This is a genomic window from Roseovarius sp. MMSF_3359 (assembly GCF_030733385.1).
GTDB lineage: Bacteria > Pseudomonadota > Alphaproteobacteria > Rhodobacterales > Rhodobacteraceae > Roseovarius.
This window is the reverse complement of record NZ_JASHJC010000002.1, coordinates 277,028-331,971: the sequence shown is the minus strand read 5'-3', so window position 1 is coordinate 331,971 and position 54,944 is coordinate 277,028. Positions and strand designations below refer to the sequence as shown.

Here is a 54,944-nt window from a genome sequence, read left to right as displayed (position 1 = left end):
CGAGCATGAATAGCCCTTGGAGATAGGCCGCGAGTACCGAGGCCTTGGTTGTGGTGCTGAGCTTGCGGGTCAGGACCTGCGTGATCGCATAAGCGAGGGCCGCGACAGCCGGCAGCAGGTAGATCAGGAACGAGATGTCGCGTTGATCCGCGCTGAGCCAGGGACGGGTCATGATAATCACCCCGATGAACCCCACCACCACCGCGCCCAGGCGCAGCGGGCCGACCTTTTCGCCAAGGATCGGCACACCCAAAAGTGTGATAAGTAGCGGCCCGATGAAGAAGATGGCCGTGGCCTCCGCCAGCGTGAGTGCCGCCAGAGCGGAGAAGAAGCAGAGATTTGCAAGCACCAGTGTCGACGCCCGCAGGAAATGCAGGCCGGGTTGATCGGTGCGCAGGATGCGCCAGCCGCCTTCGATTTGTACCAGCACCAGTGTGAAGCACATGCCGATAAGCGATCGGGTAAAAACCATCTGATGCAAGGGGTAGCCGCCCGAGAGCAGCTTGATCAGCATGTCGTTCACCGAGATGGTCAGGATGCCCACGACGACAAAGGCGATGCCAGCGGTCGGGTTCTGTAATCGTGTCTGCGTCGTCATCGGCGGCCCTTTCCCACGATGCCTAACACCTTCGTCTAGGGCCGTCATGCAGGTTTGCGACTTTTCACAAGGTACCCGGCGGGGTAGAATTCGCGATGAAGCCGAGCGGAGGGTCCAAGCGATGAAGATGACCGGAGAGAGAGACATCAAGGCAGACCGTTCTACGGTTTGGGCCGCGCTGCTCAGTCCCGAAATGCTCAAGGAATGTGTCCCCGGCGCGCAGGAGGTCACCGGCACGCCTGAGGACGGGTTTGAGGCCGTCGTCGTGCAGAAGGTCGGACCGGTCAAGGCCACGTTCAAAGGCATGGTGACCCTGTCTGACATGGTTGAGGGCGAAAGCCTGACGCTTACCGGCGAGGGCAAAGGCGGCGCTGCGGGGTTTGCAAAGGGTGGCGCAGATGTGCGGCTCGAAGACAGCGAGGACGGGACGCGGTTGATCTACGACGTCGAGGCCAAGGTCGGCGGCAAGCTCGCGCAGCTTGGCAGCCGGATCGTCGACGGGTTCGCCAAGAAGATGGCGGACCAGTTCTTTGCCCGTTTCGAAGAGGTGCTTGAAGGACCCTCGGAAGAAGACGAGGCACCCGAGGCCGAGAAGAAAGGCTGGCTCAAGCGGCTTATCAGTTAGAGCCAGTGACCGTTAGGTGAACGGTTGCGTCAGATGACTGCATTGAGCCCGGAACAGACGTGCACGCTTTCCACCCGCGCGGAATCAAGGCCGCAGGCCGCCGCGCGATCGCCAGACCGCCCGCAAGGGCTGGCGATTTGAAGGGGCTGCGCACCGATCAGAGGTTCTCCAGACTTGGCAAAGATAAAGTGCGTTTAACGAAGGTTGATCGCCATCCCGCGGTCTGGCCATCGCGCGTCTCGCTCGCGGATGTTGGCTTTGTCCGCATCGCGCTCATTATGACCCACATCTGCGCGGCTCGGGCTTGGCCATCTTTATGGTCCCAGAGTTTTGTGCATGGGCGCAGAGTGGCGTCTGCTCCAATCCGGCATTTTCACGGGCTTGTGAATGGCCTAAATGTATCCGATCAAACACAGGGTACAGCAATGTCCATTGTTCAAGTCAACGATCTGCGCAAGGTCTACAAAGATGGGTTCGAGGCGCTGAAGGGCGTCACGCTCTCGATTGAAGAGGGTGAGATACTGGCGCTGCTCGGGCCGAATGGTGCGGGTAAAACCACCCTGATTTCAACCCTATGCGGCATTACAACGCCAAGTTCTGGCAGTGCCAGCGTCGGCGGAAATGACATCCAAACCGGCTATCGCGCGGCGCGGCAATTGATCGGGCTGGTGCCGCAGGAGGTGGCGCTGGAGCCGTTCGAGAAGGTGATCAACACCGTGCGCTTTTCCCGCGGACTTTTCGGCAAGAAACGCGATGATGCGCTGGTCGAACGTATCCTGCGGCAGTTGTCGCTCTGGGACAAGAAGGACAACCGCATTCGGGAACTGTCGGGCGGGATGAAACGCCGGGTGCTGATCGCCAAGGCGCTCTGCCATGAACCGCGCGTTTTGTTTCTCGATGAGCCGACGGCAGGCGTCGATGTGGAGCTGCGCAAGGACATGTGGCAGATCGTCGAAGAGCTCAAGGCCAATGGCGTGACGATCATCCTGACGACCCATTACATCGAAGAGGCCGAGGCGATCGCGGATCGGGTGGGCGTCATCTCCAAAGGCGAGTTGCTTCTGGTCGAAGAGAAGAACGCCCTGATGGAGCGGATGGGACGCAAGACATTGAGGATCGACCTGCGCGATCCGGTCGAAGCCGTGCCCGAAGCTCTGGCGGAATACGACCTCGAACTGGCCGCGGACGGTGCCAGCCTGACCTATCACTACGACACGCGCGGTGAGGGCACGGGGATCACCCGCCTGCTGCAATCACTGGCGAAAGAGGGGCTGTCGCTGCGCGACATTCAGACCACGCAAAGCAGCCTTGAAGAAATTTTTGTGGGCCTCGTGAAAGAGGAGGATGCCGCATGAACATTCCTGCGATCACGGCCATCTATGTCTATGAGATGAAGCGGTTTTTCCGCACGTTGATGGAAAGTTTCCTGTCTCCCGTCATCTCGACCTCGCTCTACTTCGTGGTCTTCGGCGCCGCCATTGGCAGCCGCATCGACCAGGTGGACGGGGTGAGCTATGGCGCTTTCATCGTGCCCGGGCTCATCATGCTGAGCGTGATGACGCAATCCATCTCAAACGCGTCTTTCGGCATCTATTTCCCGAAATTCATCGGCACGATCTTCGAGTTGCTCTCGGCCCCGGTGAATTTCCTTGAAATCGTGCTGGGCTATGTGGGTGCGGCGGCGACCAAATCGCTTTTCATCGGCGTGGTGATCCTCATCACGGCGGAATTCTTCGTTGATCTGGACATCCAACACCCTTGGGCGATGCTCGCATTCCTGGTGCTGACCTGCCTGTCTTTCTCGCTCTTCGGGTTCATCATCGGCATCTGGGCCGAGAACTTCCAGCAATTGCAATTGATCCCGCTGCTGGTCATCACGCCGCTCGTGTTTCTTGGCGGCTCGTTCTATTCGATCTCGATGTTGCCGCCGGTCTGGCAAACGGTCACGCTCTTCAACCCGGTGGTCTACCTGATCTCTGGTTTTCGCTGGTCGTTCTTCGGGACCGCCGACGTGGCCATCGGTTACAGCCTCCTTGCCATCGGCGCCTTTACCTGCATCTGCCTTGCGATCATCTGGTTCATCTTCAAGACCGGGTACCGGATCAAATCTTAACCCATCGGCGAGCGGCGTGACTTATTTGCCCTTGGGGTCCAACTTTTTCGGCCCCTATGCGAATGCATGCCCCTTGCCGCCTTGTCTGGAGGCCATGGGCATTCTACATCGGGCTGCATGAAACGCTGGATCCCTTTCCTTAAATCCGATCCGACCGTCGCCGTTATCCGCCTTTCCGGCGCGATCGGCGCGTCCAGCCGTGCGCAGCTTAGTGATGAAGCCATGGCACCGGTGATCGAAAAGGCCTTCAAACGCGGCAAGCCCGTCGCGGTCGCGCTGGCTATCAATTCGCCGGGCGGCTCGCCGGTGCAATCCTCGCTGATTGCCGCGCGCATCCGGCGTCTGGCCGACGAAAAGGACGTGCCCGTTCATGCCTTTGTCGAGGATGTTGCGGCATCCGGTGGTTATTGGCTGGCCACGGCGGCAGATGACGTCTGGGTCGATCCGGCCTCGGTCGTGGGGTCCATCGGGGTGATATCCGCCGGGTTCGGCGCGCCGGTCTTCCTGGCCCGTCAGGGGCTTGAGCGTCGGGTGCATACTTCGGTCAAATCCAAAAGCATGCTGGACCCGTTCCAGCCGGAAAAACCCGAAGACGTGGCGCGCCTCAAGACGATCCTTGAGCAGATGCACACCACCTTTACCGATCACGTCAAGGCCCGCCGCGGGGATCGGCTCGCGGACAAGCAGGATCTGTTTACCGGAGAGTTCTGGCTGGGCCGCCGCGCGGTTGAGCTTGGGCTGGTCGATGGCATCGGGCACCTGGTGCCGAAACTCAAAGAGCTTTACGGCGACAAGGTGCGGCTTGCGAATTACGGGCGCAAACGCGGATTGCTGCAACGGTTCGGCACGAATGTCGCACAGGATGCGATTGCCGCCATCGAAGAACGCGCGGATTTCGCGCGGTTCGGGCTCTGACGTGATCGTCAAGATCGTCATACTCTTTCTGGTCGCGATGGGGGTGCTGGCCATGTTCGGGCGACTGCGGTTCCCGGGACAGCAGAAACTCGCTTCGGCAAAATGCCCCAAATGCGGCCGGTTTCGGATCGGCAAAGGTCCCTGCCCGTGTGGGAAGGGGGGTGCAAAATGATCCCCTGGCTGCTTGCGGGTCTGGGCCTTGTGATCCTGCTTCTGGCGGGGGATGCGCTGGTCAAAGGCGCGGTGAACCTCAGCCTGCGCGTTGGTATCCCCGCTTTGATCGTCAGTCTGACAATCGTTGCCTTCGGTACTTCTGCGCCTGAACTGCTCATCTCGATCAACGCGGTGCTCGAAGACAAGCCGGGTCTGGCGCTTGGGAATGTCATCGGGTCAAATACCGCCAACGTTCTCCTGGTGTTGGGCGTGCCGGCCCTATTGGCGGCGCTTCACACAAGCGGGTGCGATTGCCGCAAGACCTTTTGCTTCATGCTGGCGGCCACGCTGCTGTTCATCGGGTTGGCATTTACCGGCGAGTTCACCTTTATCTCCGGCTTGATCCTGCTGGCGGCGCTGACCTTTGTTCTGGGCGACGCTTTCCGCGAGGCCAACCGGCACCGCAAGGAGGTCACAGCGGCCATGTTGGCCGATCCCGAAGAGGGTGAAGAGGTCGAAGGCGCCGACCCGGACATGCCCTGGTGGCAGATCTTCGTTTTTTTGGTCCTCGGCCTCATCGGCCTGCCGCTGGGCGCTGACCTTCTGGTCGATAACGCTTCGATCATCGCGCGGCGCTATGGGGTCAGCGATGCGGTGATCGGCCTGACGCTGGTGGCCATTGGCACATCCCTGCCGGAACTGGCCACGACGGTCATGGCCGCGCTCCGCAGACAGGCGGACGTGGCGCTGGGCAATGTCATCGGGTCGAACATGTTCAACCTCCTGGCCATCATCGGGATTACCGCGCTTGTCGGCAACATCCCGGTCGATCCGCAATTCCTGCGCTTTGACCTCTGGGTGATGCTTGGGGCGTCGCTGATGCTGATACCTTTTGTCATCTTCAAGCAGGATATCGGCCGTGTTTGGGGTGTTGCCTTGACGGCCCTCTATCTGACCTATGTAACCGTCGTACTGATCTGAACGGAGAGGCGCGATGGCACGGGCATTGGTAACGGGGGCGGGCAAACGGCTGGGCCGGGCGATGGCGCTGGAACTGGCGCGGCGTGGGCATGACGTGGCCGTTCACTACGCGGCGTCCGACGCGGAGGCGCAGGGTGTCGTAGCCGAGATCGAAGGGCTGGGCCGCAAGGCGGTGGCGCTGGGCGCCGACCTCACGGACGAGGCGCAGACCGCGACATTGGTTGACCGCGCCGTAGAGGCGCTTGGCGGGCCGCTTCTTGTTCTGGTCAACAATGCGTCGATATTCGAATATGACACGATCGAAACCGCGACCCGCGAAAGCTGGGACCGGCACATGGAAAGCAACCTGCGCGCGCCTTTCGTTTTGACGCAGGCCATGGCGCGGGACGTGCCTGATCCGCTGACCGATGCGGCGGGCGAACCGGTAGCACAGGGGCTGGTCATCAACATGATTGACCAGCGGGTGCGCAAGCTAACCCCGGAATTCATGACCTATACGCTGGCCAAGATGGGCCTCTGGGCCTTTACGCAGACCGCGGCGCAGGGGCTCGCACCCCGGATACGGGTCAACGCCATCGGACCGGGGCCGACGCTGCGCGGCGGACGCCAGAGCGAGAGCCATTTCGCCCGTCAGCGGCAGGCGACAGTGCTGGAGCGTGGGGCGAATGAGGCGGATATCGTTGCGGCGCTTGGTTACTTTCTGGAGGCGCCAGCAGTCACCGGACAGCTGATTTGCGTGGATGGCGGTCAGCACCTGGGCTGGCAGACGCCGGACGTTCTGGGCGTCGAGTAAACCGGGTGCGTCCGGGAAGTTTTGCACCTTTGACCAGATGTTTAAAGAATCGTTACAAAACCTTCAATGATTTCAATATTTTGGCGTTTTTGAAGGTTTTTTTCTTTTTGAATCAACGGGTTGAAAAAGTGCCTAAAAATTAGGCAAATCGGGGAAGTGAGCAAAAAACAAAGGAAAATTTTCGATCACGGAAAGTTATCAGCAGAGTTATCCACAAGTTACGTGGAAAGGTTTCCTCTTGCCCCTCAGGCGATATGGTTGCAGCCAGGTCAGAGAATCATACCCAAAAGAATATGACAGACACTTCGCAGGAAAACCCGCCCCCGACCGGCCATAAGGTGATCCAGTCCTACCTTCGGACGTTGGATGCCTCGCCCGGGGTGTACCGCATGCTCGATGGGCAGGCGCGGGTGCTCTATGTGGGCAAGGCGCGCAACCTCAAGGCGCGGGTGTCGAGCTATGCCCGGCCCACCGGCCACACGCCCCGCATCGCGCGGATGATTTCGCAGACCGCGTCGATGATGTTCCTGACGACCAAGACGGAGACAGAGGCGCTGCTCTTGGAGCAGAACCTCATCAAGCAGCTCAAACCGCATTTCAATGTGCTGCTCAGGGATGACAAGAGTTTCCCCAATATCCTCGTCACCAAGGCGCATGATTTTCCGATGATCAAGAAGCACCGGGGGGCCAAGAAGGAAAAAGGCGCCTATTACGGCCCCTTCGCCAGCGCCGGAGCGGTGAACCGGACACTGGCGCAGTTGCAGCGGGTATTTTTGCTGCGCAATTGCAGTGACGCGATGTTCGAAGGCCGCACGCGGCCCTGCCTGCAATACCAAATCAAACGCTGCACTGCGCCCTGCGTCGGGCATATCTCCAAGTCGGACTACGCTGCATCGGTGGCAGATGCCGAGCGGTACCTGTCCGGCAAATCGACCGAGATTCAGGCCAAGCTGGCCGCGCAGATGGCCGAGGCGTCGGAGGCGTTGGAATTCGAACGTGCCGCCGCCCTGCGTGACCGGATCAAGGCGCTGACCCAGGTGCAGACGAACCAGGGGATCAATCCGCGCACAGTAGATGAGGCCGATATCGTGGCGCTGCACCTTGAAAAAGGGCAGGCCTGCGTGCAGGTGTTTTTCATCCGCGCGGGGCAGAACTGGGGTAACCGTGATTTCTATCCCCGCGTTGGTGCCGATGTGGAGGAGGCCGAGGTGCTGGAGGCCTTCCTTGGGCAGTTCTACGACACCAAGGAACCGCCGCGTCAGGTGATCCTGTCGCATCCCATCGAGAATACCGACCTCATGGCAGATGCCCTGACCGGCAAGCTCGGCCGCAAGGTCGAGGTTTTGGTGCCGAAACGTGGCGAAAAGGCCGAGCTGGTCGACGGGGCCGTGCGCAATGCGCGCGAAAGCCTGGGCCGGAAGATGGCCGAAACCGCGACGCAGGCCCGCCTGCTCAAAGGGCTGGCCGAGGCGTTTGAACTCGACGCCCCGCCGCAGCGAGTCGAGGTCTATGACAACAGCCATATCCAGGGCACCAATGCGGTGGGCGCGATGATCGTCGCTGGCCCCGAAGGCTTGATGAAAAACAGCTATCGCAAGTTCAACATCCGCGGCGATGACCTCACCCCCGGCGATGATTTCGGCATGATGAAAGAGGTGCTGACGCGCCGGTTCAAACGGCTCCTGAAGGAAGACCCTGACCGCGATCAGGGGCTTTGGCCGGACCTCCTGCTGATCGACGGCGGCGCCGGGCAGGTCAGCGCGGTGGCCGGGATCATGCGTGAGATGGGGGTTGAGGATATCCCGATGGTAGGCGTGGCCAAGGGTGTGGATCGCGACCATGGCAAGGAGGAGTTTCACCGAACCGGCAGACGCCCCATGGCCCTTCGGCGCGACGATCCGGTGCTTTATTTCGTCCAGCGCCTGCGCGACGAGGCGCACCGTTTTGCCATTGGCACGCACCGGGCGAAGCGGGCGAAATCCGCGGTGGCCAATCCGCTTGACGAGGTGCCCGGTGTGGGCGCGGCCCGCAAACGCGCGCTTCTGGCACATTTCGGGTCTGCCAAGGCGGTCAGCCGGGCCAACCTGTCGGACCTCAAGGCGGTTGACGGCGTGTCCGAGGGGCTGGCGCAGAAGGTCTATGATTTCTTCCATGAAAAGGGCTGATCCGTCGGTGCTTTCCCTCGGTCAAACTTGGCTGTAGAACCAAGGCATGACGTGGACGATCCCGAATATCCTGACGGTCATCCGGTTGCTCGCCGCCCCCGGCGTGGCGGTGATGTTTCTATATTTCACAAGACCTTACGCCGACTGGTTTGCGCTCCTGCTTTTTGTGGGCGCGGCGATTACCGATTGGATCGATGGGCATCTCGCGCGGAGCTGGAAGCAGGAAACCAAGCTGGGCGCGATGCTCGATCCGATTGCCGACAAGGCGATGGTGGTAATCGCGCTGATGGTGATCGTGGGCTATTCAAGCTATTCGCCCTGGCTGGTGCTGCCGGCGACGGTGATCCTCTTTCGCGAGGTCTTTGTTTCTGGCCTGCGGGAGTATCTTGGCGATACTGCCGGGACGCTCAAGGTCACGAACCTGGCGAAGTGGAAAACGACGGCGCAGATGGTGGCCATCGCCGTGCTTTTTTCGCAAGGCGTGTTCGAGCATTATTTCGGAATGTCGATCATCGGCATGGACGAAGCGATCGTTATCAGCATTCTTGAAGGTCGCGAGGAAGACGTGCTTGGCCTCAGGTGGAAACTGACTGCGATGGAATGGGCTGGGTTCATCGGCCTCTGGCTCTTGTGGCTCGCGGCGGCGCTGACCCTCATCACCGGGTTCGATTACTTCCGCAAGGCGGTCCCACATCTGAAGGATGACCATTGATGGATGTGCTTTACTTCGCCTGGGTCCGAGAACGCATCGGGCATCCCAAGGACCGGATTGACACGAACCCGGCCACGGTCATGGACCTGGTTGAGGAGTTGCGCGGACGCGAAGACCGCTACGCCGCGGCATTCGCCGATCTGAGCGCCCTGCGCGTGGCGATTGACCAGGAGCTCAGCGATTTTGACGCCTCATTGGACGGTGCCCGCGAAGTGGCGTTTTTCCCGCCGATGACGGGGGGCTGAGCCGTGGAGATTCGGGTTCAGGACGCACCATTTGATCTCGGCCTTGAGGCGACCCGGTTTGCCGAGCGGCAGACGGGCATGGGCGCGGTTGTGACCTTTACCGGCATCGTGCGTGACTTGGGCGAGGGTGATCTGCATGCGATGGAGATCGAACACTACCCCGGCATGACGGAAAAAGCGTTGGAAGAAATCGCGCGGGAGGCTGCGAACCGCTGGTCGCTCGGCGATATCCTCATCATCCATCGCCACGGCGTGTTGCGGGCGCAGGACATGATCATGATGGTCGCCACCGCGTCGAAACACCGGGTGGATGCGTTCCAGGCGGCGGAATTCTTGATGGATTTCCTGAAATCCCGCGCGCCGTTCTGGAAAAAGGAAATTTCTGCGGAAAAGGCCGATTGGGTTGCCGCCCGTGACGAGGATGAGGATGCGCTCAAACGCTGGTGATGTGACGCTGGGTTTCGATTGCGCGTCTCGACCGGCTGGTCGATGGTGGCGGGACCAAGGAAAGGGCGCAATATGAGCGACGTGGTTCAGGCGTATATCGACAATCTGCAATCGAAGGCCGAGGGCAATATTCGTGGCACGGCCAAGCTGGTCATCACCGGTGAGGGGACGGTGATGCTGGACGAGGGCGGCGCGCGGGCCGGGGATGATGACGCGGATGTGGTGCTGATCGCCAGTGACGCGGTGTTTCGTGACATCCTGTCGGGGGATCAGAACCCTGTGATGGCTTACATGTCCGGCAAGCTGAAGGTCGAAGGCAATGCGCAACGCGCGCTCAAGGTTAGCAGTATCCTGACAGGCTGAGGTGTCGCGCAGGCGCTATGTTGGTATGCCGTTCTCGGTGGCCATCTCACGCAGATAGTCGATAAAGAGTGATTTCGACCCGGTGAGGTCGTCGGTCCGCCAAAGTGCCACGGTCTGCAGCCGCTCGCTCACGCCCTCCAGGTCAAGAGGTACAAGGCCGTTTGTCAGGGAGCTTCGCACGCTCTCCGTAAGGATGGTGACTCCCATCCCGCAAGACACCAGCCCCAGGATCCCGGCGGAGTTATAGGCCTCCTGCACGATATTGGGGACGAAACCGGATCTGCGGCAGAGTGGGATCAGGTAGGAATAGAAATACTCCCAGTCCTTGGCCGGGCCATGCACGAAATCCTCATTGGCAAGGTCTTCGAGGCGGACACGCCCGCGACCGGCCAGGGGGTGGTTTTCATAGACCACGCAGACGAGGCGCTCCGACTGGATCGGCAATTGCCCATACTCTTCGCGGCTGATCGGGCCGGTGACGCAGCCGATATCAAGCTCCCCCTGGTCCAGCTTCTGCAACTGCGCGGTGGTGACATCGTGATGCGGTTGCAGGACCACGCCGGGCTGGCGGACCTGAAACGCCTTGAGCAGGGTCGGCAGGACGCCCGCGATAGCCATGTCGGTGTATCCGATGCGCAGGCTGCCGATCTGACCGCGATCTGCGCGTTTGGTGTCTTCGATCGTGTGATCCAAGGCGTTCATGATGCTGCGACACCCGTCCAGGAAAACACGGCCCGCATCGGTGATCTGCACCGCCCGGTTGGAGCGCTGGAAAAGCGCGACGGTCAGTTCCTGCTCAAGATGCTGGATCGCGCGGCTCAGCGCCGGTTGTGCCACGCCCAGCCGTTCCGCCGCACGCCTGAAATGCAGTTCTTCCGCGACCGCGATGAAGTACCGGATATGCCTGAGGTCAATTTTCATGATGCCTATCTGTTATCATTTAGAACCTAATTGATATTATACTTGCAACATGACCTGTGGCAATCTCGTCCGATAACAAGAAGACCAACATGGGAGAGATCAATGTCACATTTCAAAAAGGTGCCCGTCGCGGCATCCCTCTTGTCCCTCGGGCTATCGGCCCAGGTGGCGCTGGCCGAAGATGTCGTCATCAACCTTGGATATGCGGCGGCGGAGGGCAGCTCTTATTCGGTGCTGGCCAACAAGTTCGAAGAACTGGCCGAGGAGTATTCCGGCGGCACGATCGACGTCAAAGTGCGCTGCTGCGGGCAGTTGATGGGCGAGGATGAAGCGTTCAAAGCGATGCAGCTTGGCACCGTCGACATGCATGTCATCACCGGCAATAACATTTCGCCGCATTTCCCGCTGATGGATGCTTTCGTGTTGCCGTATATCTTCGAGGACAAGGACCATGCCTACCGCGTGCTCGAAGGCGATGTGGGGCAGAATTTCGCGGCGCAATTGCAGGAGGCCACCGGCGTGCATCTGCTGACCTTCGGGTTTGTCGGGGACCGCGATTTCTATAATTCGCGGAACCCGATCACCAAGATGGAGGATATGGCTGGCCTCAAGGTACGTGTGCCCAAGAACCAGGTGATGATAGACACCTTCACCGAGTTTGGCGCGGCCCCCATTCCGCTGCCCTGGGCCGATACGCCCACGGCGTTGCAGACCGGGACGGTCGAGGGTGCCGATAACGGCACCTCCTTCATCAAGTCGCAGAAATTCTACGAGATCATGCCGCATTTCACGGCGCTTGAGCATTTCACCTACTTCTCGCCGCTCTTTGCCAGTCAACGGATCATGGACAAGCTCGACGATGATCAGCGCGAGGCTGTGATGCGCGCGGCCCGCGAGGCAGGGATCTATCAGAAGGAGGAAATGACCAAGCAGGTTGATGATATCCGCGCGTTCCTCACCGGGGAGGGCGGCATGAAAACCGCCGAGTTTGACCGCACGGATTTCATCGCTGCCGGTCAGCGGGTGCAGGACAAGTACGCCGCCGACAAGGGCGATGATTTCAAGGCGCTGGTTGCCGAAATCCGCGCCGCCGCCCAATAGCCACCACTCTCCCTGAAACTTCGGGCTGCAACCGGATCGTTGCAGCCTGCTTTTCACCCGCCGCCGAGGGGATGACCCATGCTGGACAAACTTGACCGGTATTTCGAGGAAGTGCTGTGCACGATCTTCCTTTGCGTCGTGGTGGGGTCGGTCCTGATGCAGGTGCTGATGCGCTTCTTCTTTCATTCCGCCGCTGCCTGGGCCGAAGAAACGGCGGTCTATGGCATGATCTTCGCGGTTTACCTGGGGGCCACCATGGCCGTGCGGGACCGGGCGCATATCCGCATCACCCTGCTGGTTGCCCGACTGCCACGTGGCTTGCAGGTTGTCTCGGTCGTGCTGGCGGATGCGCTCTGGTTTGCCTTTGTCGTCTTTATGATCGTGCAGACCACGACCTATACGCAGCTTTTGTTCAACGTGACCTATCAAACACCGGGCCTCGGGATCGAACAACGCTGGGTGCAGATGTTCATCCCGGTATTCTTCGGCCTCATGCTGTTTCGCATTCTCCAGGTCTACTGGCGCTGGAAGAAGGATCAGTTCCGGGGGCTGCCTCTATGAACCGGGCCGAGACACGACAAACGGGCCGGGGGGTCATCCCGTCGATCATCTTCGGCCTTATGATCCTGGCCGTCGCGGCCACCTATGCGGCAGGACTTGACGGCCCGATCACGATGGCGGTGGTCTTTGTAGTGGCGATGGCCATCGGCGTGCCGATCCCCTTCGCCGCCGGGATCGCGACGGTTGCCGGGCTCTATATCGCCGATATCCCGATGACCCTGATGGCGCAGGCGGCCTGGACCGCGTTCGAGCCATTCCCGTTGGTCACGATCCCGCTTTTCGTGCTTGCCGGGCAGTTGATGGAGCAGGGCGGCATGTCCGAAAAGCTCGTCAATATCGCGCAGAAACTCGTGGGCGCCTACAAGGGCGGGCTTGGCCTTGTCACGGTTGTGGCCTGCATGTTCTTCGCCGCCCTTTCCGGCTCGGGCCCCGCGACCACCGCCGCCATCGGGTCGATCACCATTCCCGCGATGCAGGAGGAGGGGTATCGCTCGCGCTTCGCCGGGGCGATTGCTGCCGCCGCTGGCGCGCTGGGCAGCATGATCCCGCCTTCGAACCTGCTCATCATCTTCGCGCTTGTGACCGATGTATCGATCCCGCGCCTCTTTCTGGCGGGCATCGTGCCGGGCATCGTACTGGGCCTGATGCTGATGGTGGTGGTCTTCATCATCTCGGCCAGGAACGGCTATGGCGGTTCAGGCGAGAGATTCCGCTGGGGGCCGCTTCTGGAGGCGTTCTGGGAAGGCAAATGGGCTGTCTTCGCGCCGGTCATCATCCTCGGTGGCATCTACGCGGGCATTTTCACTCCGTCCGAGGCCGCAGGTGTGGCCGTGGCCTATGGCCTGTTCGTGGGGCTGTTCATCTATCGCGGGCTGACGCTGGCCAAGCTGTTCCATGCGTTCAAGTTCACCGCCATCGTGATCGGCACGGTTCTGTTCATTCTGGGTTCGACCAAGGCGTTCGGCCAGTTGGTCACCATCTTCGACATCCCCGATGCGGTGCTGGGTCTATTCCGCGGGCTGGTCGATTATCCGTGGCTGGTGATGCTCCTGATCGGGGTGTTCTACATCCTCGTTGGCATGTGGCTTGAGAGCATCCCGCAGATCATCATCTTTACCGCCGTCTTCTTCCCGCTGGTCACGAGCCTCGGCATTGATCCGGTCGTCTTTGGCATCTTCACGGTCATGACCTGCGAAATCGGGTTCCTGACCCCGCCGATCGGCGTGAACCTCTTCGTCGCCGCGCGGATCAGCAAGATCAGTATCGAGGAGATTTCCGTGGGCGTCCTGCCGCTCCTCATTCCCTACATCCTGATGATCCTATTGCTGGTCTTTTTCTCCTCCTGGGTAACATTCCTGCCCGATCTGGTTTATGGGCCAATGCGATGACTGAACCGCGAAAAAACCCGCCCCTTCTGGGCTACGTGGATCACCTGTCGGCCCGGCCCGGTGATACGCTTTCCTTCAAGGTGTCGTCGCTCTCTGAGCGGCCCTTTACCGCGCGGCTTCTCCGCTCGATCTGCGCCGATCCAAACCCTGCGGGACCGGGCATCGTTGAAGAGGACGCCTCGGCCTATTTCGCCACCCAGAGCTTTCCGTCGGTCGAGCAACCCTTTCACGGTGGCTCCTACGGGATTGGGATGGCGGAGGTGTCGGCAGCCCCCGGCGCGGCGCTCGCCCTGTCAGTGACGATTTTCCCAACCTATCGGTCGGACCAGTGTCAAACCATCCTCAACATCGGGGACTATGACCTCCATCTCGACCCGGCGGGCGCGGTGGCCCTTCAGGTCGGCGATCATCTTCTGTCGACCAAAACACCGCTGCGTCTGCGCCACTGGTACCGGATCGACGCACGGATTGCGGAGGGCAAGGTCACGCTGACCCACACCGCGCTTGGCAGCTCGCCCGACCCGGTGGTTGAGGTGACAGACACCCTGACCGAAACGCCCCCCTTGTCCGGTACACCGATCGTTGCCGCCCGGTGGCGGGATGGGGTCGCCACACACCATTTCAACGGCAAGATCGAGGCCCCTGCCATCACGGTGGACGACACGCCGGTCTGCGCCTGGGATTTCAGTCAGGACATATCGTCTTCCACCGCACGGGCCACCACAGGACCTGACCTGACACTCGTCAACTTCCCGACCCGCGCTGTGACCGGTGCAGAGTGGGATGCGTCCGAGATGAACTGGACCCACAAGCCCGCGCATTACGCGGCGATCCATTTTCATCAGGACGACATTTACGACTTCGGCTGGGAGACAGATTTTACTTTCACCATCCCCCAAGACATGCCGTCAGGTGCCTATGTCATGCGCCTTGATTGCGACGGTCATGAGGATGCCATCCTGTTTTTTGTCTGCCCGCCGCAGGGGCAGCGCAGCGCCGATTTCTGCGTCCTGGTGTCGACCTTTACCTATACGATCTACGGCAACCACGCCCGACCCGACTTCACGCCCGCATGGAAAGAAAGGTTTGCCGAATTTGACGCCTATCCGCATAACCCGGCGGAATATCCACAATATGGCCTCTCAACCTATAATTATCACTGCGACGGGTCCGGGATCAGCCATGCGTCGCATCATCGGCCGCTATTCAACCTACGACCCGGCTATATGACCTTCGGCAACACCGATTGCTCCGGCCTGCGGCATTTCCAGGCGGACAGTCACTTGCTGTCCTGGCTGCACGCCAAGGGCATTGCCTATGACGTCGTGACGGATCGCGAATTGCATCGCGAGGGGGTCTCGGCCATCGCGGGTTACAAGGCTGTGACCACCGGCACCCACCCGGAATACCACACCGCCGAAACGCTTGATGCCCTGCGGGAGTATCGCGATACCGGTGGCAACCTCATGTATCTCGGTGGCAACGGGTTCTATTGGCGCATCGCGATCCATCCCGAAAACGACAGTGTGCTGGAAATCCGGCGGGCCGAGGATGGCATTCGCGCCTGGGCCGCGGAACCCGGCGAATATTACAACGCCTTCGACGGCACCTATGGCGGGCTCTGGCGACGCAACGGGCGCGCGCCTCAGGATCTTGTCGGTATCGGGTTCGCGGCGCAGGGTGAATTCTATGGCGATCCCTACCGGCGCGTTTCGACCGATCCGGCCTATGACTGGGTGTTCGACGGGATCGAAGGTGAGGTCATTGGCGATTTCGGCTTGTCCGGCAATGGCGCGGCGGGGTTCGAGCTGGACCATATCGACCATCGTTTGGGCTCACCCGACAACATCGTGCTGCTGGCCCGTTCGGTCACCCGTGAAAACGGCTTCATGCTCGTCCCCGAAGAGCAGTTGACGCACCTGACGAACCTGACGGGTGGCCCGGAGAAAGACGCGCTGCATGCCGATATGATCTGGGCGGACTACCCGTCTGGCGGGTCGGTCTTCGCCACCGGGTCTATCACCTTCTGCGGCAGCCTGCCGTGGAACGGGTTTGACAACAATGTCTCAAGACTGCTGCAGAATGTCGTGACCAGGATGCTGGCTGACTGACCGCCCTTTACCCCGCCGACGCGGCCCAGTCCCAATACATCTCGCGCACCCGGCGGGTCATCGGACCGATCTGATAATTGGTGTCGTCAAAACCGGTGACTGGCGTGACCTTCGCCATGTTGCCCGACAGGAACACCTCATCCGCGTCGTGGAATTCATCGAACCCCATGACCTTTTCATGCACCACCACCCCATCGGCCCGTAGGTTCGTGATGTGCCGTGCCCGCGTAATGCCCGCCAGGAAGGTGCCGTTCGGGACCGGCGTGAAAACCTCGCCATCCTTGACGGCAAAGACATTCGCGGTCGCGGTCTCGGCCACATTGCCCAAGGCGTCGGCGACCAGCGCGTTGTTGAACCCTTTTTGGCGTGCCTCGGCCAGCATCCGGGCGTTGTTGGGGTAAAGACACGCCGCCTTGGCGTTCACCACCGCGTCCTCCAGCACCGGACGCCGGAACCGCGTCCGGGTCAGGGTTGTCGAGGCTTCGGGCGCGGGCATGGGGATCTCTTCAAGACAGACGGCAAAACCGGTCTCGCCGCCGTCCTTGGGGACGATGGCCGAATGTCCGCCTTCGATCGCCCAATACATTGGCCGGATATAGATGGCCGCATCTGGCGCATAGGCCTTGAGGCCCTCCTTGACGATCTCGACCATCTCTTCCGTCGTAACGCTCGGCGTGACCATCAGCGCCTCGGCTGAGGCATTGACCCGTGCGCAATGTTTGTCGAGGTCAGGCGTCAGCCCATTCGCGAGCCGCGCGCCGTCAAACACATTGCTGCCGAGCCACATACCATGATCTGCGGCCTTCATGATGGCGATGTCGCCCTCGTGCCAGGTACCTTTGAAATAGGTGCGGATGTTCTTACCAGTTGCCATGATCCCTCCCGGATTCGGCGCAGAGCCTATGCCGCAGCACGAAGGAGGTCCAGCCTCAGCGCGGGGCTTCCGCCAAAAGTTTGTCGATGTCGAGTGGACGATTGACCATCGCCAGAAATCCCTCCTCGTTTCGTGGCCAATCCGCTTCGGGGCGGTCCCGGTAAAGCTCCACCCCGTTGCCATCCGGGTCGGAGATGTAAACCGCCTCGCTCACCCCGTGGTCCGCGGCACCCTCGATGGGAATGCCCGCAGCTTTGATCCGCGCCACAGCATCTGCCAGTTGCACCCGGTCGGGATAGAGGATGGCGGTATGATAAAGCCCCGTATGCCCCTTGGGGGCTGGGGTGCCGCTAAGGCTGTCCCATGTGTTCAGGCCAAGATGGTGGTGGTACGCCCCCGCGGCCAGGAATGCCGCCTGGGCGCCGTATCGCTGCATCACGTTAAATCCCAGAACGCCACTATAAAACCCGATTGCCCGATCCAGGTCGGCCACTCTCAGGTGTACATGACCGATACGGGTTTGGGGGTGGATTGCATCTGCCATCGGATCACCTCGCTTTCTCGACAAGCAAGCTAGGCATGGCGCCCGGTCCCGGCAATTCGCTCTCTGCGCTCAGCTCCTGTGCATTACACAACAACATTGGATCATCGCGTCACGCCTGCCATAGAGCCCCCCGAGGAGGAGGCCGGAGGCCCGACGACGAGATATCCAGCGTGCGCGGCAGCGCACTCCTTTTGATAACAAAAGGGATCAGGCGCCGACCATACCGATGATCTCATAGGTCTTCTTCAGGATCGGTGCCGCGATGGCACGGGCACGATCCGCGCCATTGGCCAGGATACGATCAATTTCGCTCGGATCCTGCATCAGCCGGGACATCTCCGCCGAAATCGGCGCCATCTGCGCCACGGCAAGATCCGCCAGCACCGGCTTGAACTCGGAAAACGCCTTGCCACCCAACTCTGCCATCACCTGATCGACCGACTGGTCCGAGAGCGCCGCGTAGATGTTGATGAGGTTGCGTGCCTCGGGGCGATCCGCCAACCCGTCTGCGTCAGACGGTAGCGGTTCAGGGTCGGTCTTGGCCTTGCGGATCTTCTTCGCGATCGTGTCGGCATCGTCGGTGAGGTTGATCCGGCTCATATCCGACGGGTCCGATTTCGACATCTTCTTGGACCCGTCGCGCAGGCTCATCACCCGGGTCGCCGCGCCCTCGATCACCGGCTCGGTGATGGGGAAGAAATCGACGCCATAGTCATGATTGAACTTGGTGGCGATGTCGCGGGTCAACTCCAGATGTTGTTTCTGATCCTCTCCCACCGGCACGTGCGTCGCGTGATAGACGAGAATGTCGGCGGCCATTAGCGCAGGATAGCCAAAAAGCCCCAAGGACGCGTTCTCGGCATTCTTGCCCGCCTTGTCCTTGAACTGCGTCATGCGCTTCATCCAGCCCATGCGCGCCACGCAGTTGAAAATCCAGGCCAGTTGCGCATGTTCCGCAACCTGGCTTTGGTTGAAAAGGATGGATTTCTCCGGATCCAGACCCGACGCGATGAACCCTGCACAAAGCTCGCGTGTGGCATGGCGCAGCTTCTCGGGGTCCTGCCAGACGGTGATCGCGTGCAGATCGACCATGCAATAGATGGTCTCGATCCCCTGATCCTGCGCCTTCGCAAATCGCTTGAGCGCGCCCAGGTAATTGCCAAGGGTCAGGCCGCCCGACGGCTGGATGCCTGAGAACACGCGCGGCGTGAATGCGACCTCGGTCATTTGTCATCTCCGACTGGATTTATTCGTCCGCCTCGCTTACCCATGGGCCAAAGCCCCGTCAAGGAGAGCAGGCATGAGCAGCCCTGAAAACATCAGCCCGGTCAATCCGTTGCCGCCCGTCATCGTGGCGCTTTTCCTCCTCCTGCTCGGGATCGAACTGGTGTTCCAGATGGGCGCCAGGGGATTGGCAGGCGGCCCCGGTGCCATCGGCTGGCGCAGCTCAGCGATCCAGACCCATGGGTTCAATGCCGATATCATGGGCTGGATGCTGCAAAACGGGCAGTACCCGCGCGAGCACCTGATGCGCTTCGTAAGCTATATCTTCGTCCACGGCACCTTCACCCATGCGGCTTTTGCCGGGGCGATGCTGCTGGCGCTCGGGAAATTCGTGGGTGAGGTCTTTAGCCAATGGGCCACCCTGGCGCTTTTCCTGGCCTCGTCGATCGGCGGGGCATTGATCTATGGGTTGTTGTCCGCGCAGGGGCAGCCCTGGCTTGTCGGGGCGTTCCCGGGCGTCTACGGGCTGATCGGCGGGTTCACCTACCTGATGTGGCTGAAGCTGGGGCAGATGGGTGCGCAACAGGCGCGCGCCTTTTCGCTGATCGGATTCCTCCTGGCGCTGCAACTGATCTTCGGCCTGCTTTTTGGCAGCAATGGCGAATGGCTGGCGGATGTGGGCGGCTTTGCCTTCGGCTTTCTCCTGTCCTTCTTTTTGGCACCCGGTGGCTGGGCCAAGATCCGGGCGCGTATCCGGCGACACTAGGGTCAGGCCGTTTGGCCAGCCTTCAAGGCGCATGGCGTCGTGATCTCATGAAGATTTGGCCCTGAAGGGTCGCTTTCTGGCGCGTCGTTGCTCGCATCGCGCCTAATGTCAGGGCATGTCAAAACCCTATCGCCTGCATTATGCCCCCGACAACGCCTCCCTGATCGTCCGGCTTGTTCTGGAGGAGATGGAGCAACCTTATGAAACCGTCCTGGTGGATCGACGGGCCGGCGCACATAAGTCCCAAGGCTATCGCAAGCTCAATCCCGCCGGGCTGATCCCGGTATTGGAAACGCCGGACGGGCCGATTTTTGAAACCGGCGCCATTCTCCTCTGGCTGGCAGACCGCCATGGCCTTATGGCGCCTGCGCCGCAGCTGGCCGACCGGGCGGATTTCCTGAAATGGCTCTTTTTCACGTCCAATACCCTGCATGCCGGCATGCGGATGCTGTTTTACCCGGAGCAGTATATTGGTCCCGATCCAACCCGGCAGGCCGATCTGCGCCTTCACATGCAAGGTGAGATGCGCCGCCACCTCTCGGCGCTGGATGCGTTCGCCGGAGAGAGCCCACCGTGGTTTGGCGCCACGGCCCCGTCGGTCCTTGATTTCTATGTTGCCTGCCTGCTGCGCTGGATGGTCTTGTACCCCAAGGGTGGCTCGGGCTGGTTCGATCTGGCATATTGGCCGCATTTACAGGCGTTGGCGGCGCGTCTGGAGCCTTGCGTCAGCGTCAAACGTGCCATAGATGCCGAGGGTCTCGGGCCGTCCCCATTTACGGCGCCGGTTTATGCCATTCCGCCAGAAGGGTCTGTTACCTGATGTTCCTGTCTGTCTTCGATATGTTCAAAGTGGGCATCGGCCCGTCCTCGTCGCACACGATGGGGCCCATGGTCGCCGCCGCCCGGTTCCTGGACAAGATGCGTGCGGCGCCATTCGAATGCCATGGCGTCAAGGGCTCCCTGCATGGATCGCTGGCCTTTACCGGCGTGGGCCATGCCAGCGATCGGGCAACCATCCTTGGCCTCGCAGGTTTCGTGCCGGACACCTATGACAACGACAAGGCCGAGGCCACGCTCGAACAGATCCGCGAGACCCATACGGTGCATCCCGCGGGGTTGCCGGAGTTGAATTTCAACCCGAAAGAAGACCTGCTCTTTGATTTTGGTCCCAACCTGCCGGGCCACGCCAACGGGATGATCCTGATGGCCACGGACAAGCAGGGCGACGTGATCCTGCAGGAGACATATTACTCCATCGGTGGCGGCTTCGTGATGACCGAGGCCGAACTGGCCGCGGGCCGCAATACTGATGAGGGCGAACCGGTCCCCTATCCGTTCAAATCCGCCGCCGAGATGCTGGAGATGGCCGAAACCTCGGGCAAGAGTATTGCCGAGATGAAAAAGGCCAACGAACATGCCCGCGGTGGTCCCGAAAGCCTCCGGTCCGGGGTGGCGCGCATCTGGCAGGTGATGGACGATTGCATCGAACGCGGCATGCATTCCGACGGTATCCTGCCCGGCGGGTTGAACGTTAAACGCCGCGCAAAAGGCATTCGCGATGCGCTGATCGATGAGCGGGGCACGAACCTTAATGCGCCGCACAAGATCAACGACTGGATGAGCGTCTATGCCATGGCCGTGAACGAGGAAAACGCGGCCGGAGGGCAGGTCGTGACCGCGCCCACGAACGGCGCGGCGGGGGTCGTGCCGGCGGTTATCAAGTACTGGCTCGAGCATGTGCCGGGCGCCTCGGAGGCGCAGATCGAGGATTTCCTCCTGACTGCGGCGGCCATCGGCGGGCTGGTCAAGTTCAATGCGTCGATCAGTGGCGCCGAAGCCGGGTGTCAGGCAGAAGTGGGGTCTGCATCGGCGATGGGCGCTGCCGGTCTGGCGGCGGTTCTGGGTGGCACACCGGAGCAGATCGAAAACGCCGCTGAAATCGCGCTGGAGCATCACCTGGGCATGACCTGCGACCCGGTCAAAGGGCTGGTGCAGGTGCCGTGCATCGAACGCAACGGGCTTGGCGCGATCAAGGCGGTGAGCGCCGCGTCGCTTGCGCTGCGGGGCGATGGCACCCATCTTGTACCGCTCGACGCCTGTATCGAGACCATGCGTCAGACTGGCGCCGACATGAGCGAAAAGTACAAGGAAACGTCGCTGGGCGGGCTCGCGGTCAACGTCCCAAACTGCTGATCTACGGTGGAATTCGCCAAATTTCCTCGGTCCGGTCAAAATTTCGCCGGGAAATACACGTGTCGTTCGTTCAAGTTTTATTTGAATTGAGGACATCGTGTCATGCGGTTGATCTTTTCGCTATTCGCCCTGCCATTCTGGGTGTTTCTGGCCGCCGCCGGGGGCCTGCTTTACCTTGCAGAGTTGAGCCATCGCGACACGCTTGCGCAAAATGAGGAAATGGCGCGCGCCCTTGCAGGGCCACCGCCGGACACTGTCAGCCTTGCCGAGTTTTCGCGGCAGAATGATATCGGTCTCGCCGACGAGGTGTCGGTTCAGGGCGTGATCAACCCGGCCTACAATTATGAACTGACCAAGAAGCGCAAGGGGCGCGACACGACGCGCTTCATGTATGTGCTCTTCGATGCGTCTGATCCCGAAGAGAGCAAGGTCGCACGAGGCGCGCTTGTCCTGTCTGCCGCGGAAAAGGACAAGTTCGTTGACGAATACTACGTCGAAAACGCCGAGCTTGGCATTGGCGCCGCGGGTTTCATCAGCGTCGTGACGTTGAATGGTGTGGCGGAAAACTCCTCTGATCTCACGTCGCTGGTCAATGATGCGTTTGATGAACAGAACCTCACCAAGTCCGCTGATTTCATCTATATCGAACCCTTTCTTGAGGGGCGCGAGGTCGGCCTGACGCCAACCATGTCCGCCGACGAGATGCGCAACATCATCCGCGGTGTCGCCTTGGTGGTGGGATTGATCGGGCTGGTGAAACTTGCCTTGCGCCGCCGCCGGAAGCCTGTCACGCCCGCGCCGGCAGAGGCCGCTTTTGCAATGGACACTGCCCCGATCTCCGCGGGACAGATCAAACCCGCTGGCCAAGCATTGGCTGAGCCAGAGGCGCCCGCGGCATCGCCTGAGTCAAAGCCGAAAAAAACATTTCCGATCAAGGCGGTGGCAGTCATCGCCTTGCTTGCCGCGGCGATCTATTCGGGGCATCTGGCCTATGTAGCGGTCGCCGCACTTCTGGCGTTACAATTCCTGGCCGTCAAGAAGACGCGCCACCTGATTACGGGCGTCTTGGCCAAGGTGACTGGCCGGGGTGCGACAGACAATACTTCCGAGGAAAAGATCATGGATAAAGTCCAGGACGCCGTACGTGATGACATGGTGGCGCAAGAAGAGGCGGCGGGTGTTTCCGATCCCGAACTGGCGCCTGTCAAACCCGCGAAACGCGGCCTCTCGCTTCCTTTTCTGAAGCGTGGTGAGGAGACCGAAGTAGCGCCGCAGCCCGATGAGGTGCAGATGCGGCCGGATGAGGCGACCGCCCCCAAACGTGGTTTCTCGTTGCCTCTGCCGGGTCTGCGCCGTGGCCCGAAGGACGAGATCACCGCGAAAACCGACACTGTTTCGGCCAAGACCGTGCCGGTGGACGATGCGCAGACCGAAAAACCGAAACGCGGTTTCTCACTCCCGCTTCCATCGCTGCGGCGCAAGTCCCAAGCGGATGACGACGTATCCACCGCCGCGCCCTCGACGGTGAAAAAGCCGCGGAAAAAGGACGCGTTCCAGGCGGAAGAACTCTTTGCGTCGGATGAGACTGCCGAAGCGCAGGGCATTTCCGAAAAGGTACAGCTTTTCATGGCGCGGATGACACCAGCGGAGCGGCAACCCAAGGCATTCGCAGGCCGCCCCGATCCTTTCGACAGGTTGGCTGCCGAAGTGGAGCGCACAGCCGCGCGTTGAGCGCAGAAGACACACCCGATATTCGCTGATTGCCAAAACGTGGCGGCGCGCATAGCGTCGCCGCATGGGCAGGGATCACACCCTTTACGGTATTCTTCTGATGGTGGGGTTTTCGCTGATTGCCCCGCTGATGGACAGTATGGCCAAGCTGATCGGCGATGCGGTCGCCGTGGGACAGATCGCAGCCACACGGTTTGCGGTTCAAAGTGCGCTGCTGCTGCCGCTGGCGGCTTTGATGGGATGGCTTCACCGGCCTGATCGGACCGAACTGGGCCTGCATCTGGTGCGCTCGGTCTTGTTGATGGTGGCAACCGCGTTCTTTTTCACCGCCGTGCGGTTCATGCCGATTGCCGACGCCATCGCGATCTTCTTTGTTGAACCGTTCATCCTGACGCTCCTGGGTGGCTGGCTCCTGGGCGAGCAGGTCGGCCCGCGCCGTTATATCGCCTGCGCCGTGGGGTTCGGTGGCGCACTCCTGATTATTCAGCCGAGTTTTCAAGAGCTTGGCGCAGTTGCCTTACTGCCGCTGGTGACGGCGCTCTGCTTTGCCTTCTACATGATCCTGACCCGGCGAATGGCCACACGCATGCACCCGATCACGCTGCAGGTCTATACCGGTCTGGCGGCGCTCGTGGTGGCGGTGCCGGTGCTTTGGTCCTTCAACGGCGGCGGTATCGGCCCGCTCGACCCAAGTTGGCCGGAAGCGCGCGAGCTGAAACTCCTGGCGGCCCTGGGCCTCATCGCGACGATCAGCCATGTCTGCATCAGCTTCGCTTTGTCGCTGGCACCCGCCTCGGTGCTTGCGCCTCTGCAATATATCGAAATCGTCGGCGCGACCTTCTTTGGCTTCTATATCTTCGGGGATTTGCCCGATGCCCTGACTTTCGTGGGGATCGCCTTGATCGTCGGCTCCGGGCTCTACGTTTTCGTGCGTGAACGCGCCATGCAACGTCGCCCGACCCCTGCGCCTTGAACCTCGCGGATCAGTCCCAGGAAGAGACCGTTTCCAGAAGAGCCCCGGCAACCGCCTCCAGCGTGTCATGCGGCAAGATCACCAGCATCTTGGGCGCGGTCATGGTGAGGAAGACCGGGCCGGTGGTCCGGTTCGACGTTCCCACCCGACCATCGGGTGCGAAATTCAGCCCGGCGATCGGCCAGTGCAACCCGTCCGAGATACCTTCGACAGCCCCCATTGGGAAAAGCGACAGGGCCGTACCGGTCGGCAAGTCCAGGCGCAGCGACGGTGGACACAGGAAAGCGAGGTCAAGATCACCCATGAGGACGCAGCGTTGCGTCGGGTGCCGCACCAGCGTGTTGAACGCCGCCAGTTGATGGTCGAGGCGCGCGCCGGAAAAACCGACGCCGATGATAAGGGGCGCGTTGATGTTGCCCAGGCATTTATCGAAATCGGTGCTGTCCTGATCCGCAACCGGATGCTGATGCGTGGGCGGAATCACATCGCGGGCCGATTCGCTGATCGAGTCGAAATCACCGATTACGGCGTCGGGCGTCACGCCGTGGATCAGCGCGGCATCGGCGCCCCCATCTGCCGCAACGATCCCCGGCGCCAGCGCCAAAGCACGCTCAAGCCCTTGATTGTTTACCTCTGCGCCACCAATCAGGGTGACAGGATGAGATTGTTGAACGATCATTTTTTCCCCGAAATTAACGGCTATTTATCGAAGAGAACACATTCTCGCCACAAAATGGTACGGTAAAACACAAAGAATCGGGCGGCTTTCGTCCCGAGGATGATGGTAAACACCGTCTTTGCAGGCAAAGCAAAGCGAGCGACAAAATGGTTAATACAAGTAAAATTCTTACGGTCTCCTATGGCACCTTCTCGTGTACGCTTGAGGGGTTTGACGATTCATTCGAAACGATGAAGGCGATTGCCGAGTATTTCCGGGATCTGGCAGCGGATGACCGCTATTTTGGTGCGGAGCCGCCGACCCCGGATGCGGACATGCTGGCTCGTATTGCCGAACGTGAAATCGCGCGTCGGGTGGAAGCCCACGAAGAGCAGGGCAAGATTGTTCTGCGGGCCGAAGACGCCCCAGCACTTGCGGCGGCGGCAGATGCCGCGCTGAGCGAACCCGCGGCTGCCCCTGCACCCGTTGCGCCGCAGGTCGACGAGATCGAAGAACCGGCCGAAGAAATGTCTGAGGAAGCGGTCGCCGAAGCGCCCGTCGAAGAAACCGAAGAGCCTGTCGACGAAGAACCAGTGGTTGAAGAGCCTGCCGCCGAAGCGCCTGCAGCAGAAGAGGTTGTGGAAGCCGAACAGGAAGAGGTTGAGGCGGTCGAAGAGACCGTGACGCCGGAACTCCTAGCAGACGAGGTCGCAGAAGACGCTGTTGATCTGTCGCCGGCTATGGCGTCCGACACCGTATCGGAAGATGATGCACCCGCCGAGATGGAGGCCGAGCCCGAAGCCGCCGTAGATCTGAGCGCGGACGCGAGTGAGGAGACGGTTGCGGAAGATATTGCTTCTGAACAACCGGACGACGAAGACGTCATCCCCTCGGAAGAGGCGTTTTTCCAGAATTCACCACAGCCCGATGCGCCCGCGTTCTACGAGGGTGAAGAGGCAGAGACGCCGGTTGCTGATTCTGACAGCGTAGCCGCCAAGCTAAGCCGTATCCGGTCAGTCGTGTCGCAAAACGATCAGTCCTACGAGGCTGATGACTACAGCGAAGATGAACACGCTCAGGATTTCCTGAACGAGGCCGCCGCCGATCTTGATGCGGCTCTTGCGGTCGATGATGCCGCAGAACTTGAGGCGGAAGACCAGTCCGAAGATCAGCCGCTGTCCGATGCGGAGCTGCTGAAATCGCTTGCAGGGAAGCGCGCCCGCGAGATCGAGGAATTGTCCGCGGCGCCCGCGGAAGAGCCCGAAAACGACGAGATGCCGGTTCTGGACGAAGCCGATGCCGAAGATGGCCTGGAAGATACGCTTTCGCAGCTTCTGGCGGACTCCATTTCCGCAGAGGATGAGGCGGAAAGCGTCGAAATCACATCTGAAGAAACACCTGCTGATGAGGCGATCACCGAGGACGCACCGATCGAAGCTCTCTCGGGCGAGGACGCCCTTGAGGAAGAGGCGGCTGAGCACGAAGAAGTTGCAGATCTTGTCGTCGATGAGGAAGATGCGGCGTCTGATGACGATGCAACGCATGATCCTGTCAACGCGCGCGTCATCAAGATGTCGAACGAAGATTTCGAAGCGGCTCTTTCCGAAAGCATGGCGGAGGAAAATGCCGACGCTGCGGCCAGTGAAGAGGTCACAGAAGACCTGCTAAGCCCTGAGCAGGAAGAAGATCTGCAACGCGCATTGGCGCAAGTCGAGGCGGATCTGCCTGCTGCGGAAACTGGTGAAGACGACGCTATCGCCACGGATGACATGGACGTCGATACCGAGGTCGACCTTGCCGAGAATGCGGAAACGGCGGATGCAGAAGAAGAGGCAGCCCCTGCGGCAGCTCTTGAAGGGCGGCATAAGTTCGATGCGGCGGACGGCAATTCGGATATCGAACGGATTTTCGACGAGGCCGACAGCCAGCTCGAAAAACCAGAGTCGAACCAGCGCCGCAGTGCCATCCAGCATTTGCGTGCCGCTGTAGCCGCAACCCGTGCCGAAAAGAAGGCCGGGGCGGATCTTCAGAAGAATGTGGACGACGCGCCCTATCGCAGTGATCTGGCCAGTGTGGTTCGCCCCCGCCGACCCAGCACGACCGATGGCGCGCGTTCAGAACGCCCTTCTGAGAGCCGTCCTGCGCCTTTGAAACTGGTGGCGGAACAGCGTGTGGATACGGACCAGGCACCGGTCCGTCCGCGCCGCGTATCCGCTGCGGTCGAGCAGGCCGAGAAATCGGAAACTGCGGAGGCATCGGATAGCAACTTCACCGAATACGCCCGTGAAATGGGGGCCACCCAGTTGCCGGAACTGTTGGAAGCCGCTGCCGCCTACATGTCCGATGTTGAAGGCCGCGCGCAATTCTCGCGCCCAATGCTGATGCACAAGCTGCAAGAGGTCGAGAAAGAGAACTTCTCACGCGAGGATGGCCTACGCTCTTTCGGCAAGCTGCTGCGCGACGGCAAGATCCAGAAGATCAAGGGCGGCCGCTTCACCGTAACCGATGAAACGGAATTCCGGGGCGAAGCCCGCCACGCGGGATAACGCCGCTCCCTATTGAAAAAGTAGACCCCCGGGAACAGGATTTCCGGGGTCTTTTCTTGAGGTTCCGGGATTTCGATCGGTGTTCAGGATCGCAAAATGCCGCCAAACGCATGCTGGCGGACCTGGCCGGGCAGCTCACCATATTTTTCGATGAACCACTTCTTCATCAAGGTCACGTTTGAAAATCCGCAAGCCACCGAGATTTCGTTCAGCGGCATGGAGGTCTGCGCCAGAAGGCTCCGGGCGCGGTCCAGCCGCAGGTCGCGGTAGACCTTCAGCGGCGTCTGGTTAAGCAGGTCGCGAAATCCGCGTTCCAGTTTGCGCGGCGATACGTCCAGGATTTCCGCAATCTGTCCCACGCTGAGTGTGTCTTCCAAGTGGTCGAGCATGATCTTGAGCGCGTCGCTGATGACCAGGTTGCCCTGCGCCAGACGCTTGTAGCGCCAGTGTTCCGCCTTGCCGATATCTTCGTCCGGGTCGCTGAGGCCCAGGTATTTCGTCAACGTGGCACGGGTAAATTCGCCGTCGCGCGCGCCCACCAGTTCAACCATCATCCGGATCGCGGCGGCGGGACTGACCGCACTGCTGAGGGCCTTGTGATGGCATGTCGCGCCTTCGGTCAGCTCCAAAGTCCGGCCCGTTTCCCGCACGCCGGGGCGGAAATTGGGATGAACCGAAAGCTGCTTAGTGCCAAGGACACCGGCGGCCAGGGGAACGAAGACGGCAGAGCCGACGATGCAGACGCGCGCCGCATTCCGGATGCAGGCCCGCAGGTCGAGCAGGTGTTCCTGCGAGGGTCGCCAGGGATTCTCGACCCCACCGACCAGGACCAAGGTCTGTTCCGGGCCGCAGATTGGCCCGTCGGCCAGACACGCCTCGCCCGTGTAATGGGTCCAGCGATAGCCCTCCTCGCCGGTCAACCGGTTGGCGGATCGCAACACGTCAATGCAGGCCTCGGCCGCGAAGGCCACGCTGGCGTCTTGTGACAGAAACACGAAATCCCCGGAAAGACTGCGCCGGCAATGCATCGCCGAAGGAACGGGGGTCTGGTTGGTGTTCAGCGTATCAAGATACATCGTGGTTTCCCTTCTCTGGCGTTGTCGAACCGGGGCTGATCCTCATGCGGTATTGTGGATGGACGTTTCGACCGCGTGCAGAAATGACTTGGCGGATGAGCTTGCGGAGAGCAGCAGGAACGCATCGCCGCCCGTGCGGATGATGAGCGTGCCCAGGTGTTCCATCGACGTCCGTGCGGCATCCCCGTCGGCAAAGGCATCCGCATGCAGGTCGATGGGGCAGATCCGCTCCAGCGCCGTGCGCGCCTTCGCACCGGAGATCTCAAGCGCGCTCCATACGTCCGTCTGATCCGTGGTGTAGGCCGCGCCCTTCAGTTTTTCGGCGACGTGAGGTTCGGCATCGGGTGTGGCATGGGTAAAGATCACGAATGCCGCATCCGATGACAGCCGGACCAGACGGGCCAATCCGTCCTTGGACAGAACCGATTTGCCCGGCGCGGGCAGGGCGGCGCCATAGGCGGATTTGATCGCCTTTTCGGCAGCGACCTCGCCCCCAAGCGGTAAAGCGATGGACACAATGGCCAGATCGACCGGCGCGCCCAGTTTGACGCCATCAAAGCTCTGGTCATACCCGGCAAGTGGCGGGGCGGAGGTAAGCGTGAACTCAGGCACGGAGGCGTTCTCCTTCGGGGTCGATGAAATGCGCCGATACGATTTCGACGTCCATTTCCGTGTCATGGATCGGGCTTACGGCGCGGACGATTTCGCCCATGCGCTCGTGACCGGATTTGATGAACCCGAGACCGATGGAATGACCGAGCGAGGGCGAGTAGGCGACCGACGTCATCCAGCCCTGATCGTTGGCCATCTTGGCCTCGTCATCTTTGTTGATGAAATGCGACCCCGCGATCAGCTTCAGGCTCCGGTCCACCGGCCGGAAACCCACCAGGCGGATCGCATCATCGCGGTTCATCTCCGGGCGCTGTGACAGGGTCTTGCCGATGCAGTCCTTCTTGGCCGAAACCATTCCGCCGAGGCCGAGGTTCAGCGCCGTGGTCTGACCGTTCAACTCGTTGCCCGCCGCATGGCCCTTTTCGATGCGCATGACGCCAAGAGCCTCGGTGCCGTAGGGTACGGCATCGAATTCTTCCCCGGCCTGCATCAGGACGCCCATCATAGAGTTACCAAACCGGGCTGGCACGGCGATTTCATAGGCGAGCTCGCCCGAGAAAGAGATCCGGAAGAGGCGCGCAGGCGTGCCGCCGCAGACGGTGACTTCACCGCAGGCCATGAACGGGAAGGCCTCGTTCGAGATATCATGTGCCTCGTCCACCACCTTGCGCAGCAGGTTGCGCGCATTGGGTCCCGCCACGGCGAACTGCGCCCAGCCATCGGTGGTTGAGATCAGGTGCACGTCCATGTCCGGGCAGAGGCATTGGCGCACGAATTCCATCCGGCGGAAAACCAGGACCGCATTGGCGGTGGTGGTGGTCATGACGAAGTGATTTTCGCTCATCCGCGCCGTGGTGCCGTCGTCATAGCAAATGCCATCCTCGCGCAGCATCAACCCGTAACGGACCTTGCCAACGGGCAATTTGCCGAAGGCGTTGGCATAGACCACGTTCAGGAATTCGGCGGCATCCTTGCCCTGAATATCGATCTTGCCCAGCGTGGTCACGTCGCAGATGCCGACCGATTTACGGGTCATCAGCGCCTCGCGATCCACGCTGTCGCGCCAGCCCTGCTCGCCGGGTCGGGCGAACCATTGCGCGCGCAGCCAGTTGCCGACCTCGACAAAGGTGGCGCCGTTCTTTTCGGCCCAGTCATGCGAAGGCGTCAGGCGGTAGGGCCGGAAATCCTTGCCACGGGCGCGCCCGCCGAGCGCACCCAAGGGGATGGGCGTGTAAGGCGGGCGGAAGATCGTCGTGCCGGTCTCGGGGATCGACTTGCCAGTGCATTCCGCCATGATCGCAAGCGCCGGGATATTCGCGGTCTTGCCCTGATCCGTGGCCATGCCAAGGGTGGTGTACCGCTTGAGATGCTCGACGGAGCGGAAGCCTTCGCGATAGGACTGCTTGATGTCCTTGACGGTCACATCGTTTTGCTGATCGACCCAGGCGCGGTTCTTGCTTTCGCCAACATGCCACATCGGCGCGCAATCGCGCGGCTCGTCCTCGGCCTTGGGGGCGGCTTTGCGGGAGGCGGTAAAGCCCAGATCCTTGATCTGTTCATTCGCGACGCTGCGCCCTTCGGCCAGCGCGGCGGCCAGGGTCATAGAGCCGTTCGCGGCGCCAGCAACGGCCATGCCGGCGGGCAGGTCGGCACCGGGGACAAAGGCGCTCAGGTCGTCGCGCCATTCGGGGCGGCCCCGTTGATGGCAGGTCAGGTGGACATTGGGGTTCCACCCGCCCGACACCGCCAGACAATCGGCCGGGATCACCTGACCGCTGGTCAGGGTGACGGATTTCAGTCCCTTGCGTCCGACCGTGTCCATCACGGCGGCATTGCGGATATGGCGCGCACCGGGAACATCGCAGACGGCGGGGGCATCGCGTGTGTCGATGATGGTCGTCACATTGACGCCCTTGCCCGCGAGATCGGATGCGGTGCGCCAACCGTCGTCGTTATTGGTGAAAACCGCGACCTCCTGGCCGGGCGTCACGCCGAAACGGTTTACATAAGTGCGCACAGCACCCGCCAGCATGATGCCAGGCCGGTCATTATTGCCGAATGCGATGGGGCGCTCGGTCGATCCGGCGGCAAGCACCGCGCGTTTCGAGTAAATCCGCCAGAGCACCTGACGCGGTTTGCCATCGGCGCTGGCCAGGTGGTCCGTACAGCGTTCCAGCGCGCCATAGATCCCGTGATCGTACGCGCCATAGATCGTCGTGCGCGTCATGATCCGCACATTGTCCATCGCGGCAAGCTCGGCAATCGCCTGCGCGGCCCAATCGGCGCCGCTCATGCCATCGACCTCGAGCGTTTCGGCGTTGAGCCGTCCGCCAGGGGTGAAATCCTCGTCGGCGAGGATCACCCGCGCGCCGCTGCGCCCGGCGGCCAGAGCGGCACTCAGACCCGAGGGGCCTGCGCCAATCACCAGCAGGTCGCAGTGGATGAAGCCTTTGTCATAGCTGTCGGGGTCGTCCTTCATCGACAGGCTGCCGAGGCCGGCGGATTTGCGGATCACCGGCTCATAAAGCTTTTCCCAAAACGCCTTGGGCCACATGAAGGTCTTGTAATAGAACCCCGCGCCGAGGAAACGTGACATCAGGTCCGTCACCGCCATCAGGTCGTATTCCAGCGATCCGCGATGGTTTTGGCTGGTCGCTTTCAACCCGTCGAAAAGCTCGGTCACCGTGGCGCGGGTGTTGGGCTCCTGATGGGCGCCGCTGCGCAATTGCACGAGGGCGTTGGGCTCTTCGCTGCCGCTGGTCAGGATGCCGCGCGGACGGTGGTACTTGAACGACCGCCCCACGAGGCGCTGACCGTTTGCCAGAAGCGCCGAGGCCAGCGTATCCCCGGCAAAGCCGCGCATATGTTTGCCGTTGAAGGTGAACTTCACCTCCTTAGAGCGATCAACCTGACCGCCGTCGATCCGGTTCACTTGAGTCATTTGCTGCGTCCCCGGGCGCGCGCCACATCGCGGGCCATTTCTACCTTGGTGATTTCATGTGTCAGCGTGTTGCGCGTCACGACAAGCCATGAACGGTCGCCCTGTTCGTGATACCACAGCTCCTGGTGTTCGCCCGCCGGGTTGTTACGCAAGTATCCGTATTCATAGAACTTTTCCGTGGCGTTTTCGTCCTGCCAATCGGGCCTGTCGATCAGGCTGGCATCGCCCAGATAGATAAATTCTGCGGCGTCGCGAGGGCCAAGATGCGGATGGTTGATGATCATGTTCCTGTCCCTCCGTCAGTGCAGGTTGGGCTGATTGCCCTGACCTTTTTCGTCGATGATATGGCCGCGCTTGAAGCGGTCGAGGCGCATTTCGGTGGCCACCGGATGCGGCGTGTCACGGGCCAGCAGATGCGCGTAGCAATAGCCGCTTGCCGGGGTCGCCTTGAAGCCGCCGTAACACCAACCGCCGTTGAAATAGAGACCGCCGATATGGGTCTTGTCGATGAAGGGCGAGCCATCCATCGACATGTCCATGATCCCGCCCCAGGACCGCAGGAGCCGGGCGCGTCCGATCATCGGCATGATCGCCATGCCGCCCTCGGCGACGTCCTCGACCACCGGCAGGTTGCCGCGTTGCGCATAGGTATTATAGCCGTCGATATCGCCGCCAAAGACCAGCCCACCCTTGTCGGACTGACTGACATAGAAATGCCCTGCGCCGAATGTGATGACACCCGGAAGCACGGGTTTCAGCCCTTCCGAGACAAAGGCCTGCAGCACATGGCTTTCGATCGGCAGGCGCATCCCCGCCATCGCCGCGACGCGACCGGACGAGCCGGCGACACACATCGCGACCTTCTTGGCCCGGATCGGCCCGCGCGAGGTCTGCACACCGCGGCAAACGCCGTTTTCAATGTCGATGCCGGTGACTTCGCAATTCTGGATGATGTCGACACCGCGGCTGTCGGCACCGCGCGCATAGCCCCAGGCGACCGCATCATGGCGCACCGTGCCGCCGCGCCGTTGATAAAGCCCACCCTTGATCGGGAAACGCGCGTTGTCGAAGTCGAGGAAGGGCAACTCGCGCCGCAGCTGTGCCTCGTCGGCATATTCCGCATCTGCGCCCGCCAGGAACATCGCGTTGCCGCGCCGGATAAACGCATCGCGCTGCGCGTCCGAGTGTACCAGATTGAGGATCGACCGCTGCGAAATCATCGCGTTGTAATTGAAGTCCTGCTCAAGGTTTTCCCAGAGTTTCATCGAAAATTCGTAGAAGGGTTCATTCCCGGGCAGCATGTAGTTTGAGCGGATGATGGTTGTGTTCCGCCCGATATTGCCCGACCCGAGCCAGCCCTTTTCCAGGACAGCCACGTTGGTCAGCCCGTATTCCTTGGCCAGATAATACGCCGTGCTCAGCCCATGCCCGCCGCCGCCGATGATGACAATGTCATATTCCGGTTTCGGGTCCGGTTCACGCCAGACCGGCTTCCAACCCTTGTTGCCGGTGAGCCCTTGTGTGAAGATCTTGAAAGCTGAGTAGCGCATGTGCCAACGGTCCCTGAATCTCAATGGTTAAGCATCGCGAGTATCAAGCGAGTCGACTTTCCTGAAACAGACTGTTATTTTTCTAAAATGGACAAAATTGGTACTCAGATCGAAACGCGCAGGATCGGTGTGCTGACGCTGAACGGCTTTGCCTTGATGTCCTATTCCTCGACGGTGGAACCGCTGCGGGCAGCGAATCTGCTGGGCCGCCGGACGCTCTATGATGTCGTGAATATCGGGATGACCAGTGACCCGATCCCAAGCTCCGGTGCGGCGGTTGTCATGCCGCAGGCCACCATCGCGGATGCACCGAAACTCGACTATCTCTTCGTCGTCGCCGGGGGTGATCCGGCGCAGTACAACGAACGACCGCTGTTTCCCTGGTTGGTCCGTTTGGCGCGGGCCGGCACGCGGCTTGGTGGGGTCTCCGGCGGACCGCTCGTGCTGGCACGGGCGGGCTTGATGCAGGGGCGGCGCATGACCGTGCACTGGGAGCACGCACAGGCCCTGGCCGAGATTTCGCCACACCTGATGATCGACCGGACGCTTTACGTGATCGACCGCGACAGGGTGACATGTGCGGGTGGCACAGCGCCGCTTGACCTCATGCACGCGCTGATCGCGCGGCACCACGGCGCCCCCTTTGCGCGGATGGTCAGCGACTGGTTCATGCACACCGAAATCCGCCCCTCGATCGGGCCGCAACGGGGCGGCTTGATGGACCGGGTCGGATCGACCAATCCGGTCATCCTTGATTCGGTCAAGGCGATGGAAAGCAATGTTGCCGAACCTGTGGGCCTCGAAGAACTGGCCGCGGCGGCGGGCGTTTCGCCGCGTCAGTTGAACCGCTTGTTTCGGGAAAAACTGGGCCGCTCAACGATGGGATATTACCGCGAACTACGATTGGACAAGGCGCAGAGTTTGCTCAGGAATTCGCCGCTGTCGCTCACTGAAATCGCGCTCGCGACGGGGTTTGCGAACTCTTCGCATTTCTCGCGCGCTTTCACCCAGCATTTCGGTCAGCCGCCATCGGCATCGCGCTAGGCGGCTTGCGCTGATCGTGACTTGCGGCATAGGGTCGGCCAAAATTGGAGGGCCTCATGCACATACTGGTTTTGCAACACGAGCGCGTCGAACATCCCGGCATTTTCCGTGATTTTTTGAAGGAGGACGGGCATACCTGGGATGCGGTGGAACTGGACGAGGGTGAGGCGCTGCCGGACCTGGAAGGCTATGACGCGCTTTGGGTCATGGGCGGGCCGATGGACGTCTGGCAGGAGGATGAACATCCCTGGCTGAAAGACGAAAAAACCTTTATCCGCAATGCGGTAGAGGAAAAGGGGTTGCCGTTCCTGGGCCTCTGTTTGGGCCATCAGTTGCTGGCCGAAGCCCTGGGCGGCAAGGTCGGACCATCGGATATCCCCGAGATTGGCGTGATGGAAGTGCAATTGACCGAAGCAGGGGCAACGGGAGTCCTCTTCGACGGCCTGCCCGAGAAATTCGAGACGCTTCAGTGGCACTCAGCCGAGGTCAAACAGATGCCCGCGGGCGCGCAATGCCTGGCCACGTCACCGGCCTGCGCGGTTCAGGCGATGAAGTGGGGCACGCGCGCGGTGTCGATGCAGTTTCACGTCGAATTGGAAGGTGACACGGTGCGGAACTGGGCTGATATTCCTGCCTATGCCGGGGCGCTTGAGAAGGCGATGGGCAAGGGCGCGGTCGACAGGTTCGATGAGGATTGCGCGGCACGGATGCAGACCTTCAACGACATGGCCGAACGGCTCTACATGAACTGGCTGCAGATGACGGCCAAGGCGCGCTAGGTTTCCGCCGCGCGGGTCAGGGACAGGCGCGCGGTCTCAAGATGCTCTTTCATGATATTGGCGGCACGCTCCGGCTCGCGGGTGCGGATCGCGTTGAGGATCTGCCGGTGCTGGGCGTTATACTGCTTGATCGTCATGGCATCCAAGGTCAGGTGCCGCATCCGCGTCCAATCATCCTGACTTCGCACATGCCCGATCTGGTCGATGATCCAGATGAGCAGCCCGTTGCGGGTTGAGTTGGCCAAGGCTCGGTGAAACTCGGAATCCACTTCCGAGAAGGCGACCGGATCGTCCAGCAGTGTTTCCATCCTGGCGCAGAGGCTCTCCATGGCGTCGAAATCCGTGCGCCTGCCATGCAGAACGGACAGCCGGCAGATATGCGGCTCAAGCGCGAATCGCGTGTCCATTAGTTCGAGTGGTGTGGCGTTCTCGACGGCGTCGGATGAGGTGTCCGCGGGCATATGCACCACATATGTACCACTGCCCGGCCGGATTTCGACGAACCCCTCACTTTCGAGCAGGTTCAGGGCCTTCCGGACAGTTCCGCGCGCCGCACCATAGGTTTCTGCCAAGACCCGTTCCGGTGGCAATCTATCGTGAAGATGCAGGATTCCTTTGGAAATTTCCCGCCGCAATAGCGCGGCGATGTCAGTTGCCCCCAGTTTCTGCTCGGATGACGCGGTCATTGCGATCCTTCCTCAAATGGACCAAAAATAAACCAAAAATGCAGGTATTTTGCGGAAAACCGCGCCATTGGATCAAAAGTGGTTGACTTTTGGGTCGCGGAGAGGAAGAATTTTGTTAACACTCGAGACACCGTTTCGATTTTGCACATCAAGCCACCCAACTTTGCTTAGGGAGCCCACGCGGATGACGTTGAAGGATCAAGCTGATTTCCTGATCGCAGATACCGGTATACACGGTGCATCCCTCGCATGGAAGCTTGGTGCCACTCGCGACGAAGAGCATGCTCGGACGCGCGTGTTTTCTTTCCGTCATTTCACCGCCCTACCACAGGCCGACAATGTCGATGCCGCGCCGATGCCAGGCGCAGCCGGTGATGTACCAATTTCTTTCAATCGGACTGCCTTTGGTGGCACGCCGGTATCAAATGGCTCCGGCAAACGGGGCTGAACCAACCGCCGATGCCGAGGTGAGGACCTGGCGGGTGCGGCATAATCAGGGAGACTAAGACAGTGGCAACAGATCTGGAAAAATTCGTCGAAGCCGAGGGGCGCGCCGAAAAGATCAAGCAGGTTCGCGAGATGATTGATGCCAAGGGCATCGAATATCTCTATCTGCAATTCGTTTCCGTGACCGGCAAGATCATGGGCAAGGGCATTCCCGCGGACCATTGGGAAAGCGTTGCCATGAAGGGTTTCCAGCTGGTCTATGGTGCCACGGTGAACCTCTTTACCGACCGCGCGGGCAACTACCTGGGCTATGGCCCGGAAGCTGCGGAGCTGGTCGGCATCCCCGAGCCGGAAACTTTCATGCAGCTGCCCTGGGCACCGCAGATCGGCCGTTTCTACTGCACGCTCTTCCGCAACCGTGAGGAAAAGGAAAATCCGGGCGGGTACCTGACGTCGGATTGCCGCGGCAACCTGCGCCGCATGCATGAGGACTTCAAGGCCAAGCATGGCCGCAGCCTGCGCATCGGTACCGAGCCTGAAATGATGTGGCTGAAGTTCGACGAGAACGGCAAGCCGAAGGACGGCTACTCCAAGCCCTACTGCTATCACATCGACCAGTTTGAATCGCTGCGTCCGGTCTCCATGCAGGTCATCAAATACGCCCGCATGATGGGCCTCGACATGATCCAGGGCGACCACGAAGACGCGCCCGGGCAGCTTGAGTTGAACTGGATGTTCGACGATGTGCTGCGCAACGCTGACCGTCTGACGACCTACCGCCAGATCTGTGCCCAGGTGGCGCGCGAAAACGGTATCTTCGCCTGCTTCATGACCAAACCGTTCATGGGTGTGTCGGCCTCGGGCTGCCACCACAACATGAGCCTCTGGCGCGGTGGCGAGGATCATTTCGTGAAATGCGGCAACAACCCGGATGATCTGCCGGGCATGGCCGAGAACTACATGTATGTGCGTGGCGGCGAAAACACCTTCATGCCCGACGATGACGATCCGCAGATGCCCGGCAAGGAAGGGCTTGAGGCGATCGGCGGCGTGGTCCACCACCTGCAGGCGCTGACCGCCGTGGGCTGCTCGACCGTGAACTCCTATCGCCGTCTCTGGGACACAGGCTTCTGGGCGCCGGTCTTTGCGGATTGGGGCTTCCAGAACCGGACCACAGGTCTGCGCGTCTCGGCCCCGGGCCGTTTCGAATACCGCTCGGTCGACTCGATGGTGAACCCCTATCTCATGGGCACAACGCTGCTCGCTGCGATGGACGACGGCATCGACAACAAGCTCGACCCCGGCGCCCCGGAAGAGCGCAACATCTACGAGGCGATCAAGGACGGCAAGCAGGTCAAGAAACTGCCGATGTCCCTGGGTGAGGCCCTCGAATTCCTGGAAAACAGCGAGGTCGTTCAGCGCGGCATGCCGGGCGAGATGTATCGCCTCTTCCATGAGTACAAATACGACGAATACGCCCGGTTCATGTCCACCGTGACCGATTGGGACAACGACACGTATATGGAATGTCTTCCCTGAGGCATTCCTAAACCTGGCGGCAGGTTCCCTATGCCTGCCGCCCCTTCTTCTGAACTTGAACTAGCCAACTTAAAGGAGGCGTATCCAGATGTGTGGAATTGCTGGATTGATACACAAGGGCAAGAGCGCGAATGTCGGGTCAGAAATGACCGCGATGCTCCAGGCCCTCAAACACCGGGGGCCGGACAGCACCGGTTATGCGGTCTATGGCGAGCCTGTCGAGGGCGACTATGTCATGCGCCTCAAGGTCGCCGAGGCCGAGGATATGGATCGCGGCCGCGGTATTCATCAGGTCATCGCGGACCGGATTGCCGAGGTCGAAGCGATCCTCGAAGAGCATGGCGCCAAGGTGAAATCCAAGGAAGCGCCGCGTGAATACTCGCTGCGCTACGTGCTGAGCCATGATGGCGACACCGGCGAGATGGCGACGCATATCGAGGAAACAGAAGGCGTCGAGATCCTGAGCATGGGCAATGGCCTGGAGCTCATCAAGGATCTGGGTGATGCCTCCGTGGTAGCCGAAGCCTATGGTCTGAACGACTTCAACGGCACGCATGGCATTGGCCACACCCGCATGGCGACCGAATCGGACGTGGACATCAAATCGGCGCACCCTTACTGGGCGTTCCCCTATAACGATGTGAGCGTTGTCCATAACGGTCAGATCACCAACTACTGGATCATGCGCCGCGAAATGGAGCGCAAGGGCCACCGGTTCATGTCGAACTGCGACAGCGAACTCCTGGCGGTCTACACGGCGCACAACCTGGCCAATGGCGTGTCGCTGGAAGACAGCCTGCGCCAGTCCATCGACGAGATCGACGGCGTCTTCACCTATCTGGTCGCGACCAAGGATCAGCTTGGCATGGCCAAGGACACGATGGCGGCGAAACCGCTCGTGCTCTACGAATCGGACGACCTGATCGCCATGGCTTCCGAAGAGGTGGCGATCCGCGCGATCCTTCCCGAAGAAATCGACACAACTGATCCCTACGACGAGGAGGTCCGGGTATGGCAAGCGTAAGCGACGCAGAACTCAAGGCAATGACCCAGGAAGAGCGGGTCACCGCCCTGGGCATGCGCACCGAACAGCTGACGGGCAAATCGCTCTATATCGAATTTGACCCTGATGCGTCTGAGAACTTCACCTACCCGTGGGCGCCCGAGGTTGACTTCAACAAGCGGACCGAGCTGGATTGCGATGGCAAGACCACCACGGAAGTGAACTCGAACATCCGCGAGTTGATGAAAGAGGGCTATGGCACGATCGTGCTCCAGAACCCGCGCGGCATGCACTCGTTGGGTGTTGGTATCCTCAGCAAGCTCAACCTCATCATCGAGGGGTCTACCGGTTACTTCGCGGTGGGTCTGATCGACGGGCCGAACGTGCGGATCAATGGCCGCGTGGGCTGGTCATGCGGCGAGAACATGATGTCCGGCACGATCATGATCGAGAAAAACGCTGGCTCGACCTTCGGCGCGGCCATTCGTGGCGGTGACCTTGTCTGCCGCGGTTCGGTCGGTTCGCGGACCGGCATCGACCAGAAGGGCGGCACGATCATCGTCGGTGGCGACACCGGTGCGCTTTCTGGCTTCATGATGCAGCGCGGTCGGATGGTTGTCTGCGGTGATGCTGGCAAGAACCTGGGCGACTCGATGTATGACGGCACGATCTTTGTCGGCGGTGAAATCAAGTCTCTCGGCGTTGACGCCGTGACCGCTGAACTCACCGATCTCGACAAGGCGTGGCTGACCCGGAAGCTCAAGCAATATGGCCTTTTGCCCGAGAAAGGCGTCGATCACTTCACCAAGGTGGTCGCTGGCAAGCAGCTCTGGAACTACGACAACCTCGAGCCGTCTGAGAAGAAACTCATTCTGTAATCTTTGGGCCCCGGCCCCCCAACGGGGGCTGTGCCATTCCACCTAGGAAAGGAAAACAACATGGCTGACGGTGATCTGCCCAAAAAACCAGCACTGGCGCGCGATGTAAACCGCATCGGCGACAGCTTCATCTTCCCGCCGGCGGTGATGGATGACATCCACATCAAGTCCGAACTTGGCCGCTACCGGATGCGGGGGTTCTCGCTCTTCAAGAAAATCCCGCACTGGGACGACCTGACCTTCCTGCCCGGCACGCTGACGCGTTTCGTGATCGAAGGCTATCGCGAGAAATGCGAAACTAAGACGGTGATCGGCCCCCGTGCCAAGACCCCGCTGGAACTTGATATCCCGGTCTATATCACCGGCATGTCCTTCGGGGCGCTGTCCTACGAGGCGAAAACCGCCCTGGCGCGTGGCGCGACGATGGCCGGTACCGCAACCTGCTCGGGCGAAGGCGGGATGATCCCGGACGAACGGCGCTATAGCTCCAAATGGTTCTACCAGTGCATTCAGTCGCGCTATGGCTTCAACCCGAACCACCTGGTTCTGGCGGATGGCTGCGAATTCTTCATCGGCCAGGGCTGTAAGGTTGGCCTTGGTGGCCACCTGATGGGTCAGAAAGTGACCGACCAGGTTGCCGAGATGCGTTCGCTGCCTGCCGGTATCGACCAACGCTCGCCCGCCCGTCACCCCGACTGGCTGGGACCGGACGATCTGGCGCTCAAGATCCAGGAGATCCGCGAAGCCACAGATTGGCAGATCCCGATCCAGCTCAAGCTCGGCGCCTCCCGCGTCTATGATGACGTCCGCATGGCGGTCAAATGTGACCCGGACAGCATCTATATCGACGGCATGGAAGGCGGCACCGGTGCCGGTCCGCACCTTGCGACCGAAGACACGGGTGTACCCGGCATGGCGGCCATTCGTCAGGCGCGCAAGGCGATTGACGACCTGGGCAAACGTGGTGACATCACATTGGTCTATGCGGGCGGTATCCGTAACGGTGCCGACGTGGCCAAGGCGATTGCCCTTGGTGCGGATGCGATTGCCATCGGCCACTCGGCCATGATGGCGCTCAACTGCAACAAGGACATCCCCGAGGCCAATTTCCCCGAGGAGATCGGTGCAGAGCCGGGCTATTGCTACCACTGCCACACGGGCCGTTGCCCGGTTGGCGTGGCCACGCAGGATCCGAAACTGCGCGAGCGTCTCGACCCGGATGCGGCGGCGGAACGTGTGTACAACTTCCTGCACACGCTCACCATCGAGGCACAGCTTTTCGCCCGTGCCTGCGGCAAGACTTATCTCCACTCGCTGGAGCCCGAGGATCTTGCGGCGCTTACGATGGAAGCCTCGGCCATGGCCGGTGTCCCCCTTGCGGGCACAAGCCACACGGTCGGCGTCGAAGACTATCACCACCTCTAATGCGTGGACGGCCTGTGCGGTGGCATGACCGCCGCGCAGGCCCCACCATCCGACAAGGAGAAATCAAATGGCTGGAACACAGTACCGCGGCTCGGAAATCACCGATGTCGATCAGTTCCTGAACGACGCGGACGGCCTCGGCTCGGAACGCGAAAAGGAAATTGGCCAGCACATCGGCTATCGCTACGATGTGAACCTGGTGCCCGATTACAACCGCATCACGCCCTATCTTGAAAAGTATATGGAAGTGATGGGCTGGGACGACCTGAACTGGCTCGAAGATGTTCACATGGGCTATGAAGAAGGCTCGCCTGCGGTGTTCGACCGGAACAACAACGGCTGGATTCGCGTGCCCGACACGATCGCACTGCCGGACAACCAGCAGGACCGCGACATGATCGCGCGCGAACTTCTGCTCAAGTTCCAGATGTCCGACCGTCACCCGCTGGTCAATCTGCGCAAGGCGTATATGAAGTTCTGATATATGCCGCGCCCGCTTGATATCGCCTGTCTTCAGACACGGCCCATGCCTGACTTCGCGCAGGCGTTGGACGAGGCGATGCCGCTGGCCAATTCGGCGGTTACGGCGGGCGCGGATATCCTTTTTCTACCGGAATATTGCGGCGGGCTGGCCACGGATGGCCCGCGCGTGACGCCTCCATCAGCGCCCGAAAGCGCGCATCCGTTCTTGCTAGAGATGCAGGAATTTGCCGCAAAGCGCCGGGTCTGGATCAACCTTGGGTCCATTGCGGTCGATGGCCCCGACGGGCGGATCATCAACCGCGGTTACATGATCGACGACACCGGGCAGGTCCGTGGGTCCTATGACAAGATCCACATGTTCGACATTCAACTGTCCGAGGCGGAGGTTTACCGCGAAAGTGCCTGCGTCAGCCCCGGCGCAACGGCGGTCATCCACGACACGCCCTTTGCCCGGATCGGCCATACGATCTGCTATGATCTGCGCTTTCCGGACCTCTTCCGGACCCTCGCGCAGAACGGCGCCGAGATCATCATCTGCCCCGCGGCCTTCACCCGCAAGACGGGCGAGGCGCATTGGCATATCCTCAACCGCGCCCGCGCGATCGAAACAACCCGCTTTGTCATCTCGCCCTGCGCCATCGGTCCCGTGCCGGGGGGCGGCGAAAGTTATGGCCATTCGCTCGTGGTCGATCCCTGGGGCGAAATCATTAGCGATGGCGGGACCCTGCCGGGGGTTGTGCAGGCGCGCATTGATCTCGATAAGGTGTCCGAGACCCAGGCCCGTATCCCCAGCCTTGGACATGACCGGCCCTTTTCGCTGGTCAATGATGCAAAGAGGAATGTTGCATGAGTTCTGTCGCCTCCCAACTGGGCGAAAGCTATTCCAATCATCCGCTGCGCAAGGCGTTCCTGCGCTGGCAATGCCGGGTGCGACAAATGTCGATGCGCGATCAGGACGGACGGCCCGATGATGCGATCATGCCGGGGGTGACCCTGCCGGGCGAAGACGAACCGATGGGGCACATCATTACCGTCATGAGCAAGGCTCCGGCCTATTCGGTCACGTCCGAGCTGGTGCATATGTCGGCCAAGACCAACGATCCGGCGCAGCGCCGCGACAACGCGCTTCGGTTCCTGGCGGCGGGGTACTATCAGAAGGCCGAGGAATTCTCTGATATCCTGACGGCCACTTTCCCCGCCGGATCACCGGGGGCGGCACAAATCCATGAGGCGGGCGAATGCGTTCTGCAATTCGACGCCTACGCGCAGAAATTCGACCTGCAGTGCAAGGTCTGGCGTCTGGCACCGCATAACCTGCTGCATCAGGCAACGATCGCCCATAACAAGCTCTTCAACCCGGCATTGCCGCCGGATACCGAGGTGCTTGGCTTCGAGCCCAATTGGACGGCGAGCAGTTCGGATCCGTCATACGGCTGATTCTGACCGGTGGCGCGGCCTGTATCGTTCGTTTCCCACTGACTGAAAAAATTGAAACACAAATCCCCTGCGTGGGACCGCAAATTGAAACATGCGGTCTCTATCTCCGCCATCACTATATTTGAAAAGGAATATAACGATGGCACATATTTTTAGTATTTCTCACCGCCGGATGCGTCCTGCGTCGCTCGTCCCGCAAGGTCTGGCTCTGCGTCTGAGCAAGGCGATGGACCGGCTCAAAGCGGCCCGCGAAACACGCAGGGCGCTCCGGCAATTATCGTATCATACCGATGCGCAATTGGCGGATATCGGGTTGACGCGCGAAGACCTTGCACGGTGTCGGTTTGACCGCGCTGCCGATGAACGGGCCGAAGCGATCTCGCGGCTCTACCGATAACGGCCAACGCGCATTAAAAAACAGCGGACATATACCATGTCCGCTGTTCACTGTTTCTGAGGTCGTCATGACCGCGTCCGTTAGGACGGCATCTTGGTCTTGCGCAGATAGGGCAGGATCGTCTCGAACTCGCCGAACTTGGCCTTGGCGTCATCATTCGACACCGTGGGCGGGATGATGACATCCTCGCCCATCTGCCAATCCGCCGGGGTCGCGACACCTTTGCCGGTGCTGGTCTGCAACGCATCCAGCGCGCGCAGCACTTCGGCAAAGTTGCGGCCCACGGTCATCGGATAGGTCATGTTGAGCTTGAGCTGCTTGTCCGGCCCGATGATGAAGACGCTCCGCACCGTGGCGCTGTCGGCCGGGGTGCGGCCATCGGGCATGTAAGCCTCAGCCGGCAACATGTCGAAGGCTTTCGACACGGCAAGGCCCTCATCGGCGATGATCGGAAAGCCGGGTTTGGCACCGCCGACCTGTTCGATATCGCCTTTCCATTTCTTGTGATCCTCAACCCCATCGACGGACACGCCGATCACCTTGGTGCCACGTTTCTCCCATTCCTCGCTCAAACGGGCCACGGCGCCGAATTCGGTCGTGCAGACCGGGGTGAAATCCTTGGGGTGCGAAAACAGGATCGCCCAGCTATCGCCGATCCAGTCATGAAAGCTGATCGTTCCCTGATCGGTTTCGGCGGTGAAATTCGGTACGGTATCGTTGATACGCAGTCCCATGTCGTCTTCCTCTTCAGTTGTTTTATCGTCTTTTCCAGAATTTGATCAAATTTTCCGACCCGACCGAACTTCTCATCTTGCAGGCCGGCATTTCCCCTGACACAGTGCCGCGAAATTCACGGAGGTCAACCATGATTGAGAAACGAGACTTCTACATTAACGGGTCCTGGGTCCCGCCTGTAAAGGCCAATGACCACAAGGTGATCGACCCCTCCACCGAAGAGGCTTGCGCCGTTATTTCACTGGGCGATCAGGGGGATACGGATGCTGCGGTGGCCGCGGCGAAGGCGGCACTGCCGGGCTGGATGGCAACGCCCCCGGCCGAGCGGATTGCCGCCGCCGAGCGAATCCTCGCGATCTACGAATCGAAGGCCGAAGACATGGCCAAGGCGATCAGCCTGGAGATGGGCGCGCCGATCGACATGGCGCGCCAGCAGCAGGTGACATCGGGAAGCTGGCATATCGGCAATTTCATCAAGGCCGCCAAGTCCTATGAGTTCGATGCGCCTCTGGGTGATCACGCGCCGAATGATCGGATCATTCACGAGGCCGTTGGCGTTTGTGCGCTGATCACGCCGTGGAACTGGCCGATGAACCAGGTCACGCTCAAGGTCGTGGCCGCGCTGATCGCCGGGTGCACGATGGTTCTCAAACCGTCCGAGGAATCACCGCTCAACGCCATACTCTTTGCCGAGATCATGGATGAGGCCGACATTCCGCCGGGTGTTTTCAACCTGGTCAATGGCGACGGGGCAGGCGTCGGCAGTCAACTGACCGCGCATGCGGATGTCGATATGGTCAGCTTCACGGGGTCGAGCCGCGCGGGCAAGCTGATCTCCAAGGCTGCAGCCGATACGCTCAAGCGCGTGAGCCTGGAGCTTGGTGGCAAAGGTGCCAACCTGGTCTTTGCGGATGCCGATGAAAAGGCCGTCAAACGTGGTGTTTTGCACTGCATGAACAACACCGGCCAATCCTGCAACGCACCGACGCGGATGCTGGTCCAGCGGGAGATCTACGATCAGGCGGTGGAAACGGCGGCGGAAGTTGCGGGCAAGGTCACCGTCGGTTCGGCCCATGAAGAGGGCCGCCATATGGGGCCGGTGGTGAACGAGGTGCAGTTCAACAAGATCCAGGACCTGATCCAGAAAGGCATTGACGAAGGCGCGCGGCTCATCGCCGGGGGCACGGGGCGGCCTGATGGGCTGAACCGGGGGTTCTATGTAAAACCCACCGTCTTTGCCGATGTCACGCCGGATATGACCATCGCCCGTGAAGAGATTTTCGGGCCGGTTTTGTCGATCATGGCATTTGACGACGAAGAGGACGGCATCGCGATTGCCAATGACACGCCCTATGGTCTGACCAACTATGTCCAGACGCAAGACGCGGCGCGGGCCAACCGGATGGCCCGGCAATTGCGTTCGGGCATGGTCGAGATGAACGGCCAGGGTCGCGCGGCGGGATCGCCTTTTGGCGGCATGAAGCAGTCGGGTAACGGGCGCGAAGGCGGCACCTGGGGCATCGAGGATTTCGTCGAGGTCAAGGCCGTCTCGGGCTGGACCCCGGACGCCTGACATGCAGCTTGGCGCTTTTGTCCTGCATCTGCTCCGAGCAGAGAAACGCCGGGCGAATGCGCATGCACTCAAAGAGACCTGCGGGCTGGATGCCGAGATCTGGCCCGCGGTCGATGGCGCCGCGATGGCGTCCTCGGACCTGCAGGGGCTTGTGCGCAAAGGCCTCTTTGAGCCGACCTATCCCTTTGACCTCAAGACCGGCGAAATCGGCTGTTTCCTCAGCCATCGCCAGATGTGGGCCGAGATTGTCCGCCGGGGCATCCCCGCGGCTTTCATCATTGAGGATGATGCCGGAATAGACCCGGGCGTTTTCCCCAAAGCCCTTGATCTTGCGGCACAAAATATTGACAGGCTAGGGTATATCCAGTTTCAGACCCGCCCCTATGATGGCCCCAAGACGCTGGTCGATACGGCCGGTGGCTGCACCCTTTTCGTGCCCGAACAGGGCGGGTTGCGCACCACCGCGCAGATGGTAAGTCAGGAGGCGGCGCAGCACCTTCTGGACCGGTCGAAGACAATCGACCGTCCCGTCGATACTTTTGTGCAAAGTCATTGGTTCACGGGCCTGCGACCGGCGATGATCCTGCCTTCGGGCGTGATGGAGATCGCCGATACGCTCGACGGGTCCACCATCCAGGCCGGGCGGAAGCCGCTGATGGAGAAGCTCACCCGCGAGGTGCGGCGCGGGCGGTATCGCAGCGCCGTCAAACGCCTGTCGCGCCACAGCGAGGCCCCGAAGGAGGGTGGATTGCATGGCTGATCGCATCATCTCGCGTCTCTTTGGCGGGGCCGGGAACCAGCTTTTCCAATACGCCGCGGGTCGCGCCCTGGCCGACCACCTGGGCTGCGATCTGGTGCTCGATTCGCGCTATGTCGCCGGAAGTGCGGACCGGGGGGATTGTTTCGCGCATTTTGCGAACGCCCGATTCCGCCGTGACGCAAACCTGCCGCCGGCGAAATCCGACGGTGCGCTGCGCTACGGGCTTTGGCGCAAATTTGGCCGTGATCCCAGGTTCCATCGCGAAAGCGGCCTTGGCTTTGATCCCGGCTTCTTTGACTTGCCGCCGAACATCTATCTGCACGGCTATTGGCAGTCGCAGAAGTATTTCGAGACCATCGCGGAGCAGCTTCGCGAGGATTTGCGGTTTACGACCGAACTGAACGCCGCCAATGCCGCGCTGGCCGCCGAAATCGCCAGTGCGGACACGCCTGTCGCCTTGCATGTGCGTCGGGGCGACTACGTGGCGTCGGGCAGCTATGCCGCCTGTTCGCCCGCCTATTACCGCGCCGCCGCCGATCTTTTGTCGGCGGAACTGGGGCGGTCTCTCACCTGTTTCGTGATTTCAAACGATCCTGCCTGGGCGCGAGACAACCTTGATCTGGGGCAGGAGACGGTCTTCGTGGACCTCAACGACGAGACGACCGGCCATTTCGACCTGCACCTGATGACGCTTTGCGCGCATAATGTGATCGCCAACTCGACATTTTCGTGGTGGGGGGCGTGGCTCAATGCACATCCCGGCCAACTGGTCGTGGCGCCGAAAGACTGGTTTGCGACCGATGCGCTGAACAACCCCGATATCTGCCCCGAGGATTGGCTGCGCCTCTAGTGCCGCTTCGCCAAACCCTCTAAGACAGCACCCATGACACCGGACCAGGACATCGCGAACGCGCCATTCGTGGCCGATACCGTGCACAAGCGCGATATCTTTTCCGAGACGATCTCGGGGACGCTGGACGGGGTTGCCGATTTCCCGGTTGTGCTGCGCAAGCTCGACGGCGTGCCGTTCTATGCCCGCCCGATTGCCTGGTTCCTGGCGCGCAAGGAAATCAAAGGCTTGCGGGCGGTGCAGGGGATCGAGGGGACGCCGGTTCTGGTGCGGGTCGACAAGACCGGATTGCTGCGAAGCTGGACACAGGGCACGCCGCTGCAACTGGCGAAACCGGCCGATCCGGAATGGTATCGCGATGCCAAACGCCTGCTGCGTGAGATGCGCCGCGCGGGCGTGACCCATAACGATATCGCCAAACCGCAGAACTGGCTGATGACGCCGGATGGCCGCGCGGCGGTGATTGATTTCCAACTGGCCTCGGTGCATCGCCGCCGTGGGGTGCTGTTCCGGACTATGGCGCGCGAGGATCTGCGCCATCTGCTCAAGCAGAAGCGCGCCTATGCGCCCGATCTCCTCACCCCGTCAGAGCACCGGATGCTGGCGACCAAGGCGCTGCCTGCGCGAATCTGGATGGCGACGGGCAAACGACTCTATAACTTCATCACGCGGCGGTTGATGAACTGGTCCGATGGTGAAGGCACAGAAGACCGGATCAGCCGGGATGGCCCGGCGCTCATCGCCGCGCTGACCGCGCATCCGAAGGTCAATGAGGTGGCGCTTTTCACCTACGCGCTCCCGGCCAAGGGTGTCGGGCTTTATGCTTTTGCCGAAACCCCGCTTGCGGCATCGGAACTGATGGCGTTGGCCCCTGATCCCAAGCCCGAATTGATCCAGCCGGTCGAAAAACTGCCCCGCACGGCGGATGGCACGCTCCGTGACGACGTGCTGGCGCTTGTGGCGACCAACCGCCTTGATGAACTGGCCCTGTTGCAGGCGGATGATGCGGCGCTGGCCGAGACCCTCAAGCCGATCATCGCCGGGCGTCTCAACCTGACAGACCGGGTCTTGCGCGCCTAGAACAGTCCCTCGGGCGGATCGGCAATTATGCGACCGGCTGTCAGGTCAACGGTCGGGACGGCCGCAAGGGTGAAGGGTAGCAAGACGGTTTCGCCCCGTTCCGGTTTGACCTCCAGCAGGTCGGAAGCCCCGTGGTTCAGCACGCTTTCGACCCGGCCCAGCAACGTGCCGCCGGTGTCATAAACTTCAAGCCCGATCAGGTCCGCGTGGTAGTATTCATCGTCGGGGAGCGTTGGCAGCACATCGCGGTCCACAAAAAGGCGCACACCCTTGAGCGCATCGGCCTCTTCCTTGGTCTGAACCCCGGTCAATCGCGCGGTAAACCCGTTCTTGGTCTGGCCGATCAGGCTGACACTAAAACGCCGCTGGCCATCTTCGGAAAAGAGCGGGTTGTATTGCTCGATATCGTCGGGAACCGCGGTAAAGCTCTTGAGCCGCACCTCGCCCCGGACCCCGAAGGCACCGGCGATGGCGCCCACACAAATGCGGTTTTGATCGCTCATGGCTCCGTCTCCCCGGTTGCGCCGGTGCAAAGGCCCGATTGCATCTCGCCCCCGGCAGCGACGCAGCGTTCGCCATGCTGGAAGCGTTCATAAAAGACACCGGCGATGAAGACCACGGCCATCGTGATAAGGGTGCGGATCGGGCGGAACATGATCTAACGCACCTCGATCGGCAGGGTGCCGCGGCGGGCCTCCCACCCGGCGGTTTCAAGCTCGGGCGTCAGGGTCTCTTCCTCGGGCCAGCCGACGCAGAGATAGGCCACCAGCCGCCAGTCCCCGGGCGCCTTCAGGTCGCGCGCCAATGCCAACGGATCAAGGATCGACACCCAGCCGACGCCAAGGCCGCAGGCCCGCGCCATGAGCCAGAATTGGGTGATCGCGCCCACCACCGAATAGGCCCGGGTTTCCGGCATTGTGGCCGCACCCAGCCCGTCGCCCTTGGCGGTGTCATCGGCGCAGAAGATGGCAAGTTGCACGGGTGCTTCGCGCATGCCTGAGAGTTTCAGACCGCTATAGAGCTTGGCCTTGTCGCCGTGATAGCCCGCCAGCGCATCGGCATTGGCGGCCTGGAAATTTCGCAAAGCCGCATCGCGGGCGGCATCGCTTTGAACCCGGACAAGACGCCAAGGTTCGCTGAGGCCCACGGAGGGCGCCAGCAAAAACGTGTCGAGGCACCGCATCAGCAGCGCCTCATCCACGGGATCCGTACGGAAGCGGCGCACGTCGCGCCGCCACCGCATCAGATCGAGCAGGTCGTTCTGGAAGTCTTGGGTGAATTGGGACATTCCAGCCTGTGCCTGTCTTACTCTTCTGCCGCTGCTTCTTCGGCGGGTGCCTCCTCGGCGGGGGCTTCTTCTTCGGCGGGCGCGGCGGCAGCTTCGGCAGCGGCTGCTGCTTTGGCGGCTTTCTCTTCTACGCGCTCTTTTGCTTTCGCGCCAGGTTCACCCTTCTGCGGGTTGTTGCGCTCTTTCTTGTCCAGAACGCCAGCGGCTTCGAGCATACGGCTGATCCGGTCGGTGGGCTGTGCGCCCTGACCCAGCCAGTATTGCACGCGCTCGAGGTCCATTTTCACGCGCTCTTCGCTGTCTTTCGGCAGAAGCGGGTTATAGGTGCCCAGTTTTTCGATGAAACGGCCATCGCGGGGCATCCGCGAGTCGGTCGCAACAATGCGGTAGAAGGGACGTTTTTTCGAGCCGCCACGGGCGAGACGAATTTTCATAGCCATGATGTGTTCTCCTATTTCCTAGCTATTTGAGGGGCGATTGCCCCATCATTCCTGGTGTTTCTTGTGGTGTTGGATGACTTCGCCAATGATGAAGTTCAGGAACTTCTTGGCAAATTCGGGGTCGAGATCGGCATCCATCGCCATGCTTTGGAGCCGTTCGATCTGCTGGCTTTCGCGCAGCGGATCAGAAGGGGGCAGGGTGTGGCTGGCCTTGAGCTGGCCCACGGCCTGCGTGTGCTTGAACCGTTCGGCCAGCGTATAGACCAGCACCGCATCCAGGCGGTCGATGCTGTCGCGATGCTCCTTCAGGAGCTCGGCGGCCTTGAGGGAATGATCATCAGTCAACGGGCATTCCTTTCGGTTTGAAAAGCGGGTCGCTGTAGTGGCTGATTTCAAGTTCGATCCCGTCCGAGATCTGGCTTGAGCGGAGTTGTGCGGGCGTGGGGTGGCGATAGACCGCGTCGCTGCCGTCGATTGTCGCGGCATCGTGGTCCTTTTTCGCCCCGAGGCGTTCGGCCAGGCGGATGCTGTCGAGGTTCTTGGGGTCGATGTAGCTCACCGCGCCGTCCCATCCGAGTTCGGCATAGAAATATGCGCGCGCCGCATGCGTCGCCTCAAGCGCATAGCCTTTGCCGGATTTCTCTGGCCAGATGATCCACGCGATCTCGCGTTCCGGCCAGGCGGCAGGGAACCAGCCCCCGGCCATGCCCAAGGTGCCACCGGTGGCGCGATCATGGATCATCCACATGCCATAGCCGCGGATGTTCCAATGGCCGATCTCGGCGGCATAGAGCATCCATGCCTCGTATTTGTTCAAAGGTCCGCCCATGAAGCGGGCGCGATAGGACGTGAACGTCGCCTTGAAATCCGGATAATCCTCCGGCTCGGGGCCACGCAGGACCAGGCGCTTGGTTTCGATCACGGGGATGGCGGTACCGCTCATATCACTGCGCCTCCGCCGATGGATGGCGCCAAACCTGGCAAGGGTGGCCGAGGACTTCACCGGCGCGTTCGAAACTCGCATCAAGGCGTTCGGCCAATGCAACCGATCGGGTGTTTTCCGGGTCGATGTAAGAGATCACGCGGTCAAGGCCGAAATGCCGGGCCGAATAGCGCCGTGCGGCGATGGTTGCCTGATAGGCATAACCTTTGCCTTCGAAGCCATCATAGATGTGCCAGCCCAGTTCCGGCTCGTCCCATCCGTCGTTGAAGATCATGCCAACACGACCGGCCACCTTGCCGGTTGCGCGATGTTCTACCATCCACATGCCATAGCCGCGCAAGGTCCAGTGGCCGATGCCCGCCATGAAGGACCGCCAACTGCCCCAGCGGTCTTGCGGACCGCCGACGAATTTTGCCCGCTCCGACGCGCCGAAACCGGCAAAGGCCTCGAAATCCTCTTCGCGGTAGCCGCGCAGGATCAGGTCTTCGGTTTCGACAACAGGGGCGTGGGAGGGCGCGATCATGCGTAGGCCTCCGGGCTGCCGTCGTTATCGGAGTTCAGCCCCAGATCGGCGGGCGCGGGATGGCGATAGAGGTGATCCTCGCCCAGATGCACATTTTCATAGCTGCGCTCGAACCGCGCGCCCATCCGTTCGGCCAGGGCGACCGAGCGATGATTGCCGGGTTTGATATTCGAAGTCAGGGTCTCAAGACCCAGATCGGTGTAAGCCCAGAGACGCGCGCGTTCGGCGCCTTCACGGGCGAGGCCCTTACCCTCGAAGCCCTCGAACACGACCCAGCCCAGTTCCGGTTCGGGCCAGCCCTCGGGGTTCCAAAGTCCGGTCAGGCCGCAGGCGGTGCCGCTGTCCTTCAGCTCCATCGTGAAGAAGCCATAGCCGTGCAGCGCCCAATGACCGATCGACGTGGCCAACCATCGCCAGGCTTCATCGCGCCTCATCGGTCCGCCAAAGCCCCAGGAGCGGCTTTCGTCAGCGTAGAAGTTCGCGATCGGCTCGAAATCCCGCGCGTCGGGTCCGCGCAGGATCAGCCGGTCCGTTTCCAGTCGGGGGATATTCAGCGTTAGGCTCATGCGGCGGGCCCCGCCGCAAAATGGCGATAGCTGTCGCAATTGGGTACAAGATCATCCACCGCCGCCTCGAACCGGGCACCAAGCCGTTCGGCCAGTTGGCGGGAGGGTGCGTTCGCGCGGTCGATATAGCTGATGACGCTGCGCCAGCCGTGGGTCGTGAACAGGTGGTCCAGAACGCCGCGGCAAGCTTCCGCAGCATACCCTTTTCTCTCGAACTCGGCACTTGTCAGAAGCCAGGACATTTCCGGCTCGTCGAAGTGGTCGGGGTGAAACGGCCCGGCCATGCCGATGCACTGGTCGGTGTCTCTAAGGGCGACGCTGAACATGCCATAGCCGCGCAGCACCCATTGTCCGACATAGGCGGAAAACTTGTGCCAGCCGTCAGAGGCGTTCATGGGGCCGCCGTAAAACTCGGCCCGGTCCGACGCAAGGAAACCCAGCATAGGCGCCGTGTCCGCGACGCCCGGAGCGCGCAGGATCAGGCGTTCGGTTTCAAACCGAGGGATATCCACCGCGACCACCATGCGTTACTTCTTCTTGCCAAAGCCCGAGAGGCCCGGGGGCAGGGGCATCCCACCACCGCCAAGACCCGGAAGACCACCACCGGGCAGGCCCTTGCCGATCTGCTTGGCCGCCTGTTCAAGTGCCTTGGGGTCCATGCCCGCGGCCATTTCCTCGGGCGAGGGGCCGCCCTTGCCGAACATGCCCTTCATGGCCTGTTTCAGCATGCCGCCTTTGCCCATTTTGCCCATCTTCTTCATCATGTCGCCCATCTGGCGCTGCATCTTTAGAAGTTTGTTGAGCTCCGAGACTTCCATGCCCGCGCCCTTGGCGATGCGTTTCTTGCGGCTGGCCTGAAGGATTTGCGGGTTGGCGCGTTCCAGCTTGGTCATGGACTGAATAAGGGCGATCTGCTGTTTCAGGATCTTGTCGTCAAAACCGGCATCCTGCACCTGCTTGGCCATCTTGCCCATGCCGGGCATCATGCCCATGACACCTTCCATGCCGCCCATCTTGATCATCTGCTCAAGCTGCATCTTCATGTCGTTCATGTTGAAACGGCCCTTCTGGAACCGCTTCATCATCTTCTCGGCCTGTTCGGCCTCGATGGTTTCCTGCGCCTTCTCGACCAGGCTGACGATATCGCCCATGCCGAGGATACGGCCGGCGATCCGTTCGGGCTCGAAGGTCTCGATGGCGTCCATCTTCTCGCCGAGGCCCACGTATTTGATCGGCTTGCCGGTGACCGCGCGCATGGAAAGCGCCGCACCGCCGCGCCCGTCACCGTCCATCCGGGTCAGGACCACGCCCGACACACCGATCTTGTCGTCAAACTCGGTGGCGACGTTCACGGCGTCCTGACCGGTCAGACCGTCCACCACCAAAAGGGTTTCGCGCGGGTTGGCCACATCGCGTACATCCGCGGCCTGCTGGATCAGTTCGGCGTCGATATGCAGCCGTCCGGCGGTGTCGAGCATGTAGACGTCATAGCCGCCAAGCCCGGCCTGCGTTTTGGCGCGTTTCGCGATGGCGACGGGGTTTTCGCCCTTGACGATGGGCAAGGTGTCGACGCCGATCTGACGGCCGAGGATCTCAAGCTGTTCCATCGCCGCCGGGCGGTTCACGTCAAGCGAGGCCATCAGCACGCGCTTGCCGTCTTTTTCCTTCAGGCGTTTGGCGAGCTTGGCGGTGGTGGTGGTCTTACCCGAGCCTTGCAGGCCGACCATCAGGATCGGCGCGGGCGGGTTGTCGATCTTTAGGGCACCCGGTTCGCCTTCACCGGTCAGCGTATCGACCAGCGCGTCATGCACGATCTTGACGACCTGCTGGCCGGGCGTGATCGACTTGGTGACCGCCTGCCCGGTGGCCTGTTCTTGGACTTTTTTGACGAATTCACGCGCGACGGGCAGCGAGACGTCGGCCTCAAGCAGGGCCACGCGCACTTCGCGGAGCGCGGTCTTGACGTCATCCTCGCTCAGCGCGCCTTGTTTTGTCAGCCGGTCAAAGACGCCGGACAGGCGTTCGGATAGATTTTCAAACATCGCCGCGGCCTCCTTTGCCGGTTACGTCCTTGCCGCCCTAATTTAAGAGCAACGGTTCAAATCACAAACGCCCCCGTGGGCGCAACGCGCTGACGGAGGGCGATCCCGGGAGTTTCCCAAGGGACCGGAAGTTTTGACAGACTCCC

59 protein-coding genes (1 of these 59 cut by a window edge) are annotated in these 54,944 nt (G+C 61.0%); 36 read left to right on the top strand and 23 right to left on the bottom strand.

Annotation, left to right across the window (positions count from 1 at the left end; genetic code table 11):
* Positions 1 to 598 carry the 5' portion of a DMT family transporter gene (locus RBB29_RS04495; protein ID WP_306112983.1) on the bottom strand. It extends 389 nt beyond the left edge of the window, so 598 of the gene's 987 nt are visible here — the first part of the coding sequence; it begins with the start codon at positions 596 to 598; the stop codon falls past the left edge of the window.
* A 121-nt stretch (positions 599 to 719) separates the two neighbouring features.
* Here RBB29_RS04495 and RBB29_RS04490 point away from each other — a divergent pair, with 121 nt between their 5' ends.
* From RBB29_RS04490 to RBB29_RS04440, 11 genes are all read left to right on the top strand, one after another.
* A complete protein-coding gene (locus tag RBB29_RS04490; protein WP_306112982.1) occupies positions 720 to 1,223 on the top strand; it encodes a CoxG family protein in 504 nt (167 codons plus the stop codon).
* 425 nt (positions 1,224 to 1,648) lie between these two features.
* Positions 1,649 to 2,578 carry an ABC transporter ATP-binding protein gene (locus RBB29_RS04485; protein ID WP_306112981.1) on the top strand — a complete coding sequence of 310 codons (930 nt, stop codon included), beginning with the start codon at positions 1,649 to 1,651 and terminating at the stop codon, positions 2,576 to 2,578.
* Complete coding sequence (locus RBB29_RS04480; RefSeq protein WP_306112980.1) at positions 2,575 to 3,336, top strand: ABC transporter permease; 762 nt, start codon at positions 2,575 to 2,577, stop codon at positions 3,334 to 3,336. Before RBB29_RS04485 ends, RBB29_RS04480 begins: the two co-directional genes overlap by 4 nt.
* 117 nt (positions 3,337 to 3,453) lie before the next feature.
* Positions 3,454 to 4,251 (top strand): S49 family peptidase, encoded by a 798-nt coding sequence (locus tag RBB29_RS04475; protein ID WP_306112979.1) that lies wholly within the window; start codon positions 3,454 to 3,456, stop codon positions 4,249 to 4,251.
* A gap of 168 nt (positions 4,252 to 4,419) precedes the next feature.
* The gene (locus RBB29_RS04470) at positions 4,420 to 5,385 is read left to right on the top strand and encodes a calcium/sodium antiporter (protein WP_306112978.1); all 966 of its coding nucleotides are present in this window, start codon (positions 4,420 to 4,422) and stop codon (positions 5,383 to 5,385) included.
* Positions 5,386 to 5,398: 13 nt separating this feature from the next.
* Positions 5,399 to 6,178, top strand: coding sequence for an SDR family oxidoreductase (locus tag RBB29_RS04465; protein ID WP_306112977.1), 780 nt, complete (start codon positions 5,399 to 5,401; stop codon positions 6,176 to 6,178).
* A gap of 293 nt (positions 6,179 to 6,471) precedes the next feature.
* Positions 6,472 to 8,343, top strand: coding sequence for an excinuclease ABC subunit UvrC (gene uvrC / locus RBB29_RS04460; protein ID WP_306112976.1), 1,872 nt, complete (start codon positions 6,472 to 6,474; stop codon positions 8,341 to 8,343).
* A 46-nt stretch (positions 8,344 to 8,389) separates the two neighbouring features.
* On the top strand, positions 8,390 to 9,055 hold the full coding sequence (gene pgsA / locus RBB29_RS04455) for a CDP-diacylglycerol--glycerol-3-phosphate 3-phosphatidyltransferase (protein WP_306112975.1): 666 nt from the start codon (positions 8,390 to 8,392) through the stop codon (positions 9,053 to 9,055).
* The gene (moaD, locus tag RBB29_RS04450) at positions 9,055 to 9,300 is read left to right on the top strand and encodes a molybdopterin converting factor subunit 1 (protein ID WP_306112974.1); all 246 of its coding nucleotides are present in this window, start codon (positions 9,055 to 9,057) and stop codon (positions 9,298 to 9,300) included. The genes pgsA and moaD overlap by 1 nt, the downstream gene beginning before the upstream one ends.
* Before the next feature lie 3 nt (positions 9,301 to 9,303).
* Entirely contained in the window at positions 9,304 to 9,747 is a 444-nt protein-coding gene (locus tag RBB29_RS04445) for a molybdenum cofactor biosynthesis protein MoaE (RefSeq protein ID WP_306112973.1), read from the top strand.
* A 72-nt stretch (positions 9,748 to 9,819) separates the two neighbouring features.
* Complete coding sequence (locus RBB29_RS04440) at positions 9,820 to 10,110, top strand: SCP2 sterol-binding domain-containing protein (RefSeq protein ID WP_306112972.1); 291 nt, start codon at positions 9,820 to 9,822, stop codon at positions 10,108 to 10,110.
* A 15-nt stretch (positions 10,111 to 10,125) separates the two neighbouring features.
* Here RBB29_RS04440 and RBB29_RS04435 read toward each other — a convergent pair whose 3' ends face one another.
* Positions 10,126 to 11,031, bottom strand: a complete 906-nt coding sequence (locus tag RBB29_RS04435) for a LysR family transcriptional regulator (protein ID WP_306112971.1) — start codon at positions 11,029 to 11,031, stop codon at positions 10,126 to 10,128.
* Between the two features lie 102 nt (positions 11,032 to 11,133).
* Here RBB29_RS04435 and RBB29_RS04430 point away from each other — a divergent pair, with 102 nt between their 5' ends.
* The 4 genes from RBB29_RS04430 to RBB29_RS04415 all read left to right on the top strand — a co-directional run bounded on the left by RBB29_RS04430 (position 11,134) and on the right by RBB29_RS04415 (position 16,192).
* Positions 11,134 to 12,132: a TRAP transporter substrate-binding protein gene (locus tag RBB29_RS04430; RefSeq protein WP_306112970.1), complete on the top strand. Its 999-nt coding sequence runs from the start codon at positions 11,134 to 11,136 to the stop codon at positions 12,130 to 12,132.
* A 78-nt stretch (positions 12,133 to 12,210) separates the two neighbouring features.
* Complete coding sequence (locus RBB29_RS04425; protein ID WP_306112969.1) at positions 12,211 to 12,693, top strand: TRAP transporter small permease; 483 nt, start codon at positions 12,211 to 12,213, stop codon at positions 12,691 to 12,693.
* Positions 12,690 to 14,081, top strand: coding sequence for a TRAP transporter large permease (locus RBB29_RS04420; RefSeq protein ID WP_306112968.1), 1,392 nt, complete (start codon positions 12,690 to 12,692; stop codon positions 14,079 to 14,081). The genes RBB29_RS04425 and RBB29_RS04420 overlap by 4 nt, the downstream gene beginning before the upstream one ends.
* Positions 14,078 to 16,192, top strand: coding sequence for a N,N-dimethylformamidase beta subunit family domain-containing protein (locus tag RBB29_RS04415; protein WP_306112967.1), 2,115 nt, complete (start codon positions 14,078 to 14,080; stop codon positions 16,190 to 16,192). The genes RBB29_RS04420 and RBB29_RS04415 overlap by 4 nt, the downstream gene beginning before the upstream one ends.
* A gap of 7 nt (positions 16,193 to 16,199) precedes the next feature.
* Here RBB29_RS04415 and RBB29_RS04410 read toward each other — a convergent pair whose 3' ends face one another.
* From RBB29_RS04410 to trpS, 3 genes are all read right to left on the bottom strand, one after another.
* Positions 16,200 to 17,066: a branched-chain amino acid aminotransferase gene (locus RBB29_RS04410; RefSeq protein WP_306112966.1), complete on the bottom strand. Its 867-nt coding sequence runs from the start codon at positions 17,064 to 17,066 to the stop codon at positions 16,200 to 16,202.
* 55 nt (positions 17,067 to 17,121) lie between these two features.
* Positions 17,122 to 17,610 carry a VOC family protein gene (locus tag RBB29_RS04405; RefSeq protein ID WP_306112965.1) on the bottom strand — a complete coding sequence of 163 codons (489 nt, stop codon included), beginning with the start codon at positions 17,608 to 17,610 and terminating at the stop codon, positions 17,122 to 17,124.
* Positions 17,611 to 17,817: 207 nt separating this feature from the next.
* A complete protein-coding gene (trpS, locus tag RBB29_RS04400; protein WP_306112964.1) occupies positions 17,818 to 18,837 on the bottom strand; it encodes a tryptophan--tRNA ligase in 1,020 nt (339 codons plus the stop codon).
* A gap of 73 nt (positions 18,838 to 18,910) precedes the next feature.
* Between trpS and RBB29_RS04395 the strand changes: the two genes are divergently transcribed.
* From RBB29_RS04395 to RBB29_RS04375, 5 genes are all read left to right on the top strand, one after another.
* The gene (locus RBB29_RS04395; protein ID WP_306112963.1) at positions 18,911 to 19,600 is read left to right on the top strand and encodes a rhomboid family intramembrane serine protease; all 690 of its coding nucleotides are present in this window, start codon (positions 18,911 to 18,913) and stop codon (positions 19,598 to 19,600) included.
* A 115-nt stretch (positions 19,601 to 19,715) separates the two neighbouring features.
* Positions 19,716 to 20,420 (top strand): glutathione S-transferase family protein, encoded by a 705-nt coding sequence (locus RBB29_RS04390; RefSeq protein WP_306112962.1) that lies wholly within the window; start codon positions 19,716 to 19,718, stop codon positions 20,418 to 20,420.
* A complete protein-coding gene (locus RBB29_RS04385; protein WP_306112961.1) occupies positions 20,420 to 21,793 on the top strand; it encodes an L-serine ammonia-lyase in 1,374 nt (457 codons plus the stop codon). The genes RBB29_RS04390 and RBB29_RS04385 overlap by 1 nt, the downstream gene beginning before the upstream one ends.
* Positions 21,794 to 21,895: 102 nt before the next feature.
* A complete protein-coding gene (locus RBB29_RS04380) occupies positions 21,896 to 23,524 on the top strand; it encodes a hypothetical protein (RefSeq protein ID WP_306112960.1) in 1,629 nt (542 codons plus the stop codon).
* 64 nt (positions 23,525 to 23,588) lie between these two features.
* On the top strand, positions 23,589 to 24,497 hold the full coding sequence (locus RBB29_RS04375) for a DMT family transporter (RefSeq protein WP_306112959.1): 909 nt from the start codon (positions 23,589 to 23,591) through the stop codon (positions 24,495 to 24,497).
* A gap of 10 nt (positions 24,498 to 24,507) precedes the next feature.
* Here the strand turns inward: RBB29_RS04375 and RBB29_RS04370 are convergent, their stop codons facing one another.
* Entirely contained in the window at positions 24,508 to 25,176 is a 669-nt protein-coding gene (locus RBB29_RS04370; RefSeq protein WP_306112958.1) for a thiamine diphosphokinase, read from the bottom strand.
* A gap of 146 nt (positions 25,177 to 25,322) precedes the next feature.
* Between RBB29_RS04370 and RBB29_RS04365 the strand changes: the two genes are divergently transcribed.
* A complete protein-coding gene (locus RBB29_RS04365) occupies positions 25,323 to 27,701 on the top strand; it encodes a hypothetical protein (protein WP_306112957.1) in 2,379 nt (792 codons plus the stop codon).
* An 83-nt stretch (positions 27,702 to 27,784) separates the two neighbouring features.
* Here RBB29_RS04365 and RBB29_RS04360 read toward each other — a convergent pair whose 3' ends face one another.
* The 5 genes from RBB29_RS04360 to RBB29_RS04340 are packed head-to-tail and all read right to left on the bottom strand — an operon-like array spanning position 27,785 to position 33,880.
* Positions 27,785 to 28,777: a helix-turn-helix domain-containing protein gene (locus RBB29_RS04360; RefSeq protein WP_306112956.1), complete on the bottom strand. Its 993-nt coding sequence runs from the start codon at positions 28,775 to 28,777 to the stop codon at positions 27,785 to 27,787.
* A 42-nt stretch (positions 28,778 to 28,819) separates the two neighbouring features.
* Entirely contained in the window at positions 28,820 to 29,389 is a 570-nt protein-coding gene (locus RBB29_RS04355) for a sarcosine oxidase subunit gamma (protein ID WP_306112955.1), read from the bottom strand.
* Entirely contained in the window at positions 29,382 to 32,330 is a 2,949-nt protein-coding gene (locus RBB29_RS04350; RefSeq protein WP_306112954.1) for a sarcosine oxidase subunit alpha family protein, read from the bottom strand. Before RBB29_RS04350 ends, RBB29_RS04355 begins: the two co-directional genes overlap by 8 nt.
* Positions 32,327 to 32,614 (bottom strand): sarcosine oxidase subunit delta, encoded by a 288-nt coding sequence (locus RBB29_RS04345; RefSeq protein ID WP_306112953.1) that lies wholly within the window; start codon positions 32,612 to 32,614, stop codon positions 32,327 to 32,329. Before RBB29_RS04345 ends, RBB29_RS04350 begins: the two co-directional genes overlap by 4 nt.
* A gap of 15 nt (positions 32,615 to 32,629) precedes the next feature.
* Positions 32,630 to 33,880 carry a sarcosine oxidase subunit beta family protein gene (locus RBB29_RS04340; protein ID WP_306112952.1) on the bottom strand — a complete coding sequence of 417 codons (1,251 nt, stop codon included), beginning with the start codon at positions 33,878 to 33,880 and terminating at the stop codon, positions 32,630 to 32,632.
* An 87-nt stretch (positions 33,881 to 33,967) separates the two neighbouring features.
* On the opposite strand from RBB29_RS04340, the gene RBB29_RS04335 reads away from it, so the two are divergent.
* Together RBB29_RS04335 and RBB29_RS04330 are read left to right on the top strand one after the other, a co-directional pair.
* The gene (locus tag RBB29_RS04335; RefSeq protein ID WP_306112951.1) at positions 33,968 to 34,924 is read left to right on the top strand and encodes a GlxA family transcriptional regulator; all 957 of its coding nucleotides are present in this window, start codon (positions 33,968 to 33,970) and stop codon (positions 34,922 to 34,924) included.
* Between the two features lie 56 nt (positions 34,925 to 34,980).
* Entirely contained in the window at positions 34,981 to 35,703 is a 723-nt protein-coding gene (locus RBB29_RS04330; RefSeq protein WP_306112950.1) for a type 1 glutamine amidotransferase, read from the top strand.
* Here the strand turns inward: RBB29_RS04330 and RBB29_RS04325 are convergent.
* Positions 35,700 to 36,389, bottom strand: coding sequence for a FadR/GntR family transcriptional regulator (locus RBB29_RS04325; RefSeq protein WP_306112949.1), 690 nt, complete (start codon positions 36,387 to 36,389; stop codon positions 35,700 to 35,702). The two genes, RBB29_RS04330 and RBB29_RS04325, sit on opposite strands and share 4 nt — an antisense overlap.
* A gap of 184 nt (positions 36,390 to 36,573) precedes the next feature.
* On the opposite strand from RBB29_RS04325, the gene RBB29_RS04320 reads away from it, so the two are divergent.
* The 9 genes from RBB29_RS04320 (at position 36,574) to RBB29_RS04280 (ending at position 43,998) form a co-directional block, all read left to right on the top strand.
* A complete protein-coding gene (locus RBB29_RS04320) occupies positions 36,574 to 36,837 on the top strand; it encodes a hypothetical protein (RefSeq protein ID WP_306112948.1) in 264 nt (87 codons plus the stop codon).
* Positions 36,838 to 36,899: 62 nt separating this feature from the next.
* Positions 36,900 to 38,375 carry a glutamine synthetase family protein gene (locus RBB29_RS04315; protein WP_306112947.1) on the top strand — a complete coding sequence of 492 codons (1,476 nt, stop codon included), beginning with the start codon at positions 36,900 to 36,902 and terminating at the stop codon, positions 38,373 to 38,375.
* Between the two features lie 145 nt (positions 38,376 to 38,520).
* Entirely contained in the window at positions 38,521 to 39,399 is an 879-nt protein-coding gene (locus RBB29_RS04310) for a glutamine amidotransferase (RefSeq protein WP_306112946.1), read from the top strand.
* Positions 39,387 to 40,256, top strand: a complete 870-nt coding sequence (locus RBB29_RS04305; protein WP_306112945.1) for a GXGXG motif-containing protein — start codon at positions 39,387 to 39,389, stop codon at positions 40,254 to 40,256. Before RBB29_RS04310 ends, RBB29_RS04305 begins: the two co-directional genes overlap by 13 nt.
* Positions 40,257 to 40,316: 60 nt before the next feature.
* Complete coding sequence (locus RBB29_RS04300; protein WP_306112944.1) at positions 40,317 to 41,681, top strand: FMN-binding glutamate synthase family protein; 1,365 nt, start codon at positions 40,317 to 40,319, stop codon at positions 41,679 to 41,681.
* Positions 41,682 to 41,748: 67 nt separating this feature from the next.
* Entirely contained in the window at positions 41,749 to 42,162 is a 414-nt protein-coding gene (locus RBB29_RS04295; protein WP_306112943.1) for a hypothetical protein, read from the top strand.
* 3 nt (positions 42,163 to 42,165) lie between these two features.
* Positions 42,166 to 43,014, top strand: a complete 849-nt coding sequence (locus tag RBB29_RS04290; RefSeq protein ID WP_306112942.1) for a carbon-nitrogen hydrolase family protein — start codon at positions 42,166 to 42,168, stop codon at positions 43,012 to 43,014.
* Entirely contained in the window at positions 43,011 to 43,601 is a 591-nt protein-coding gene (locus RBB29_RS04285; protein WP_306112941.1) for a hypothetical protein, read from the top strand. Before RBB29_RS04290 ends, RBB29_RS04285 begins: the two co-directional genes overlap by 4 nt.
* A 139-nt stretch (positions 43,602 to 43,740) precedes the next feature.
* Complete coding sequence (locus tag RBB29_RS04280; RefSeq protein WP_306112940.1) at positions 43,741 to 43,998, top strand: DUF1127 domain-containing protein; 258 nt, start codon at positions 43,741 to 43,743, stop codon at positions 43,996 to 43,998.
* An 80-nt stretch (positions 43,999 to 44,078) separates the two neighbouring features.
* Here RBB29_RS04280 and RBB29_RS04275 read toward each other — a convergent pair whose 3' ends face one another.
* Positions 44,079 to 44,732 (bottom strand): peroxiredoxin, encoded by a 654-nt coding sequence (locus RBB29_RS04275; RefSeq protein ID WP_306112939.1) that lies wholly within the window; start codon positions 44,730 to 44,732, stop codon positions 44,079 to 44,081.
* Between the two features lie 131 nt (positions 44,733 to 44,863).
* On the opposite strand from RBB29_RS04275, the gene RBB29_RS04270 reads away from it, so the two are divergent.
* The 4 genes from RBB29_RS04270 to RBB29_RS04255 are packed head-to-tail and all read left to right on the top strand — an operon-like array spanning position 44,864 to position 48,996.
* Positions 44,864 to 46,306: an aldehyde dehydrogenase family protein gene (locus RBB29_RS04270; RefSeq protein WP_306112938.1), complete on the top strand. Its 1,443-nt coding sequence runs from the start codon at positions 44,864 to 44,866 to the stop codon at positions 46,304 to 46,306.
* Position 46,307: 1 nt separating this feature from the next.
* Entirely contained in the window at positions 46,308 to 47,066 is a 759-nt protein-coding gene (locus RBB29_RS04265) for a glycosyltransferase family 25 protein (protein ID WP_306112937.1), read from the top strand.
* On the top strand, positions 47,059 to 47,916 hold the full coding sequence (locus RBB29_RS04260; protein ID WP_306112936.1) for an alpha-1,2-fucosyltransferase: 858 nt from the start codon (positions 47,059 to 47,061) through the stop codon (positions 47,914 to 47,916). Before RBB29_RS04265 ends, RBB29_RS04260 begins: the two co-directional genes overlap by 8 nt.
* A 33-nt stretch (positions 47,917 to 47,949) precedes the next feature.
* Positions 47,950 to 48,996 carry a serine/threonine protein kinase gene (locus RBB29_RS04255; RefSeq protein WP_306112935.1) on the top strand — a complete coding sequence of 349 codons (1,047 nt, stop codon included), beginning with the start codon at positions 47,950 to 47,952 and terminating at the stop codon, positions 48,994 to 48,996.
* On the opposite strand, the gene rimM is transcribed toward RBB29_RS04255, so the two are convergent.
* Genes rimM through ffh form a run of 10 tightly spaced genes read right to left on the bottom strand, consistent with a single transcriptional unit; the run spans position 48,993 to position 54,798 of the window.
* Complete coding sequence (gene rimM / locus RBB29_RS04250) at positions 48,993 to 49,499, bottom strand: ribosome maturation factor RimM (RefSeq protein WP_306112934.1); 507 nt, start codon at positions 49,497 to 49,499, stop codon at positions 48,993 to 48,995. The two genes, RBB29_RS04255 and rimM, sit on opposite strands and share 4 nt — an antisense overlap.
* Entirely contained in the window at positions 49,496 to 49,651 is a 156-nt protein-coding gene (locus tag RBB29_RS04245; protein WP_306112933.1) for a hypothetical protein, read from the bottom strand. Before RBB29_RS04245 ends, rimM begins: the two co-directional genes overlap by 4 nt.
* Positions 49,652 to 49,654: 3 nt before the next feature.
* Positions 49,655 to 50,284 carry a 5,6-dimethylbenzimidazole synthase gene (gene bluB, locus RBB29_RS04240; protein WP_306112932.1) on the bottom strand — a complete coding sequence of 210 codons (630 nt, stop codon included), beginning with the start codon at positions 50,282 to 50,284 and terminating at the stop codon, positions 49,655 to 49,657.
* Positions 50,285 to 50,301: 17 nt separating this feature from the next.
* Complete coding sequence (gene rpsP, locus RBB29_RS04235) at positions 50,302 to 50,724, bottom strand: 30S ribosomal protein S16 (RefSeq protein ID WP_306112931.1); 423 nt, start codon at positions 50,722 to 50,724, stop codon at positions 50,302 to 50,304.
* A 45-nt stretch (positions 50,725 to 50,769) separates the two neighbouring features.
* The gene (locus tag RBB29_RS04230; protein ID WP_306112930.1) at positions 50,770 to 51,069 is read right to left on the bottom strand and encodes a chorismate mutase; all 300 of its coding nucleotides are present in this window, start codon (positions 51,067 to 51,069) and stop codon (positions 50,770 to 50,772) included.
* Positions 51,062 to 51,667, bottom strand: a complete 606-nt coding sequence (locus tag RBB29_RS04225; RefSeq protein WP_306112929.1) for a GNAT family N-acetyltransferase — start codon at positions 51,665 to 51,667, stop codon at positions 51,062 to 51,064. The genes RBB29_RS04230 and RBB29_RS04225 overlap by 8 nt, the downstream gene beginning before the upstream one ends.
* Before the next feature lies 1 nt (position 51,668).
* Positions 51,669 to 52,190: a GNAT family N-acetyltransferase gene (locus tag RBB29_RS04220; RefSeq protein ID WP_306112928.1), complete on the bottom strand. Its 522-nt coding sequence runs from the start codon at positions 52,188 to 52,190 to the stop codon at positions 51,669 to 51,671.
* A complete protein-coding gene (locus RBB29_RS04215; protein WP_306112927.1) occupies positions 52,187 to 52,756 on the bottom strand; it encodes a GNAT family N-acetyltransferase in 570 nt (189 codons plus the stop codon). The genes RBB29_RS04220 and RBB29_RS04215 overlap by 4 nt, the downstream gene beginning before the upstream one ends.
* Complete coding sequence (locus tag RBB29_RS04210) at positions 52,753 to 53,280, bottom strand: GNAT family N-acetyltransferase (RefSeq protein WP_306112926.1); 528 nt, start codon at positions 53,278 to 53,280, stop codon at positions 52,753 to 52,755. Before RBB29_RS04210 ends, RBB29_RS04215 begins: the two co-directional genes overlap by 4 nt.
* Before the next feature lie 3 nt (positions 53,281 to 53,283).
* Entirely contained in the window at positions 53,284 to 54,798 is a 1,515-nt protein-coding gene (gene ffh / locus RBB29_RS04205; RefSeq protein ID WP_306112925.1) for a signal recognition particle protein, read from the bottom strand.
* Positions 54,799 to 54,944 lie beyond the last annotated feature (146 nt).

Excerpts from the sequence above, each read along its gene's own strand:
- RBB29_RS04390 (WP_306112962.1), top strand. The coding sequence starts at position 19,716 with ATGTCAAAACCCTATCGCCTGCATTATGCCCCCGACAACGCCTCCCTG.
- RBB29_RS04470 (WP_306112978.1), top strand. The coding sequence starts at position 4,420 with ATGATCCCCTGGCTGCTTGCGGGTCTGGGCCTTGTGATCCTGCTTCTG.
- RBB29_RS04220 (WP_306112928.1), bottom strand. The coding sequence starts at position 52,190 with ATGATCGCGCCCTCCCACGCCCCTGTTGTCGAAACCGAAGACCTGATC.
- RBB29_RS04435 (WP_306112971.1), bottom strand. The coding sequence starts at position 11,031 with ATGAAAATTGACCTCAGGCATATCCGGTACTTCATCGCGGTCGCGGAA.
- moaD (WP_306112974.1), top strand. The coding sequence starts at position 9,055 with ATGGATGTGCTTTACTTCGCCTGGGTCCGAGAACGCATCGGGCATCCC.
- RBB29_RS04480 (WP_306112980.1), top strand. The coding sequence starts at position 2,575 with ATGAACATTCCTGCGATCACGGCCATCTATGTCTATGAGATGAAGCGG.
- RBB29_RS04430 (WP_306112970.1), top strand. The coding sequence starts at position 11,134 with ATGTCACATTTCAAAAAGGTGCCCGTCGCGGCATCCCTCTTGTCCCTC.
- rimM (WP_306112934.1), bottom strand. The coding sequence starts at position 49,499 with ATGAGCGATCAAAACCGCATTTGTGTGGGCGCCATCGCCGGTGCCTTC.
- RBB29_RS04265 (WP_306112937.1), top strand. The coding sequence starts at position 46,308 with ATGCAGCTTGGCGCTTTTGTCCTGCATCTGCTCCGAGCAGAGAAACGC.
- rpsP (WP_306112931.1), bottom strand. The coding sequence starts at position 50,724 with ATGGCTATGAAAATTCGTCTCGCCCGTGGCGGCTCGAAAAAACGTCCC.
- RBB29_RS04215 (WP_306112927.1), bottom strand. The coding sequence starts at position 52,756 with ATGAGCCTAACGCTGAATATCCCCCGACTGGAAACGGACCGGCTGATC.
- RBB29_RS04340 (WP_306112952.1), bottom strand. The coding sequence starts at position 33,880 with ATGCGCTACTCAGCTTTCAAGATCTTCACACAAGGGCTCACCGGCAAC.
- trpS (WP_306112964.1), bottom strand. The coding sequence starts at position 18,837 with ATGACCGAGGTCGCATTCACGCCGCGCGTGTTCTCAGGCATCCAGCCG.
- RBB29_RS04415 (WP_306112967.1), top strand. The coding sequence starts at position 14,078 with ATGACTGAACCGCGAAAAAACCCGCCCCTTCTGGGCTACGTGGATCAC.
- RBB29_RS04465 (WP_306112977.1), top strand. The coding sequence starts at position 5,399 with ATGGCACGGGCATTGGTAACGGGGGCGGGCAAACGGCTGGGCCGGGCG.
- RBB29_RS04405 (WP_306112965.1), bottom strand. The coding sequence starts at position 17,610 with ATGGCAGATGCAATCCACCCCCAAACCCGTATCGGTCATGTACACCTG.
- RBB29_RS04245 (WP_306112933.1), bottom strand. The coding sequence starts at position 49,651 with ATGTTCCGCCCGATCCGCACCCTTATCACGATGGCCGTGGTCTTCATC.
- RBB29_RS04310 (WP_306112946.1), top strand. The coding sequence starts at position 38,521 with ATGACCGCGATGCTCCAGGCCCTCAAACACCGGGGGCCGGACAGCACC.
- RBB29_RS04255 (WP_306112935.1), top strand. The coding sequence starts at position 47,950 with ATGACACCGGACCAGGACATCGCGAACGCGCCATTCGTGGCCGATACC.
- RBB29_RS04260 (WP_306112936.1), top strand. The coding sequence starts at position 47,059 with ATGGCTGATCGCATCATCTCGCGTCTCTTTGGCGGGGCCGGGAACCAG.
- RBB29_RS04365 (WP_306112957.1), top strand. The coding sequence starts at position 25,323 with ATGGTTAATACAAGTAAAATTCTTACGGTCTCCTATGGCACCTTCTCG.
- RBB29_RS04475 (WP_306112979.1), top strand. The coding sequence starts at position 3,454 with ATGAAACGCTGGATCCCTTTCCTTAAATCCGATCCGACCGTCGCCGTT.
- RBB29_RS04325 (WP_306112949.1), bottom strand. The coding sequence starts at position 36,389 with ATGACCGCGTCATCCGAGCAGAAACTGGGGGCAACTGACATCGCCGCG.
- RBB29_RS04410 (WP_306112966.1), bottom strand. The coding sequence starts at position 17,066 with ATGGCAACTGGTAAGAACATCCGCACCTATTTCAAAGGTACCTGGCAC.
- RBB29_RS04290 (WP_306112942.1), top strand. The coding sequence starts at position 42,166 with ATGCCGCGCCCGCTTGATATCGCCTGTCTTCAGACACGGCCCATGCCT.
- uvrC (WP_306112976.1), top strand. The coding sequence starts at position 6,472 with ATGACAGACACTTCGCAGGAAAACCCGCCCCCGACCGGCCATAAGGTG.
- RBB29_RS04490 (WP_306112982.1), top strand. The coding sequence starts at position 720 with ATGAAGATGACCGGAGAGAGAGACATCAAGGCAGACCGTTCTACGGTT.
- RBB29_RS04305 (WP_306112945.1), top strand. The coding sequence starts at position 39,387 with ATGGCAAGCGTAAGCGACGCAGAACTCAAGGCAATGACCCAGGAAGAG.
- RBB29_RS04485 (WP_306112981.1), top strand. The coding sequence starts at position 1,649 with ATGTCCATTGTTCAAGTCAACGATCTGCGCAAGGTCTACAAAGATGGG.
- RBB29_RS04295 (WP_306112943.1), top strand. The coding sequence starts at position 41,749 with ATGGCTGGAACACAGTACCGCGGCTCGGAAATCACCGATGTCGATCAG.
- RBB29_RS04335 (WP_306112951.1), top strand. The coding sequence starts at position 33,968 with ATGGACAAAATTGGTACTCAGATCGAAACGCGCAGGATCGGTGTGCTG.
- RBB29_RS04225 (WP_306112929.1), bottom strand. The coding sequence starts at position 51,667 with ATGAGCGGTACCGCCATCCCCGTGATCGAAACCAAGCGCCTGGTCCTG.
- bluB (WP_306112932.1), bottom strand. The coding sequence starts at position 50,284 with ATGTCCCAATTCACCCAAGACTTCCAGAACGACCTGCTCGATCTGATG.
- RBB29_RS04370 (WP_306112958.1), bottom strand. The coding sequence starts at position 25,176 with ATGATCGTTCAACAATCTCATCCTGTCACCCTGATTGGTGGCGCAGAG.
- RBB29_RS04385 (WP_306112961.1), top strand. The coding sequence starts at position 20,420 with ATGTTCCTGTCTGTCTTCGATATGTTCAAAGTGGGCATCGGCCCGTCC.
- RBB29_RS04275 (WP_306112939.1), bottom strand. The coding sequence starts at position 44,732 with ATGGGACTGCGTATCAACGATACCGTACCGAATTTCACCGCCGAAACC.
- RBB29_RS04330 (WP_306112950.1), top strand. The coding sequence starts at position 34,981 with ATGCACATACTGGTTTTGCAACACGAGCGCGTCGAACATCCCGGCATT.
- RBB29_RS04360 (WP_306112956.1), bottom strand. The coding sequence starts at position 28,777 with ATGTATCTTGATACGCTGAACACCAACCAGACCCCCGTTCCTTCGGCG.
- RBB29_RS04270 (WP_306112938.1), top strand. The coding sequence starts at position 44,864 with ATGATTGAGAAACGAGACTTCTACATTAACGGGTCCTGGGTCCCGCCT.
- RBB29_RS04280 (WP_306112940.1), top strand. The coding sequence starts at position 43,741 with ATGGCACATATTTTTAGTATTTCTCACCGCCGGATGCGTCCTGCGTCG.
- RBB29_RS04440 (WP_306112972.1), top strand. The coding sequence starts at position 9,820 with ATGAGCGACGTGGTTCAGGCGTATATCGACAATCTGCAATCGAAGGCC.
- RBB29_RS04320 (WP_306112948.1), top strand. The coding sequence starts at position 36,574 with ATGACGTTGAAGGATCAAGCTGATTTCCTGATCGCAGATACCGGTATA.
- pgsA (WP_306112975.1), top strand. The coding sequence starts at position 8,390 with ATGACGTGGACGATCCCGAATATCCTGACGGTCATCCGGTTGCTCGCC.
- RBB29_RS04300 (WP_306112944.1), top strand. The coding sequence starts at position 40,317 with ATGGCTGACGGTGATCTGCCCAAAAAACCAGCACTGGCGCGCGATGTA.
- RBB29_RS04420 (WP_306112968.1), top strand. The coding sequence starts at position 12,690 with ATGAACCGGGCCGAGACACGACAAACGGGCCGGGGGGTCATCCCGTCG.
- RBB29_RS04380 (WP_306112960.1), top strand. The coding sequence starts at position 21,896 with ATGCGGTTGATCTTTTCGCTATTCGCCCTGCCATTCTGGGTGTTTCTG.
- RBB29_RS04350 (WP_306112954.1), bottom strand. The coding sequence starts at position 32,330 with ATGACTCAAGTGAACCGGATCGACGGCGGTCAGGTTGATCGCTCTAAG.
- ffh (WP_306112925.1), bottom strand. The coding sequence starts at position 54,798 with ATGTTTGAAAATCTATCCGAACGCCTGTCCGGCGTCTTTGACCGGCTG.
- RBB29_RS04285 (WP_306112941.1), top strand. The coding sequence starts at position 43,011 with ATGAGTTCTGTCGCCTCCCAACTGGGCGAAAGCTATTCCAATCATCCG.
- RBB29_RS04375 (WP_306112959.1), top strand. The coding sequence starts at position 23,589 with ATGGGCAGGGATCACACCCTTTACGGTATTCTTCTGATGGTGGGGTTT.
- RBB29_RS04395 (WP_306112963.1), top strand. The coding sequence starts at position 18,911 with ATGAGCAGCCCTGAAAACATCAGCCCGGTCAATCCGTTGCCGCCCGTC.
- RBB29_RS04425 (WP_306112969.1), top strand. The coding sequence starts at position 12,211 with ATGCTGGACAAACTTGACCGGTATTTCGAGGAAGTGCTGTGCACGATC.
- RBB29_RS04210 (WP_306112926.1), bottom strand. The coding sequence starts at position 53,280 with ATGGTGGTCGCGGTGGATATCCCTCGGTTTGAAACCGAACGCCTGATC.
- RBB29_RS04345 (WP_306112953.1), bottom strand. The coding sequence starts at position 32,614 with ATGATCATCAACCATCCGCATCTTGGCCCTCGCGACGCCGCAGAATTT.